Genomic DNA, 57,671 nt, shown 5'->3' with positions numbered 1-57,671 from the left:
GATATAGAATTTAGAGAAGAAGTTAAAAGTGCTTTAGAAAAGCTACCAAAGTATAAAAGAAATAAGTTTGGTGGAATTCAAGAATGGTATAAAGACTTCGAGGAAAAGGAGCCAGGACATAGGCATATTTCTCACCTTTTCGGATTATATCCAGGTAAAGAAATTACAGAATATAAAAATGAAAATTTAATTGAAGCCTGCAAAAATACTCTTTCAAGAAGATTATCACAAGGAGGAGGACATACAGGTTGGAGTTGTGCTTGGATAATTAATTTCTATGCAAGATTAAAGGATTCACAGTTAGCTTATAAGTATTTAAAAACCTTATTAAATAAATTAACTTATCCAAATTTATTTTGTGTTCATCCACCATTCCAAATTGATGGGAACTTCGGAGGAACAGCAGGAATTGCAGAAATGTTAATTCAAAGCCATACAGGATATATAGAAATCTTACCATCAATACCTAAAGAATGGACAACTGGAGAAGTTAAAGGCTTAAAGGCTAGAGGAGGCTTCATTGTAGATATAAGCTGGAAAGATAATAAACTTATATTGCTGAAGATAAAATCAACAGTTGGAGGACAATGTAATATTAAATATAAAAGAAATTTGACAACATTAGAGGATAATGAATCTGTGCAGGAATTAAGTTTATTGCTATCAGTAGGTGAAGAAAAGATAATAAAATAGAAATAATCCCCAGGGGAAAATCCCCTGGGGATTATTAATATTACTTTTGCATTATATTATGAAATTAATAAACTTTTATAAATACTATAAATGAATTACAATAAAAGCATAAGAAAATTATAAGTTTTATGAAAACGATGACTAAGATGACTAAGATGACTTAGGAGGGGGAAGATGAGGGAATTAGATATAATTAATGATCTCATAAAGTCTAGTGATTATTTATCAATAGATTATTTTATAGATAAATATTCTTTATCAAAGAGAACATTGCAAAATGATTTTTCTTATCTAACTAATATTATGTCGGATAAAGGGTTTCGTTTAATACAAAAAAGGGGAAGAGGCTATTTATTAGAGGTAGTTAATGAGGAAAAATTTGATAAATTTATTAATGTATTAAAGAGAGCTTCAGATAGACCAAAGATTAGTGCCGAAAATATTATTGCTTATATTGCTCTGAATGAGGACTATATAGTAATTGAAAAATTAATAGAGGTATTTGAGGTAAGTAAATCATTAATAAAAAGTTATAAAGAAGAAGAAGATATTTACCTTAAAAAGTATAACCTTACAATAGAAAGAAAAGCTCATTATGGAATAAAGATAATTAATTCATTAATTGAGCGGAGAAATTTGTTAGTTGATCTATATATTAAGAATAATGAAATTGTTAGAAGAGTTTTTGATGAACTTATTGAAAGTGATTTTAAAGATGTTCAAGATTCATTGATTGAAACACTTAAAAATATGAATCTGAATATTAACTATACTGAATTAAATCAAATAATAGTATGGTTAAAAGTTACTATCTACATTAATTTGAAGCTAAATACACCTATAGATAATTGTACTAATATGAAATTAGTAAATATAATAGGAGATAAATTTAAAGTTGGAATTGGTGATGATATAGACACTTTAAATGATCTTATAAAAAGTAAAACAAGAAGTAATAATCAAAATAAAATGTATTTAGAGAAATTAAACGTAGATATAAGTAATTTTTTGAAGAAAATAGATATTGAAAATAACACATCCTTTAATTTAGATGAAGATTTCAAAGATTTATTAATAACTCATATTGCAGCGTTAATAAATAGATTAAACTTTAAGATATCTTATACTAATCCAATTATTGATGAATTATCAATTAAATATCCTATGATATTTAATGTAGCTATAGCACTTGGAGATATGCTTAAGGAGAATTATAATATTGAAATATTACGTGATGAGATAGGATTTATAGCGACACATTTTGCTGTTCATATGGAGAAAGAAATTATTTATAAGCTAAGAAAATATAATAGAATCGCTATAGTTTGTTCATCAGGTGGAGGTAGTGCATATTTATTAAAACTTAAGATTAGTAATCTTTTTGGAAATTCTAATATAGAGACTTTTTCAATGCTTCAAATGAAAGAGCTAGAGGATTATAGCCCAGATATAGTATTTTCTATAAATGAATTAAGTACAAATTTAAAAGTGCCTTTAATATACATCAAAGAATTATTAGATGATTATGATATTTTAAATATTAAGCAATTACTTATGTTTGAAAAGTTTAATGAAGCATTTGCTGATAAGACAAAGGAATATTATTTAAAACGTTTTTTTGAGCCTAATTACTTCTCAATCGATGATGAAAGTGAAGATTATATTAGTTGTTTAATAAAAATGTCTAAGGAGATAGAGTTTGCTGGAATTGGTGGAGAGGATTATTCAAAATATGTATTAAAAAGAGAAGAGTTTTCTGCAACTATATATTTAAATGGAGTAGCAATTCCACATCCTATTGAAATGCAAGGAAATAGAGATTTAATATCAGTAAAAATATTAAAAAAACCAATATTTTATAAAGAGAAAAAAGTTTCAATAATATTTATGGTATCACTAAGAAAAGATAACTTGGAGTTCCATAAAGGAATAACAAACGACTTATTTAAAATTATGAATAATCTAGAGATGGTACAATCCTTAATTAAGGTGAGAAGTTTCAAAGAGTTCATAGCATTATTTAATAAAAATATGTAGGTAGGATTATGGATATTGAATTATTGAAAAAATTATGTGATGCAGATGGAATTGCATCAAATGAACAAGAAATACGAGATATTTTAATAGAAAATATAAATGGAAAGATTTCATTCGATGGATTAGGAAGCATTATTGTTAATCATAAAGGAAATGGACCAAATCTTATGTTTTGTGCACATATGGATGAAGTAGGATTTATGATTAAAAATATTAGCGATATTGGAATGTTGAACCTTATGCCAATAGGAGGTGTAAAGGACTCAGCAAAGTCATTCCAATCAGTAACTATCACAAAATCAGATGGTAGTAAAGTAAGAGGATTAATGAATTGTTCATATGGTGATGATAAGAAAGTCAAAGATATTTATGTAGATATTGGGCTAAGCTCAGCCAAGGAAGTTATGGATGCTGGCATAAGTATTGGAGACATGGTTTGCTTTTCAAGTAAAAGTGAAATGATAAATGAAAATGTACTTATGGCTAAAGCTTTAGATGATAGAGTAGGATGTTATATTTTAAAAGAAATAGATAAAAAGTTAAAGGATATAGAACACGATAATGACGTATATCTAAGCTTTACAAGTTCTGAGGAAGTTGGAACTAGAGGAGGAAAATGCACGACAGATATAGTAAATCCAGATGTTATATTTGCTATTGATGTAGCATGTGCTCCAGATTTAACTAGGAATTACACTAATAATAGAAAAATATCTAAAGGATGTATGATAGTTCACTATGATAAGACGATGATTCCAAATAGAAAGTTTTTAAAATTTATAAAGGATGTAGCTACTGAAAATAATATAGATTTTCAATGTGATATGTTCAGTGGCGGAGGAACAGATGCAGGAAGTGCTCATTTAGTTAATGGTGGTAAATTAGCTATTGTTTTAGGAATACCTCTAAGATATTGCCATGGAAGTTACTCTATGACAGATTTAAGAGATGTAGAGGGATTAATAAAATTAATTATTAATATTATTAAATCCTTAAATAAAGACAAATATGAAGATGTAGCAAGATATTTATAGGGAGGTATGCATATGAGTGAAATGGAAATGCAAGTAATGCAAATAATAGGAGCAGCAGGAGAAAGTAAAGCTAAGGCTTTTCAGGCTTTAAAAAAGGTAAAGGAAAGAGATTATAAGGGAGCTAGAGAGCTTATGGAAGAAGCAAGAGATATTGACTTAGAAGCTCATAATGCTCAAACAAAATTAATTCAGGCTGAATTATCTGGAGAAGCTGAAAGTAAACCAGTGGTTAACTTACTTATGGTACATGCTCAAGACCACTATATGTCTTCACAGCTATCTAGAGATTTAATAGAAGTATTAATAGAAGTATTTGAATCAAGGGAGGAGAAATGAAGATGAGAATTGTATTATGTTGTGCGGGAGGATTTTCTACTACTATGTTAATGAATAACATGAAGAAAACCTTAAGAGAAAGTAAAAAGTTAAATGAGGCTGATTTTGAATTTATAGCTGTACCTGTAGATTTATTGAAGCATGAGGGATCAAAGTGTGATGTAGTTGTTGTTGGACCACAAATAGCTCATAAGATAGACTATATTAAAGAAATAATTGGAAGTACACCATATACTATCATAGATCAAGATACTTATGGAAAAATGGATGGTGCAACAGCTTTGAAAATGGCTTTGATAGCTCATAAAAAAGCAGAAATTGCAAAAGGTAATATAAAATAGTTAAACAAATTAATCTAATTTATATATAAATACAGAGATTTAATAGGAGGCAATAATAATGTTTGATAAATTTGAAAAGTTTATGAATAAGTGGCTTACACCACTTGCTCAAAAGATGGACAAACAACCTCATTTAAGTGCAATTAAGAAGTCAATGGTTGCAATGACACCTATACTTATTTTAGGAAGCTTATGCTTAATCCCTGAAGCTATAGCAAATATGCTTGGAGAAACAAATATAGTATCGCAATTTATTTTAACTAATATTGATAATTTTTACTTACCATTCTATTTAACTATTGGAATGATGGGATTTTATGTTTGTCTTTGTATCACCTATTTCTTAAGTGAGCATTACAAATTATATATACCAGGAGCTATGGTATTAGGAGCAGTTGGTTTCTTATTATTAGTATTTAATTTCACTGAAGATGGTGGTATGAATATAAGATACTTAGGAACAAAGGGCTTATTTATGGCAATGATTTCGGGGATAGTTGCTGTTGAGCTATATAGATGGTGTAAAAAGAAAAACTTTACTATTCGTATGCCAGAAAGCGTTCCAGATTTCGTTTCAAGATCATTCGAGTTAATTCCTACAACTGTAATCGTTGTCGGCACATTTATTACTGTAAGACTATTAAGTTTAGCATTCTTTGATGTATTACCACCAGAAGTATTAACACAATTCTTAGCACCATTAGTAGGATCACTTGATAATCCATGGATGTTTGTATTTATTACTTTCCTTGGATGCATGCTATTCTTCTTTGGAATTCATCCATCAGTATTATCACCAATAACTGCACCAATAGCTGCTCAATTCTTAGCAGAGAATATTGAAGCTATGCAAGCGGGTCAAGCTCTTCCACACTTCTATACAGGAGGAATGGTAAGTGCATTTGCAAACTTCACTGGAACAGGTGTAACTTTTGGTTTAGTATTTTGGTTCTTATTCTCAAAGAATAAAGCATTTAAGAAAGTAGGTCAAGTTTCATTAGTACCAGCTTTATTTGGTATAAATGAACCAATATTATTTGGTGGACCAATAGTATTAAATCCAACCTTCTTCCTACCATATGTTATAGGGGGAACAATTTTAGGAACATTCCCAGCATTCTTAATGAAATTAGGAATATTAGCAAGACCAATATTTAATCCACCATACGTTGGAGTGTTTTTAGAAGGATTCTTAGTTAATGGACATTGGTTAACAATAGTTGTTAATGCACTTCAAATGATAGGTTCAATACTTATCTGGTATCCATTCTTTAAGTTATATGAAAAACAAAATATTGTAGAGAAAAAATCTGATTCTAAAATTTCAGAAGAAGATTTAGCATTGTTAGGAGATTTAGATTTCTAAAATATATATCATTTTAGTAATTCGTTTTGAATTACATCAATAATTCTACATTTTTAATTAAGGAGCTGCCTAGACAGCTCCTTAATCATAGGAGGAAATATGGCAAGGCATATAGAGAATATAAAGGAATTAATTAAAAAGCTAAATATAGATGGCATTTTAATAAAATCTAAGACAACTAAAAAATACTTAGATACTTTAGAAGGAAGTGGAGTACAATTATTAATTACAAAAGGGAACGCATATGCAATTATGGATGGAAGATATGTACTAGAAGCAATGGAAGAGGAGCATAATTTCATAATAATTGAGAATACACCAGCACAAAGTAATAAATCACATTTTGATATTATATATAATATTTTTAAAGAAGAGAAATATAGTAAATTAGGAATAGAATCAAGTGGATATTCTATTGAAGATTATCAAAGACTCAATAAATATGATTTTGAAGTGTCATTGGTTAAGGAAGAGATTAATGAAGTTAGGATTATAAAAGACCAGTTAGAAATTGAAATTATAAAGGAAGCTTGCAATATTACAGATAATATATTTTCAGAGCTTTTAAAGCATATTAAAGTTGGAATAAGTGAAAATGAAATAAATGCATGGTTACATTATTATGCCTTAAATGCAGGGGCAAGTAAGTTATCCTTTAATCCAGTAATTACTTCAGGTCCGAGGACAGCACTACCACATGGTAGGCCTACAGAAAGAAAAGTTCAAGCTCATGAGCCAATAATGATTGATTTTGGAATAGAGTATAAGAAGTATCAATCAGACATGACAAGGATGGTTTTTATAGGTGAACCTAGTAAAGAGATAGTTAAAATTTATAATGTAGTACAAAAAGCACAACAAGCTGGTGTGGAAGCTATTAAAGAAGGGGTAAAGGCCAATTATGTTGACAGTATAGTAAGAAGTATAATAGATGAAGCCGGATATGGAGAAAAATTCAGTCATGGTCTTGGACATGGAATAGGGATTGGAGATGGATCAGAATATCCATTTTTAAATCAAACTTCACAGACAATTTTAAAGAATAATATGATTATGTCTTGCGAACCAGGAATTTATATTCAGGGTTTAGGAGGAATTAGGATTGAAGATGATGTATTAATATCAAATGGAATTGGAGTACCTTTAAATAGAACCACTAAAGAAATGATAATTTTGGAGGAGTAAATATGAAGCATAATTTTGATCAAGTTCATAATCGCTTAAATACTTATTGCACCCAATGGGATTACATTCAAGATAGATTTAATAAAAGTAATATACTTCCTTTTTCTATATCAGATACAGATTTTACAGTTCCTGAGATAGTATATGATAAACTGAAAACTGTTTTAGACAAGCAGATATATGGTTATTCAAGATGGAATCATCATGATTTTAAAGGTGCAGTTTCAAATTATTATAAAAGGAGGTTTAATACTGAGGTAGATGAAGAGTGGGTTATTTATAGTCCTTCAGTTATGTATTCAGTATCACTTTTATTAAGATTATTATCTAATGAAGGCGATAAAATAGCGAGTTTCAATCCTATGTATGATGCATTTTTTAATGTTATTGAACAAAATAATAGAGAATTAGTAAGAGTTCCATTACATGAAAAAGATGGCTCATTCTATATTGATTATGAAGAATTTGAAGATAAGATAAAAACAAGCAAGGTACTATTATTATGTTCACCACATAATCCAACAGGAATAGTGTGGAAGAATAGTGAGTTAGAGAAAATTTTAGAGTTATGTAAAAAATATAATGTTAAGATAATTAGCGATGAAATTCATAGCGATATAGTTATGCATGGAAATAAGCATATCCCAATGCTTAATTATTATGAAAAATATAATGAAATATACTTAGTTTCATCAGGAAGCAAGACTTTTAATTATCCAGGATTAATATGTTCTTATGCGATTATTCCAAATGAAGAAATTAACTCTTTATTTATTAATCAAACAAGAAGTAAAGATTTCTTAAATTCAGTTAGTATAATGGGAATGTATGCAACAATGATATCTTACAATGAATGTGATTACTATATTGAAGAGCTAGTTGAATATGTAGGTAAAAATATGGATTATCTAGAGCATTTCATCAAAGAAAACTTTACAGATATAAAATTCAAGAAGCCAGATGGAACCTATTTAGCTTGGATAGATTGTAGAAGTCTTCCATTTACTTCTGATGAAATTCAAGATGCACTCGTAAATATTGGGGGAGTTGGAATAATGAAAGGTGAGATATATGGCAGTGAAAAATATTTGAGATTAAACTGCGGATGCCCATTATCAAAGCTCCAAGAGGGAATGAAGAGATTAAAAAAAAGCATTGAATATTTATACGAAAAAAACTAATCCCCAGGGGAAAATCCCCAGGGGATTTTCCCCTGGGGATACTTGTTATTATTTTAATATTACTTCTAATTTATTATCCATATGATAATCGTCTTCATAATTGTCACTTGTTCCGTTATCATGATTTGTGCTCCACATCATTTTGAAACTTGTAAGTTCATCTACTGAGGTTTTATCTAAATTAAATAATACATGACCTTGTTTAGTTACACCTTCATATATATCTCCATCAAAACTTTCACTAGCCCATAAATCAGCATCCACTTGCTCTCCTGTATTAGTTATAAATGTTGCTTGTGTTGGATAAGTATTAATCATAAAATCATTGTTATTTGTAATTTCGAATTTTAATACAACAGTTACTTTATCTTTATTTCGATCATTAATAACTAAATTACTTTGCCCATAACTTTCTACAGCGTCTGTCATATTATCAAATACACTTACTTCTTTTATGGTTTGAGTTATTCCAGAATCCTCTACGACGGCTCCATCTATCTCATATACTTTTCCTTTGCTATCGCTGGTTTCTTCTTTTTGTGTTTTATTATTTCCACTACCACTTTCATTTGGTGTACTAGTACTGCATGCCATAAATGATATTGATAAAACAGTAGCAGTAATTAAGCTTAGTGTTTTTTTTAGCATATTAAGACCTCCATAAATTTAATGATTTTAGTATAACCGATTATAATAGATTTAAATATTATTTTAAGACGAAGTATATACCATGAGTGTATAAATATACCATACACTAAGTTCAAGAATGGTGATAATATATATTTTGACACTTGATTAACTTAATTAAATATCTTATAAGGATGACAAGCAAGTTGTAGAAAATATGATAGACAAGCTATATAGAAAAATAATAATAATTGAAATAACAGAAACAAAGGAGATAATATGAGATATACAACAATAACAAGTGATAAAAGTAAGAAGAAAGCTTTAATAATTTGTGCTATTGGTGGAATATGGGGAATACATGATTTTTATTTAGGAAAAATAGGAAGTGGCATTGTTAAGTTTTTTACTTGTAATTATTTTAGTATAGGTTGGATTGTTGATTTAATTAAAATATCAACAGGTGGATATAAAGACAATGTAGGTGCACCACTAAGAAAATAGTTAAATAAGTAATTGAGCAATAATAATATTAATTACATAGATAATAATTTTACATAAAAAAGAAAGCTGAGGTAATTCAGCTTTCTCTTATTTTAAAGGGATCTATATGAAAAAAGGTTATTAGCATTAATTATTTGTAGAAACTCCGTAAGGAGTTTCATCCTAAATTATGCATTATCCATTATGCATTATGCATTTCTTTCAAGATTGCTACACCTTTAGGAGATAGTATCAATGTTTCTTTTACTGATTCATTATTTAATAAGTTTATATAATCCTTATTATCTAATTTTAAAGTAACTTCATTATCATTATGATTTAAAATAAAGGTTAATGAATAGCCATCTTTGTATCTTTGTGTAACTTCTACACCTTCTTTAATTTCTAAGCTTGATAATAAATTATTTTCTTTCGCTAATTTTAAAGCAAAATCATTTAAGAAGGCTTGTTCAGGATTTGATCCTATATAGTAAGCTAATCCTTCTCCATATTTATTAGAAGTAAATACTGGTCTATCTTTATAGAAGTCGGAGCCATAAACAGCAAGTGGGGTAGCCCCTTCTAAATTCATGATATCGCAAAGCATATCACAGCTATAATTATCCTTCATGGAATCGACTTCTGATACAAAATTAATTGAGTTACTCATATTTGGTTGAAGAGCATCTATTTCTTCAATCCATAGTCCTAGCATGTCTCTAAGTTCTGCTGGATATCCACCTAGTTGAACTATATCAGTTTCATTTACATATCCACTAAAGTATGTAGTTATGAAAGTTCCACCATTTGAAACATAGTTTTTAATATTATTAGCAACGCAATCTTTAAGCATATATAAAACTGGACCTAATACTATAGAGTATTTAGAAAAATCTCCATTTGGTTCAACAAAATCTACAGCTACATTTAGATTATGGAAAGCTTTATAGTATTTTTCAATTTGCTCAACATATCTAAGTTTAATAGATGGACCACTTGAGAATTCTACTGCCCACCAGTTATCCCAATCAAATATAATAGCAACGTTTGCATCATATTTTGAATCTATTATTGTATCGCCTAAAGACTTAAGCTCTTCACCAAGGTCTGCACATTCTTTATATACTCTAGTATTTCCATCTCCTGTATGAGAAATTACAGCTCCATGATATTTTTCACAGGCTCCTATAGATTGTCTCATTTGGAAGAACATAACTGTATCAGCACCATGAGCAAGTGCTTGATAACTCCAAAGTCTCATAACTCCTGGTCTCTTTGAACTATTATAAGGTTGCCAATTTTGTTGATTAGGTGTTTGTTCTATTAACATAAAAGGCTCACCATTTTTTAGTCCTCTCATTAAATCATGGCGGAAGGAAGTATCACTTGGAGCAGCATTTAAACCAGGATAGTTGTCCCAAGAAATTATATCCATATGTTTTGCCCATTTGAAATAATCTAAAGGCTTGAAAGTTCCCATTAAGTTAGTTGTAATTTTTATGTCTGGAGTTATTGCTTTTAGTGCATTATATTCACCTAAGTACAATTCAAGTATAGAGTCAGACATAAATCTATTATAATCTATAGCCATACCTTGGAAGGTAGTACATTGCTTATCATATCCATTCCACATTTCACTTAAATCAGAAGGAGCAACGATTTCATCAAAGCTATAAAGAGTATGACCCCAGAAATTCATATTCCAAGCCTTATTAACTTCTTCAATAGTTTTATATTTATTTTTCACCCATTCTTTAAATTTATTTTCGCAATGATCACAGTAGCAATAATTAGCATATTCATTACTTATGTGCCAAGCAATTATATTTGGATAATCTTTATATCTTTCAGCAAGTTTTGTAGCAAGTTTTACAGAAAACTCACGATATTTCTCACTATTTGGGCAGAAGTTAGCTCTCCCTCCAAACTTTCTTTTACGTCCTAGAAAATCTGTAGGTAATATTTCAGGGTATTTCTTTGACATCCAGTTAGGTTGAACAGCAGTAGAAGTAGCCATACAAACATAGATATCGTTTTCTTTAAGAAGATCTAAAACTTCATCTAACCATTCAAAATTATAAGTATCTTCGTCAGATTGTAATAATGCCCAGCTGAAAACTGGTAAAGTTACAACATTTATATTTGCATCTTTAAAAAGCTTCATATCTTCAACTAATATTTCTTTTGGCCATTGATCAGGATTATAATCTCCACCGTAAAGAATAAAAGGTGTTTTAGAATTAATCATCTCATTCCCTCCAATATATATGATTAATTCAATTTTATATTATAAAAAAAATATTTAATACTATATTAATTGTATTTAAATTACTATTAAAATTAGAGGTTTATTTTCTGATAATAGAATAGCTTCTATTTACATAAAGATACAGATACATTAGAATAAAAGTGTATATAATATAATTTTTTATAAGATATAAGTTATTTATAAAGAATAATGTATATATAAGAATATATAGTTTTGAAAACGTATAAGCTGCACATGAATATAAGAAAAGTATAAGTATTGGTAGTTAGGAGCAGTCATGAATAAACTAAAGAACATTTTAAACAATACAAAAATAAAAACAAAACTTTTAATCGTATATTTAGCTATTGTTGTAGTGTCAGTTTTACTAGTTGGGATTTATTTTACAACAGAAATGAATGATATAATAGTTGAAAATTCACAAAAGGACGCAAGATATACCTCGAAACAAATTAAGCAAAGATTAGATGAAACCTTAAGGCTTGCTACTTCAACTTCCGATATGATTTATCAAGATGAGACGCTTCATAACATAGTGAAAACAGAATATAAAGATTATGTAAGTAATATAATAGCTTATAATGAGTATCCAATTTTAAATAATTATCTAAAATACTATAACCAGATATCTAATATAAGGTTATATGTAGAGAATCAATCAATACTTGATAATTCATATATAGTTAAAGTGACAGATACTGTAAGAAATAGCGACTGGTACAAAAAGGCAAGACAAGATGAAGGGATAATAACTTGGGAGTACAATTATGATGATATTTCAAAAAAGTATAGCTTATCACTGATTAGGGATATATCTTGTGATATACATGGTCATATAGGTACTTTAGTAATAAGTCTTGAAACTTCAAAGCTTAGAGCAATAATTTCAGAGCAACCATATCCAACAAGTATATTAATAGATGGCATAGTAGTTGCTTCAGAGGAATATGAAGAAGGTTCTACAGCAGTATTAGTTCATAATGAGGACGAAGTCGATTATTACAATGATGTAAAAGAAGAAGTTAACTTAGGTGATAAATATATAATTTCTGATAAGTACAAGATAGATAAGTCTTTTAATAATATATTTGAAGTTCTAGTTAGCATACCTATTTATCAAATAATGGAGCCATCAAGAGTTGCAATAGCGAAAAGTATTGCAATAATGAGTATTGCAATAACATTATCTTTAATAATTATATTATATTTTTCAAAATTATTTTCTGATAGAGTAGGACTTTTAAGTGTTGAAATATCAAAAGTGGTTAAAGGAAACTTTAAGATAAAAGAAAAAATAGAAGGTAATGATGAAATAAGTTATATCTATCAACATATTTATACTATGGTTGAGAGCATTACAAAACTTATAGATGAAGTTTATGTTAAGGAGCTAGAACAAAAAAAATTAATAGTAAAGCAAAAGGATGCAGAATTTAAGATGCTTGCAAGTCAAATAAATCCACATTTCTTATATAACACCTTAGAAACAATAAGAATGAGAGCTTTTTGTAATGGAGATAGAGAGCTTGCTAACATAGTTAAAAAATTAGGGCAAATTATGAGACGAAATTTAGAAGTTACAAATGAAGTAGTAACTTTAGAATCAGAACTAGATATTATAGAAAGTTATTTGGAAATACAAGGATTAAGGTTTAAGGGGAAAGTTGAGTATGAATTCAAAGTTGAAGTGAAGATAGAAGATTATGAGATTCTGCCTTTATTATTACAACCTATAGTAGAAAATGCCTTTATTCATGGATTAGAGAGTAGTACAAGGATGGGGAAAATAGAAGTTTCTATTTATGATGAAGTTGGATATTTAATAGTTGAAATTTCAGATAATGGTGTTGGAATAGATAAGGATAAATTAGACTATATAAATCAAAAGTTGAGCGAATATAAGAATGTCAATAAAAGGAGTATAGGTATTAGTAATGTTAACGAAAGAATAAAGTTGTTTTATGGTGAAGAATATGGATTATATATTCTAAGTACTGTAGATGTTGGGACAAAAGTAATAATCTTATTACCAAGTAAAAAGATAGACAGTTAAGTAAAGTATATTTTTAAGCTTGATATAACAGAAACAAGTATAGCTTCTTGTTTTGTTTTATTACTGGAAAGGATGAGAATTTTAATGTTAAGAGTTTTAATAATTGATGATGAACATTATGTAAGAGAGGGATTAAAACACATAATAGATTGGCAAGTAAATGGGTTTGAAATATGTGGTGAAGCTAGTGATGGAGATGAGGGGTATTCTAAAATTTTAGAATTAAAACCAGATATAATTTTAATTGATATTCAAATGCCTGGAAAGCTTGGATTAGATATTATAAAGGAATCTAAAGAAATGGGGATAAAAGGTAAATTTATAGTTATTAGTGGGTATTCAAATTTTGATTATGCTCAAAAAGCAATTAGATATGGTGTTAAGGATTATTTATTGAAACCAATAGATGAAGGCGAGCTTTTAAATATAGCATTAAATTTAAAAAAAGATATAGAAGAAGAAAAAAAGGGTGAATCAAGGCTAGAAAAAAATGAAGTAGCTTTAAGACAATATGTATTTTCACAGTTGATGTTAAGAAAAGATATAATTGGTTACGAAGAGATAAAAAGTAGTTTAAATACTTCAAGTTTTCAAGTTGCACTAATTAGTAACTCTTTAAATAAATATAATTTTGATAATATAGTTAAAATCGAAGAAATAATTTTAAATAGCATAGAGGAAAAGAATAATATAGATATTATAAAATTGGGTGATAGACTAGCTTTAGTAATAAGAAATATAAATGTAAACTATGCTAATAAATTGCTAACTAACATAAAGGAAAGTTTGGATAGAAATTTAGGGGGAAATAACTTTATTGCTTTAGGAGAAGAAGTTAATAGTATTGAAGATATTTATAAGTCCTATAGAAATGCAAAAAATTTAACTAATAATAAATTCTTATTTAATAGTTCAGAAATAGCATCTAATTTGCAAGTACAAAAAGAAAGTATAGATATAAATTTAGATGAAAAGAAAATTCTTAGTAAAGTAATTACATATACTGAAATCGGTCAAAAAGATAGATTAAAGGAAAATCTAAGTTTATTTGAAAAATTAATTAGAGCAAAAGGCATTAGAGAAGAAGAAGTTAAGGTTACAATAACAAGAACTCTTATGGATTTTAAAGATAAAATAAAAAAGGATTATAAGCTTAAGGAAGAAAATCTAAAAACTGAAGAAAATATAATTGATAAAGTTTATTTAGAAGAGAATTTAAGAGGAGTAATAGATGTTTTACTTAAAGGCTTAATATCTATATCAAAAGAAATTAGTACAAACTCTAATAACTCATCTATTAAAAGAGTAGTTAAATATGTTGAAAAAAACTTTTATAAAGATCTAAAGCTAGAGAATTTGGCAGAAATATTCAACTATAATAGTGCTTATTTAGGAAAGATTTTTAAAAGTTACACAGGGGAATCCTTTAATACTTACTTAGATAAAATAAGGATAGAAGAAGGAAAAAGGTTATTATTAGAAGAAAATCTTAAGGTTTATGAGGTGTGTGAGCGTATTGGATATAAGAATATAGACTATTTTCATAGTAAGTTTAAAAAATATGTAGGTATAAGCCCTCTAAATTATAAGAAACAGAAAGAAATAACAAAATAGGAGATGATTTAAATGAGTAATAATAGTGATTTAAAAAGTAATAAGATATATTATTTAACTAAGAGATTTACATATATATTCATGACTAATATATATTTCTTAATAGCAATATCTCCATTTATACTGTATTTTATTTTTTCAGGTAGCAACCTTTCAATCTATATACTATCATTTTTAGGAATATTAATTGGACCAGCTCTCTCAACCATGTTTTCAGTCTTAGGCAGATTGATTAAAGATAATGAAACAGAAGCGCGAAAAGACTTTTTATATTTCTATAAATTAAACTTCTTACAAGGGATTTTTGCTAGTACTATAATTAGCATTGTGCTTTTAATGAGCTATTTAGATATAGAACATTTTTTTAAAGCTGAAATTAACATGATTTCATATATCTTTATTGCAATTGCTATTTTTACACTGGCGATAAGTTTATATGTATTTCCTATTATAGCAAGGATAAACGCTAAGACAATGGATGTATTTAAACTTTCAATTAAGTTAACAATTAAGAAATTTTATTTACCATTTACCATTTTATCAATTACAATAATAGCTTTATTTATAATAAAATTCTTAAAAATATCCTTGTTTGGCTTACTATTTGGGCCAATAGCTTTAGCTTACTTAATATTAATATTAGAACAAAACACACTAATAGATGCAGAAAATTATTTAAAAGAGAAATATAATAATTAAATTAATAACTATACTAATTCTTGATTAAAAATTTCAATTTAAATTTTAAATTAATATAAGAATGATTAACTGCATTAAAAATATCTAAGATCAAGTGAAATTATCCATAAGAAATATAACAAATTTTATGGGTAAAACTTTAAAAATCTATGGTACTTTTAGTGCAGTTTATTTTTGCTAAGCGTTATGAAATCATGCAATTATGCGGTTTTAAGAGTTAAAAAATATATATAAGAGGAATATATATCTAGTAAAAATATAATTAATATTTTAACATTTCCCTCTAATTTTTATATGAAAACATATACATTTTTATGGGTATGAAGTAATTGTAAATAATAATAATATTGTATTAACAGTTGAAGTAAAGGTTAAGAAAATGGAGGGATAAATGATGCAGCTGGTAAAGAATGTAGAACTAAAAACAGAAAATGAAATTAATAAGAAAAAGAAGAAATTAACTTGGAAAAATATAAAGAAGCAATGGGTGCTAATAGCGATGTCCTTTCCTTTTGTACTTTGGGTAATTATATTTAAATATCTACCTTTGTTTGGATGGACTATGGCCTTTCAAAATTATAAACCTCAGCTGTCATTTTTTGAACAAGATTGGGTTGGTTTTAAGCACTTTATAGATTTATTCAAGGAACCACTATTTTATGATTCCTTAAAGAATACTTTAGGAATGAGTATTCTAGGATTAGTATTTGGAACAACGGCTGCAATTGTATTTTCACTACTTCTAAATGAACTTAGATATACAAAGTTCAAAAAAGTAGTACAAACTATTTCATATCTACCTCACTTTATATCATGGGTTGTTGCAGCAGCTTTAGTAACTAATATTTTATCTCAATCAGGAATAATAAATGAAATATTAATGAATTTAAATATAATTTCTGAACCGATTAAATTCTTGCAAAATCAAAATATGTTTTGGGGAATAGTTACAGTTTCAGATGTTTGGAAGGAAATGGGCTGGAATGCCATTATATACTTAGCAGCTATGACGGCAATAGATCCAGAGCTTTATGATGCAGCTAAAGTTGATGGAGCAGGAAGATTTAGAAGAATGTTTCATATTACCCTACCATTAATTAAGAGTACAATATTAGTTCTATTAATAATGAGTATAGGAAATATATTAAATATTGGGTTTGAAAAGCAAATGCTACTTAGCAATCCAACAGTAGCAAGTAAGGCTTTAGTTATAGATAAGTATGCATTAGATTATGGTATAGGAATGTTTAGATATTCCTTTGGTACAGCAATAGGTATCTTTAAGTCAGTTGTAGGAATTGTACTTATATTTGCAGCTAATAAGCTTTCTAAGAAATTTAATGATGGAGAGGGAAGCTTACTAAAATAATAGTAAGGCTTTATAGGAGGTACTTAATATGAAAATAAAAAAGAAAAAAAAGAAAATTGAAGCTTTCGACATAATATTAATTTTAATAATGTTATTTATTCTAGTTATTACCTTATATCCATTTTTAAATGTATTAGCTATTTCCTTAAATGATGCAACAGATACAGTAAGAGGTGGAATTCACATTTGGCCAAGAGAATTTACTTTGCAGAATTATAAAGAAGTTTTTAGTGGTAGTACTAAATTACCAAGAGCTTTTGTAAATTCAGTTTTAAGAACCTTAATTGGAACAATCACTGGTGTTTTAGCAACTACAATGGTGGCTTTCACATTAAGTAGAAGAGATTTCGTATTTAATAAATTTGTAACTACACTGTTTATAGTAACAATGTATGTTGGTGGAGGATTAATTCCAGAATACTTAGTAATCAGACAATTAGGTTTAGTAAATAATTTTGCAGTATATATATTACCAGGATTGATTTCAGCATTTAATGTTATAGTTATAAGATCCTTTATGGATGGGCTGCCAGAGGCCTTATATGAGTCAGCATCAATAGATGGAGCTAATGATTGGATTGTATTTACAAAGATAGTATTCCCATTATGTTTACCAGTTATAGCAACAGTAGCACTATTTATAGCGGTTAGTCAGTGGAATAACTGGTTTGATACTTATATATATGCAAGAACAAATGATAGTTTAACAACATTACAATATGAGCTTATGAAAATAATGGATAATGCTGCAGCAACTGTAGATATTCATAATCCGAATTTACAAAATACAGCAAGATCTAATCCAGAATCAATAAAGATGGCAATAACAATGGTTGCAACAGTTCCAATTTTATTAGTATATCCATTTGTACAAAAGTACTTCGTTTCAGGAATGACATTAGGAGCAGTAAAGAGTTAGTAATAACAAAATATTAATAAGGTTTAAAGTAAGACTTCTTATGAAGATATAAAAAGGTAATTTATGATTATGCAAAGCTATATCTTATAAGATACTTATTTAAAATAAAAACTATACAATAAGAATTCTATTTTCTATAGCCCGTAGAGGGTAAAATATTAGGAGGGTGAATATAATGAAGAGGAGAAAAATTTTATCTTTACTTATAGCAGGAATAATGACTGCATCAGTTTTTGTTGGATGTGGTAAAAAAGATAATGGATCAACTACAGCAGGAGGAGATAAAGAACCTATTACATTTACAATTTTCTCAGCTGACTTAACGGAGGATCTTGCTTTCACAGATGAAGTAGCTAAGAAGATTACAGAGTTAACAGGTGTTACTTTAAAATTTGAACATCCAGTAGCAGGGGATACCCAAGCTGTTCCACTTATGATAGCTGGAGGAGAATATCCAGATTTAATTTATGCAAAAAGTGATACTGCAAAATTAATAGATGCAGGTGCTATTATAAAATTAGATGATTACATTGAAGAAAGTGGAGATAACTTAAAAGCATTATATGGAGATCAATTAAATAGATTAAGATATAGTAGTGATGATCCATCAATATATACAGTTGGAACCTATGGTGTTTCAAATAAAGTATTTGCTCCATCAGGTACAATGCAAATTCAACATCAAGCTCTAAAAGAACTTGGATATCCAGAAATAAAAAGTTTAGCTGATTATGAAAAGGCTTTAAAAGATTATTTAGCAAAAAGTCCTACAACAGAATCTGGAGAGGCTAGAATTGGTTTATCATTAATGGCTAGTGACTGGAGATGGTTAATTACTGTAGGTAATAAAGCTACTCTTACTGCTGGAATTCCAGATGATGGACAATTTGCTGTAAACGATGAAACTGGAGAAGCAACTTATAAGTTCTTACTTGATGAATCAAGAGAGTATTTTAGATGGTTAAATGGTATGAATGCTCAAGGTTTATTAGACCCAGAATCCTTCACTCAAAAAGAAGATACTTATAAAGCTAAGATAGCAGCAGGTAAAGTAGTTGGATTATCAGATGCAGATTGGGATTATTCAGCATCAGTAACAAGCTTAATAGCAGAAGGCAAAGATGAAGCAACATATGCTAAACTTCCAGTTGTAATGGATCCTGAAAAGCATGTAGATCAAAGTTTAAAAGATTATGGATTTAGTGGTGGTTGGGGTGTTGCAATTACATCTAGCTGTGAAGATCCAGAAAGAGCATTTGAATTCTTAGATTGGTTAGCTTCAGATGAAGCACAAATTTTATTAAACTGGGGTATTGAAGGAACTCATTATGAAATTAATGAAGATGGAAAGAGACAATTCTTACCTGAAATTCAAGAGCAAAGAAATACTGATCCTGACTTTGGTAAAAAATCAGGAGTTGGAATATATGTATATCCATTCCCACAAAGAGGAGTTGGAGCTTTAGATGCAAATGGAGATTCTTACTCACCAGATACATTAGAAAATAAGATAGCAAATTATACAGAAGCAGAAAAAGAAACATTAGCAGCTTATGGTGCTGAATCTTGGGTAGATTTATTCCCATCAGATGAAGAATTAGGAATTTCTAACCATGGACAAGTATGGCAATTAAATATACCAAGTGATAGCGATATAGCTATAATTCAAAAGAAAGCTGATGATTACACTCAACAAGCAATTACTCAAGCTATACTTGGCTCACCAGAAAACTTTGATAAAGCTTATGATGAAGTTATAGAAACATTAAAGAGCTATGACATAGAAAAGTTAAATACAGAAATGACACAATTAATTAAAGAAAGATTAGAATTATGGAATAAATAATCTGATTCATTTATAATTAAGAATATATAGTAATCCCCCTATAGATAAAAATTAATGTTATTATCTATAGGGGGATTTTATTATATTATTAAGTATTTATTTAAAGACAACTATAATCGAACCAATCAAAATCAGCTATATTACTACTTTGATGCCCATTACTAGTGGCAAACATACCTATATAAGCTCCTACAAATCCACCAGCTACATCAGAACTTAATATACGCCCATCAATATTATTGACTAAAAGCTTCATATTATCTATAGAATCACCATAATAAAAACTATAGTTTTGACCTAAGGCACATATCTTAAGGTAAATGATATTTGAATCAAAAATTTCTTCTACCACGATACTTTCAACATTTCCAATTATATTATTCCTGGTATTATCTATTTCGTTTTTAGAAATGCTTTTTATAAGTCGTATTACTTTTTTAGACTTAAATAGTGAATATTCAAGTCTATATTGAAAATTATTATTTTGAACTAAAGCGAGACCAGCAACTTCAAATTCGTTTCTAGGATTAAATTCCATCTTAACACTTGCTTCAAAATTTATATGTTGTTGACGTCTTCCAATAAAACTTGGTGTTTGATTAAGATCATATAAAGGATTAGAAGAATCATAATCTAAGATATCTATTAATTTTTTAGGGCTAAGCTTCAATCTTAAAAAACCAGGTCTTTCTGTAAGACTATAAAAATCATCTTTAGGTGTACGAATAGAATTCCAAATAAAGTTTAGAGTTTTATTATTAAAATCATCACGAATAGGTAGAGTTTCTACTGGATAATAAGGTAAATTAGGAGCGGTATAAGTATGTTCTATCCTACCAGTTCCAGGACTAATAATAGGCCAGCCATCCTCCCATTCAACAGGAACTAAAAAAGTTTCTCTACCAAGGTTTTTATAATATCCACCATAGGGACGTGAAGCAAGAGCAACCATCCACCACTCGCCATTTTGAGTTTCAATTAAATCAGCATGCCCTGGGTTAGAGATAGGATATTTTTTACCAAGATGTCGATGAGTTAAAATTGGGTTTCCCTCATAGCCTTCATAAGGACCAAAAACATTTTTACTTCTAGCAATTGTTACTGCGTGGAAATGTTCTGTGCCTCCTTCGGCTATAATAAGATAATAATAACCATTTATTTTATATAAATGTGGTCCTTCTGGGTATCGAGCATTTTTTAATGCACCTCTCCAAAGACCGAATCTTTTTCCAACTAGTTTCATAGTTTTTAGATCTATTTCCTGACAATATATTTCACTTTCATGGAATTCAACAGAATCAATAGCTTGTGCTGTCCCTGTATAGTAAACCTTGCCATCATCGTCAAAAAATAATGAAGGATCAATTCCAGGAGTATCTTCAATCCAATAAGGATCAGACCAAGGACCTTTTGGATTTTTCGAAGTTACAATGAAATTCCCACCATTACCTATGTTAGTAGATATAACATAAAATGTTCCATCATTATATCTAATGGTAGGAGCGTATATTCCACCTGAAATTCCAACACCATCTAATTTTAACTGAGATGATCTATCTAGAACATGTCCTATTTGATTCCAATTAACAAGATCCTTGCTATGAAATATTGGAATACCTGGAAAGTATGCGAAAGAAGATGTAATTAAATAGTAATCATCATTAACTCTACAGATTGAAGGATCAGGATAAAATCCAGAAAGTATGGGGTTATTAAAAGTCTGATTTTCTTTATTCATAGTTTCACCTCTTATAGTTTTCACTAAACATTTCTTTATATTATTTTCATATGATTAATATAATTATATGGTTGATATAAGAGCTAAGAAAGAGTAAAAAATACACTTTAAATACAAGAAAAATTTAAGCTTTTAATGAAAAAAGTATAATTAAGTAAACATTTTTTATTCCTAGTATAATTAAAAGATAATAATTAGTAAGAAATATTTATATTATTATGATAATATATAAATAAGTAAATAAGCTTTTGATAATATAAGTAGAAAGTGAAGCTTATAATAAATATTTATGTAAATTACATAGAGGTAGATTTATAGGAGGATTATAAATGAATAACAAGGGGATAGTGTTCTTTGATGTAGATGGAACATTAATAGATTGGACCAAAGGTATCCATGTACCAACGAAAGCAACAAAAGATTCTATAAATAAATTAAAAGAAAATGGTTATTTAACTATTTTAGCAACTGGAAGACCTAAGAGTTCAATTACTGATGAAATAGAAGCCTTGGGTTTAAATGGATATATAGCATCAAATGGAGCTTATGCAGAAATAGAAAATGAAGTAATGTTTAATGAATGTATAAATAATAGAAAACTTAAAGAATTATTAGGGTTTCTTGAAGAAAATGATATAGTTTATATTTTAGAAGGACAAGAAAAGAATTACGTCTTAGATATAAATAATGAGAAGGTAGTAGATCTTGTAACTAGAGCAAATTTATCCATAGAATGTTTTACTGAGGATTGGAATAAAGAAACTGTAAAAACAAGCAAGATAATAGCTATGGGCAAAGATGAAAATTCATATGGATTAGTTTGTGATAAATTCAGTAAAGAAGGATACTCATTTATGGAGAATCAATTTGGACATACTTTTGAAATATATATATCAAAATACACGAAAGGATACGGAGTTGATCATTTACTAGGAAAACTTGGGATGAGCAGAGAAAAAGCCTATGCCTTTGGAGACGGTGAAAATGACATAGAAATGTTCCAAGTTGTTAAGCATGGAATAGCTATGGGTGGACATCATGAAGGATTAAAAGAACACTCATATGATTTTACAGAAGATGTGGCTAACGAAGGAATACAAAAGGGACTGAAGAAATTAGGACTTATATAATGCATAATGCATAATGCGTAATGCATAATTAAGGTGTAAATTCCTTCGGAATTTATTAAAATCAATGAAAGAATGAAGCTTCTCTTTTGCTGACGCAAAATCGAAATGAAAAAATGAAAGAGTTAGAAAAAATTTAATGCATAATGCGTAATGGATAATGAGTAATTAAGGAATAAATTCCTTCGGAATTTATAAAATTTCATAATTCAGCCTGCTGAATTATTTCATAAATTATGAATTATGCATTAAGCATTATCAATTAGCTGCCGTAGGCAGCTCAGAGGGGGGTTAGGAATGAAAGTCGCTATAATTGGCCTTGGAGCTATCGCTAAAAAGGCATATTTACCGATTTTATCTGCTATGGAGGATGTAGAACTTTTAATATCAACTAGAAACAAAAAGGTATTAGAAGAAGTATCTAACAAATACAAAATAGATAGGGCTTATAATCAATTGGATAATTTACTTAAAGAAGATTTTGATGCTGCTATAATCTCAACTCATGCAGATGGACACTATGAAATTGCTAAAAGGTTATTAGAAAAGGGCGTTAATATTTACATAGATAAGCCTATAACCTATAATCTTAAGGAAAGCATGGAGATAGAAGAGATTGTAAAAGAAAAAAATCTTATTGCTATGGTAGGTTTTAATAGAAGATTTTGTCCTATGGTAAGAAAACTCAAGGAAAAGGGAAAAGCTGATATCATCCTCATGGAGAAAAATAGAGAATATCCACCGGGAGATATCAGAAGATTTATCGTAGAAGATTTTATACATGTTGTTGATACACTAAGGTTTTTAATGGATGAAGAAATTAAGAGTATGGATATAAATTTCTTAAAAGAAGGAAATAATCTTAAGAATGTAGTGGTCACCTTTAAAGGTTATAAAACCACAGCAATAGGTATAATGAATAGAACTGCAGGTATAACAGAAGAGAATATAGAATACATGATACAAGGGAATAAATATGTAATAGAAGATTTATCAGACTTCTATAAGGTTAATAACAAAGGAAAAACAAAAACGACATATGGTGGCTGGGATAATACTCTTTATAAAAGAGGATTTGAAGATTTAATTACTCATTTCTTAGATTCAGTTAAAGAAGGAAAAGCTCCAAATCCATCAATTGAAGATTCGATAATAACGCATAAAATATGTGAATATATAGTAAATCATATAAATAATAATTAGTGAAATAAGCTAACTAGAGATATTCTTTAGTTAGCTTTTACCATTTTCTAATAAAATATTTATATAAATATACCTATATTTTTAGAGGATTTTATAAATAGAAATAGAACATGAAGAATATACAATAAAGCAAGAATATTCAAAAAACTTTGACTAACTGACAACTTAATAGTATAATTAAAGTTGTTGACAAAAAAAGGAGAAAATGTGTAAAGAAAAGGAGGTTAATTATGATTGAATTTAAGGACGTTAAAAAAAGTTATAATAATAATGCTATTTTAGATAATTTTAATTTAAAAATTGATAAGGGCGATTTAGTGGTTTTAATAGGGTCTAGTGGTTGTGGAAAAACAACTTTATTAAAAATGATAAATAGATTAATAGAAACTACATCTGGAGAAATTTTAATAGATGGGAAAAATATTAAGGCTGTTGATCCAATTAAATTAAGAAGAAGTATAGGATATGTTATACAGCAAACTGGATTATTTCCTCATATGACAGTAAAGGAAAATATAGAGATTATTCCAAAGCTTATGGGAAGATCAGAAGAGGAAATAGATAAGAAAACAGTAGAATTATTAAATATGGTAGGTTTAGAACCAGAAAAATATAGTGATAGATATCCTACAGAATTAAGTGGAGGACAACAACAAAGAATTGGAGTTGCTAGAGCCTTTGCAACAGATGCAGAAATAATATTGATGGACGAACCTTTTAGTGCTTTAGACCCAATTACCAGGGCAGAGCTTCAAGAGGAATTATTTAATATTCAAAAGGAATATAAGAAGACTATAGTCTTTGTTACTCATGATATGGATGAAGCATTAAACTTAGCAGATAAAATGTGTATTTTAAATAATGGGAAAATACTTCAATATGATACTCCAGAAAACATATTAAAGAATCCATCTGGACAATATGTAGAAGACTTTGTTGGTAAAAATAAAATATGGACAAAACCTGAAATGATTAGAGCTGAGGATGTCATGATTTCTAATCCTATTACAGTAAATCCTAAGAGAAATCTTATTCAAGCAATTCAAATAATGAGAGAAAAGAAAGTAGATAGTCTGCTTGTTATAAACAAAGAAGGAATATTACTAGGTTATGTAACATTAGAAAATATTCAAAGAGTAGAAAATAAAAATATTTTAGTAGAAGAAATTATGAATACAGAGCCTATATGTGTTTGCGTAGATAAATCTTTACCAGAATTATTAGAAGTATTTAATAATTTAAAGAAAGGGTATTTACCAGTATGTGATGATCACGGAAAATTATTGGGACTTGTTACTAGAAGTAGTTTAATTTCAGTATTAAGCAGTCAGTATATAGAGATAGGGGGTAATGATTAATGGATAAGTTTTTAGAACAACTAGCAGGAAGAAAAACTGAAATATTATCACTCTTGTTTGAACATATACAATTAACAGTAGTAGCTGTATTAATTGCAGTAGCTATAGGTGTTCCCCTAGGAATTATGATAACAAGAAATAAGAAAATAGCTAATGTAGTCATTGGATTTGCAAATTTAGTACAAGCTATTCCAAGTTTAGCCATACTAGGATTCTTAATTCCAGTTATAGGTATAGGTTCAACACCAGCTATCACAATGGTTGTACTATATTCTATGCTTCCACTAATTAAAAATACTTATACAGGAATAACAAATATAAATCCAGATATGTTAGAAGCAGCTAAGGGATTAGGTATGACTAATAGACAAACTCTTAGGTTAATAAAAATTCCACTAGCTATGCCTGTAATTATGGCAGGTATAAGAATATCATCAGTAACAGCAGTAGGACTTATGACAATTGCAGCCTTCGTAGGAGCAGGTGGACTTGGATACTTAGTATTCTCTGGTATTCAAACCGTGGATAATAACTTAATATTATTTGGTGCCATTCCAGCAGCAATATTAGCATTATTTATTGACTGGATTACTGGAAGAATAGAAAATGCAGCTATGCCTAATGGAATAAAAGCATCTGATGGAACTATGAAGGTTAAAAGAGGAAAGAAAATGTCCAAGAAGAGAAAGAAAGTATATACGGCTATAACATCTGTGGCAGTTATAGTATGTTTAGCTTTTCTTATTGTTCCGAAGGTAGCTTCAATTGGCAAGAAAAAGATAACTGTTGCTTCAATGAACTTTACAGAGCAATTAATTTTAGGAAATATATTATCACAATTAATTCAAGATAAAACTGATTATGAAGTAGAAGAACAATTAAATTTAGGTGGTAGCCAAGTTGTCTTCAGTGCAATTAAAACAAGAGAAGTAGATTTATATGTAGAATATCTAGGAACTGCTTATGTAACTATGCTAAATATTGATGAACCAAATTCAGATACACAAGAAGTTTATAATATAGTAAAAGAAAAATTTGCAGAGGAATTTGGAATTACTACATTAAATACTTTAGGCTTTAATAATACCTATGCTATGGCTGTTACTAGAGAAACAGCAGAAAAATATAATTTAAAAACAGTTTCAGATTTAGCTAAAGTATCAAATCAATTAACTCTTGGACCAACAATTCAATTCCCAAATAGAGAAGATGGATTAATTGGATTAGAAAAGGCTTATAATATGAAGTTTAAATCAGTTAAACCAATGGAAACAGGTTTAAGATATACAGCCCTTAACAGTGGAGAAACTGATGTTACTGATGCATTTACTACAGATGGGCTTATAGAGAAATTTGATTTAGTAATTTTAGAAGATGATAAGAAGTTCTTCCCACCATATGATGCTGTTACAATGGTAAAAGAAGAAGTTTTAGAAGAATATCCAGAACTTGAAGAAGTAATAGGATTATTAGATGGATTAATAACAGAAGAGAAGATGATCAAAATGAATTATGAAGTTGATGAAAATAAGAGAGATCCAAAAGAAGTAGCTATAGAATTCTTAAAAGCAGAAGGCTTAATAGATTAATGCATAACAGAATTAATGGATAATGCATAATGCTTAATGCATAATTAAGGTGTAAATTCCTTCGGAATTTATTAAAATCAATGAAAGAATGAAGCTTCTCTTTTGCATTCGCAAAATCGGAATGAAAAAATGAAATGGCTTAGAGCTTCTTTGCTGAAGCAAAATCAGCATGAAAGAATGAAAAAATAAAGGAATAAATTCTAAGGAATTTATAATTTTTATAATTCAGCTTGCCTGAATTATTTCAACAATTATGCATTATTCATTGTTTAAAGTGCTTAATGCATAATTAAGGTGAAAACTCCTATGGGAGTTTTTTAATGAAAGAATGAAGAGCTTCTTTGCTGAAGCAAAATCAGTATTAAAGAATGAAATAATTAATGAGTAAGTTCCAAGGGAATTTATAAAATTTCATAACTCAGCTTGTCTGAGTTATTTCATAAATTATGCATTATCAATTATGCATTATGCATTCCTTTAGCTTGCCTGAATTATTTGATTTTTTAATTATTTGATTTTTTAATTCTTTCATTATAATTGTCAACGGTGAGATTAATACTGTATATAATAAAAAGATGTATAAAAAACTTTGGAAAAACTGACAACTCAATATTGCATATAAGTTGTCTAAAAATATAAAATATTGTTTATATAAAAGGAGTAATTTTATGATAGAATTTGTAAATGTTAAAAAAAGTTATAAGAATAATGTTATTCTCGATAACTTTAATTTAAAAATTGATAAAGGTAATTTAGTGGTACTAATAGGATCTAGTGGTTGTGGTAAAACAACTTTACTTAAAATGATAAATAGATTAATAGAAACTACATCTGGAGAAATTTTAATAGATGGGAAAAATATTAAGGCTATTGATCCAATTAAATTAAGAAGGAGTATAGGGTATGTTATACAACAAACTGGACTATTTCCTCATATGACAGTAAAGGAAAATATAGAGATTATTCCAAAGCTTATGGGAAAATCTGAAGAAGAAATAGATAATAAAACAGTAGAATTATTAAATATGGTAGGTTTAGAACCAGAAAAATATATTGATAGATATCCTACTGAATTAAGTGGAGGACAACAACAAAGAATTGGAGTTGCTAGAGCCTTTGCAACAGATGCAGAAATAATATTGATGGACGAACCTTTTAGTGCTTTAGACCCAATTACCAGGGCAGAGCTTCAAGAGGAATTATTTAATATTCAAAAGGAATATAAGAAGACTATAGTCTTTGTTACTCATGATATGGATGAAGCATTAAACCTAGCAGATAAAATGTGTATTTTAAAGGGTGGTAAAATACTTCAATATGATACACCAGAAAATATATTAAAGAATCCTGCTAATGAATATGTAGAAGAATTTGTTGGCAAAAATAAAATTTGGACAAAACCTGAAATGATTAAGGCAATAGATGTTATGATTTCAAAACCTATTACTGTAAGTCCAAAAAGAAATATTATTCAAGCAGCTCAAATAATGAGAGAAAAGAAAGTAGATAGCTTACTAGTAATTAATAGAGAAAATAAATTACTAGGATATGTAACTTTAGAAAACATTCAAAGAGTAGAAAATAAGAATATTTTAGTAGAAGAAATTATGAATAGAGAGCCTATATGTGTTTGCGTAGATAAATCTTTACCAGAATTATTAGAAGTATTTAATAATTTAAAGAAAGGGTATTTACCAGTATGCAATGATGAAGGTACACTATTAGGCCTTGTCACAAGAAGTAGTTTAATTTCAGTTTTAAGTAGTCAGTATATAGAGATAGGAGGTACTAACTAATGAGTAAGTTTATAGAACAATTAGCAGTAAGAAAATCAGAAATAATATCACTTTTAGGTGAACATATAGAATTAACCATAGTAGCTGTTTTGGTAGCAGTAGTAATAGGTGTTCCACTAGGAATTATGATAACAAGAAATAAGAAAATTGCCAATACGGTTATTGGATTTGCAAACTTAGTCCAAGCTATTCCAAGTTTAGCTATACTAGGATTCTTAATTCCTATTATTGGAATAGGATCAACACCAGCTATCACAATGGTAGTACTATATTCAATGCTACCACTTATTAAAAATACTTATACAGGAATAACAAATATAAATCCAGATATGTTAGAAGCAGCTAAAGGTTTAGGGATGACTAATGGACAAACACTTAGATTAATAAAGATTCCACTAGCAATGCCAGTAATTATGGCAGGTATAAGAATATCAGCAGTAACAGCTGTTGGACTTATGACTATTGCAGCCTTTGTAGGGGCAGGTGGACTCGGATATTTAGTATTCTCAGGTATTCAGACAGTAGATAATAATTTAATATTATTTGGTGCAATTCCAGCTGCAGTATTAGCATTGTTTATTGATTGGGTAGCAGGAAAGATAGAAAATGTAACTATGCCAAGTGGAATAAAAGCATCTGATGGAACTATGAAGGTTAAAAGAGGAAATAAAGTATCTAAGAAGAGAAAGAAAGTGTATCAGGGAATAGCGACTACAGCAGTTATAGCAATATTAGGGCTAATTATTGTTCCAAAGGTAATGTCAATGAATGATAGGAAAATAACAATTGCCTCAAAGAATTTTACAGAACAATTAATTTTAGGTAATATATTATCACAAATAATTCAAGATAAAACTGACTATGAAGTTGCAGAAGAGTTTAACTTAGGTGGTAGCCAAGTAGCATTTGAATCTCTAAAATCAGGTGGAGTAGATCTATATGCAGACTATTTAGGAACAGCCTATGTAAATATATTAGGAATTACAGATGGAAATTCAAATAAAGAAGAAGTCTTTAATATAGTATCAGATAGATTTTCTGAAGATTATGGAATAAAAGTACTAAACCCAATGGGTTTTAACAACACATATGCTATGGGTGTAACTAAAGAAACAGCAGAAAAATATAATTTAAAAACAGTTTCAGATCTATCTAAAGTAGCTGACAAGTTGACTCTTGGACCAACAATTGAGTTTCCAAATAGAGAAGATGGATTAATTGGATTAGAGAAAACTTATAATATGAAATTCAAAGCAGTTAAAGCAATGGAAACTGGTTTAAGATATACAGCCCTTATAAATGATGAAACTGATGTTACAGATGCATTTACTACAGATGGCCTTATAGAGAAATTTGGTTTAGTAATCTTAGAAGATGATAAGAACTTCTTCCCACCTTATGATGCAGTTACACTTGTTAAAGAAGAAGCATTAGAAGAATATCCAGAACTAGAAGAAGTTCTAGGCATATTAGACGGAGTAATAACAGACGAAAAAATGAGAAAAATGAATTACGAAGTGGATGAAAATAAGAGAAGTCCAAAAGAAGTAGCTATAGAATTCTTAAAAGCAGAAGGCTTAATAGATTAATGCATAACAGAATTAATGGATAATGCATAATGCACAAGATTAATGCATAATGCACAATGCGTAATGCATAATTAAGGTGAAAACTCCTATGGGAGTTTTTTAATGAAAGAATGAAGAGCTTCTTTGCTGAAGCAAAATCAGCATGAAAGAATGAAAAAATAAAGGAATAAATTCCAAGGGAATTTATAAAATTTCATAACTCAGCTTGTCTGAGTTATCTCATAAATTATGCATTATCAATTATGCATTATGCATTCCTTTAGTTTGCCTGAATTATTTCAACAATTATGCATCATAAATTATGCATTATGCATTGTTTAAAGTGCGTAATGCATAATTATTGTGAAAACTCTTACAGAGTTTTATAAAAATGAAATAATGAAGGAATGAAGCTTCTCTTTTGCATTCGCAAAATTGAAATGAAAAAATTAAGCAATAAATTCAATATGAATTTATAAATGTTCATAATTCAGCTCGCTGAATTATATCCACAATTATGCATTATAAATTATGCATTATGCATTCCTTTAGCTTGTCTGAGTTATCTCATAAATTATGCATTATCAATTATGAATTATGCATTACTAAAATTCCGCTTTAGGGCGGAATTTCTTTATTTTAATCTTAAAGTTGATATATAGTAGTTTACGTTGATTTGGAGTTTTTCCGGAACAAGGAATACACTATTTATATGATTGTTGTATAAAATATATTTAATAATGATAGGATTTAATAAAATTTATAGAAAGAAAGGATAGAAATATAGAAAGAAAATTCGAAAAATTTTGACTGCCTGCCAACTTAATAGTATAATTAAGTTGTTTAGAAAAAATAGGAAATATTGTTTATATGAAAGGAGGATTATTATGATAGAATTTAAAAATGTAAAAAAAAGTTATAAAAATAGTATTATTTTAGAAAATTTTAATTTAAAAATTGATAAAGGCGATTTAGTGGTTTTAATAGGATCTAGTGGTTGTGGAAAAACGACTTTACTTAAAATGATAAATAGATTAATAGAAACTACAGATGGAGATATTCTAATAGATGGTAAAAATATTAAAGATTTTAATCCAATTCAATTAAGAAGAAGTATAGGGTATGTTATACAGCAAACTGGATTATTTCCTCATATGACAGTAAAGGAAAATATAGAGATTATTCCAAAGCTTATGGGGAAATCTGAAGAGGAAATAGATAACAAAACAGTAGAATTATTAAATATGGTAGGTCTAGAACCAGAAAAATATATGGATAGATATCCTGCTGAATTAAGTGGAGGACAACAGCAAAGAATTGGAGTTGCTAGAGCCTTTGCAGCAGATGCAGAAATAATATTAATGGATGAGCCATTTAGTGCTTTAGATCCAATTACCAGAACAGAGCTCCAAGAACAATTATTTAATATTCAAAGAGACTACAGAAAAACTATAGTTTTCGTAACTCATGATATGGATGAGGCATTAAACTTAGCAGATAAGATCTGCATAATAAAAGATGGGGAGATTCTTCAATATGATACCCCAGAAAATATATTAAAGAATCCAGCAGGTCAATACATAGAAGATTTTGTTGGTAAAAATAAAATTTGGACAAAACCTGAAATGATTAGAGCAGAGGATGTTATGATTTCTAATCCTATTACAGTAAGTCCTAAGAGAAATCTTATTCAAGCAATTCAAATAATGAGAGAAAAGAAAGTAGATAGTTTACTTGTTATTAATAGAGAAGGAAAATTATTAGGATATGTAACATTAGAAAATATTCAAAGAGTAGAGAATAAGAATATTTTAGTAGAAGATGTTATGAATAGAAAACCAGAGTGGGTTTGTGGAACAAAGAGTTTACCAGAGTTATTAGAAGTATTTAATAAAACTCATAAAGGATATCTACCTGTATGTAATGATGAAGGAAAATTATTAGGGCTTGTTACTAGAAGTAGTTTAATTTCAGTTTTAAGTAGTCAGTATATAGAGATAGGAGGTAATAACTAATGGGTAAGTTTTTAGAACAATTAGCAGTAAGAAAAACAGAAGTAATATCACTTTTAGGTGAACATATACAATTAACAATAGTTGCTGTATTAATAGCAGTAGCTATAGGTGTTCCCCTAGGAATTGCTATAACAAAGAATAAGAAAATAGCTAATGTAATTATTGGATTTGCAAATTTAGTACAAGCTATTCCAAGCTTAGCCATACTAGGATTCCTAATTCCTCTTATAGGTATAGGATCAGCTCCAGCTATTACAATGGTAGTAGTATATTCTATGTTACCGCTTATTAAAAATACGTATACAGGAATAACAAATATAAATCCAGATATGTTAGAAGCAGCTAAAGGTTTAGGGATGACTAACGGACAAACATTGAGATTAGTAAAGATTCCACTAGCAATGCCTGTAATTATGGCAGGTATAAGAATATCATCAGTAACAGCAGTAGGACTTATGACTATTGCAGCCTTTGTAGGGGCAGGTGGACTTGGATATTTAGTGTTCTCAGGAATCCAAACAGTAGATAATAACCTTATATTATTTGGAGCAATTCCAGCAGCAGTATTAGCATTACTTATTGACTGGGTAACAGGAAAAATAGAAAGTGTAGCTATGCCTAATGGAATAAAGAGGGCTGATGGAACTATTAAAGTTAAAAGAGGAAAGAAAATATCTAAGGAAAAAAAGAAAGTATATCAAATCATTACTTCTGTAGCAATCATAGCCTTATTAGCTATACTTATTGTTCCAAAAGTAATGTCTATGAATAATAAGAAGATAACAATAGCTTCAAAAAATTTCACAGAGCAAGTAATTCTAGGTAATATATATTCACAATTAATTCAAAATCATACTGACTACGAAGTAGAAGAACAGCTGAACTTAGGAGGTAGCCAAGTTACGTTTAATGCCCTTTATTCAGGAGCTGTAGATTTATATGCAGAATACTCAGGAACAGCTTATATAAGTATATTAGATATTACAGATCAAAATAATGATAGAGAACATATTTATAATACAGTAAAAGAGTCAATGGAAGAAAATTATGGTGTAACTATATTAAATCCTATAGGTTTTAATAACACATATTCTATGAGTGTAACTCAAGAAATAGCAGAAAAGTATAATTTGAAAACAATTTCTGATCTGGCTAAAGTTGCAGATCAATTAACTCTTGGACCAACTATGGAGTTTCCAAATAGGGAAGATGGATTAATAGGTCTAGAAAAAGCTTATAATATGAAATTTAAAAGTGTTAAACCTATGGAATCTAGTTTAAGATATACAGCCCTTATGAGTGAAGAAGTAGATGTTATCAATGCATTTACAACAGATGGACTTATAAAAAAGTTTAATTTAGTAATCTTAGAAGATGATAAGGAATTCTTCCCACCATATGATGCAATTACATTTATTAGAGAAGAAACGTTAGAAGAATATCCAGAACTTGAAGAGATAATTGGCTTATTAGATGGAGTAATAAATGAAGAAAAAATGATAAATATGAATTACGAAGTTGATGAAAATAAGAGAAGTCCAAAAGAAGTAGCGATAGAATTCTTAAAAGCAGAAGGTTTAATAGAGTAATGCATAATGCATAATGCACAATGCTTAATTAAGGTGAAAACTCATTCTGAGTTTTTTTAATGAAAGAATGAAGAGCTTCTTTGCTGAAGCAAAATCAGCATGAAAGAATGAAATAATTAATGAATAAATTCCAAGGGAATTTATAAAATTTCATAACTAAGCTTGTATGAGTTATTGCATAAATTATGCATTATCAATTATGCATTATGCATTCCTTTAGCTTGTCTGAATTATTTCAACAATTATCCATTATCAATTATGCATTGTGCGGTAGCACATATGAATATTGCCTGCAATATACATTGAAATTATAGACAAATATTGATATAATAAATATCTGTTTTGAAAAATATTATACTTTTTAGATAGAATTTTTTGGAGGGTTTACTATGCCAAAGAGAATTGCCATTTTAGGTGGTCCAAGATGTGGAAAAACAACATTAATACAACAACTTTATGTTGAAATGAAAATTAGAGATTTAAACGTTGGAGTAGCTACTGAGTATAGCACTGATTATTTAAGAGATAAGGGAATGATAGAAAGTATATCTGAGCAATATGGAATATATTTAGGACAACTTCATATTGAAGAAAGCTTAAATGAATTTGACTATGCAATAACTGATTATGCAACTTTTGTTCCCTACATATATGGAAGATTCATGCTTGGAGATAAAAAAAGAACAACAAAAGAAATTGAAATCTTAAAGGATTTATACATACTAGCATTAAGAGATTTACCAAAATATGATCACATCTTCTTTGTACCAAGAGAATTTGGTTATGCTAAAGATGGGGTAAGATGGCAAGATGAAGAAGTAGCTCAAGCAGTGGACAATGCAATCTTAAGTTTCTTAGACGCAGAGAATGTTAGATATACTATTATAACTGGTTCAACAAAAGAAAGATCAGAGAAAATCTTAAAAATAATTGATTTTGAAAATGAAGAAGAAGAAATTAAATTAGATATGGCAAAGTAAAAGATTCCTATAACAGGAATCTTTTTTATTTAATAGTGAAGTAGATTAGTATATAATAAAATAATAAGCATTATTACAATATTTAAAAAAGTGAAAATATTCAGAGGATATTAATAGTAATAAGTGATTTACAAACTGAAATTGTGCATAATTAAATATTATCTGTTAATAATTTTCAGATTTTTTAGAAAACAAGTATAAAATAAAGTAAAAAAAATAATGGAGGATGTATGACTAAACTATACTTAACAAGACATGGTGAAACTGAGTGGAATGAAAAAGGAATAATGCAAGGATGGGGAGATTCTCAATTAACTAGTCTTGGAATTCAACAAGCAGAATGGTTAAGAGAAAGAATGAAAGATATACATATTGATGTTATTTATTCAAGTCCAATAGGACGAGCTTATAATACAGCTAAAATTGTTAAAGGACATAGAGAGATTCCTTTAAAAACTCATGATGGATTAAAAGAAATAAGAATTGGTGGTTGGGAAGGATTAAATCAAGAAGAGATGAAGTCTTTAGGTGAAGAAAATTACTATAATTTTTGGAATATACCATCTAAATATATTCCAACTGGGGAAGGTGAAAGCTTTTATGATGTTAAGAATAGGTCTTTTAAAGCTGTAAATGAGATCTTAGAAAAAGAAAAGGGAAAAACAATTCTAATAGTAACTCATACTATCACTTTGAAATCTTATTTGGCTGCATTAGAAAATAGGGATATAGATACTTTATGGGAACCTCCATTTATAAAACAAACAAGCCTTACTGAAATAAACTTTACTGAAGATGGTTATGAAATGCCATTAGTTGCATGCATGAGACATCATGAATATTCAAGAAAAGAATATAATGAATTTTAATAAAATAGATTAGTATATCTAAAAAATGGTAATTATATAAAAGTAATGAATCATTAAATTTAATAGAAATGAGTTGATTTTTTGAAAAAAGGAGTTAATTTAATATGCAAATTAATTATTTTTGGTTGTGTTATTTTAAGTCTGACTATATCAAAAATAGAAGCTACAACAAATGATATCAAAAATTCATTTGCTACGAATCTAAAGTTTACAAGTATAGGATGGAATTTATTAAGTGACAAATGGTATTATCATGAAGGAAATGGAAAGTTAAAAAAAGGATGGCTATATGAAAAAAATAACTGGTATTTTTTAAACTACGAAACAGCTGTTATGGAAACAGGATGGATTAAAGATGGAAATTATCAGTACTATTTAACAAGTAGTGGAGCTATGGTAACTGGATGGAAGTATATAAATGATAGATGGTATTATTTTGATTCCTCAGGAGCTATGGCAAGTGGTTGGAGATATTTAAGCAATAAATGGTATTATCTACAGAATGACGGAGGTATGGCAGTTGGATTCATTGATGATGGTAAAAATAAATATTATTTAAATTCAGATGGTTCAATGCAAACAAACTGGAAAAATATAAATAATAAGTGGTATTATTTTGATTCATCAGGAGCTATGGCAAGGGGATGGAGGTACTTAAGTAATAAATGGTACTTTATGAATAATGATGGAATTATGTTGACGGGATGGGTTAACGATAATGGAACAAATTATTATTTAAATAGTAGTGGTGAAATGGTAACAGGTTGGATATTTTACAATAATAAATGGTATTATTTAAAAAACTCAGGGGCTATGGCTACTGGATGGAATTATATTAATTCTAAATGGTATCTTATGGATTATGAAGGCAAGATGGTGACAGGATGGAATAATGTAGATGGATTATGGTATTATCTAGATTCTAGTGGGCAAATGGCTACTGGTTGGAGAGAGTTAAATAATAATTGGTATTATCTTGATGCAAGTGGGAGAAGATTAACTAATGAATGGAGAACAATAAGTGGAATTAAATATTGGTTTAATGGTGAAGGGATTATGGCTACAGGAGAATCAGTTATAAGTGGCGAATCCTATGACTTTGATTCTTCAGGAAAATATTTAAGAAAAATAGAGAAAAAACCATATCTATTCGTTGAATTTTTAAACACAGGAGATTCAGATGCAATTTATATTGAGCTTCCAAATGGAGATGATGTATTAATAGACGGTGGTGAAGCTTGGAATGGGAGATATGTAGTTGAATATTTAAATACAAGAAATTTAGCAGAAGAAGATGGAATTAAAGATATAGATTATGTAATAAATACACATCCACATTCAGATCATATAGGGGGTCTTATAGAAGTTTTACAAAATTTTAAAGTGAATAAATTCTATTATCCCCATGATATTGAAATGAAAAAATATGATGGTTTTGAAGGAGCAGAGAGTATTGAAAATCACGGATATAATATAAATTGTATGAATTATTGTTATCAATTTTATGATAGTGTCATGAAATTAGTTAGTGAGAAAGGTGTAGAAGTATATGACACAACATCAAATTCATATATAGATAATAATAATATATTAAAGTTTATACATCCTAATAAAACATATAAGCAAAACTACTTAGATAAAGATCCATCTACAATAACAGGATTAGATTATTGTTCTTTCAATAATGATTCAGCTGTTATTTCTGCTAGCTACTATGATTTTAATATGATACTTGCTTCAGATATCCATATGCAGGTAGAACGAGATATGATTAATCTAGGCTTACTTCCAAATAAGACTATAGATGTATTAAAAATTGCACATCATGGCATGGACACATCAACTAGCCAAGAATTCATAGATGCTTTAAGACCTACATTCGGGGTTGTAACAAGAGGTAAAAGAATATATAATCCAGCTAATTCAAATAGTGGCTTAAATAAATTACTTAAGGATTACGATGTAGATTTACTTGAGACTTGGAGAGGCAATATAAAAGTTTATTCTACAGATAAAGATTGGAATGTAGAGTATTAAAGAAAAAGAGTACACTCTAGATATAAGTGTACTCTTAATAATATATACTATTTGAAGTCTATAGTAATGATTAATAACAGTTTAATTAGAATATTCAGAAATTATCAACAATAAAAGTAGAGTTATAAACTGGAACGGTGGATAAGCTAATAATAATTGTTGATAATTTTCAAATTATTCTAAAAATATTACAATAGGTATTTTTATAATTGAAAACTATTTTTTCTATTGATATATGGTTTTTAATTCGGTAAAAATGCTACTGTTTTAAAAACGTATTACACATCCATTCATAAAATTTATCTTTTTCTTCAAATTGTGGATAATGGGCAGAATCTTCAAATATAACCATTTCTTTTATTCCTTTGCCACCTAAACTTGTTAAGTATTTTTTAGCTACTTCTGGTGAAGTCATAGCATCGTATTTTCCCATAACAAAATATACTGGAATATCAATTTCTTTTACAATATCAGCTATTGGATACTTTACTGTTTCCATAGTTAATTGATCTTGATATTTAGATATTGAAGTAAAATAACGAATTACATCAGTCCAATTGTATTCAGGACCGAACCAAAATCCCTTGAGATAATCTTCATTTTCATCAATATTTCTTGCAGCAAAACCATATTTTCTAACATATTGACGTGGAGTAATAGCATTGCCTTTTTCAATGGCATCTGTAAGACTTTCTAAGTCCTTAACATCTTCCATATTTCCAGCTACTTTTGCAGCATTTATAGATTTATTAAGTCCGTCTAACTCACTTTCAACATTATTAGATACTTGGCCTATTCCAACATAAGCCTTATACAATTCAGGCTCTTGATTTACTGCCATTGTTGATATATATGTTCCATATGAATGTCCAATCAAAATCACTTCTTCTTGTCCTAGATAGTCCTTAAGATATTTTGTAAGTTCAATTAAATCTTTAACATGAGTACTAGCATAAACATCTGTATAATCAGTATTAAAATCATAGGATTTTCCACTACCTCTTTGATCATAATGGACAATAGTAAAATCCTTTTCCAATAAATCTTGATACTTCCTCACATATGGTATTTCAGAACAACATGGACCACCATGAACAAATAAAACAATTGGATTTTGTTTATTATGTCCTCTAATCATAATCTCTAATTTGGTTTCATTTATTTTAACTTTACGTAATTCACTTATACTATTTTCACCTTTTAGTTTAGGAGTCCATGTAGGTTTAAAAAACTGGACTAATAAAAAAATTACTATAATAATTAATATAATGAAAATAATTTTTAATAGTTTACGCTTTATTTTTGGGTTCGTATTCACATTCTTCCCCTTTCAAAGTCATATTTATATTAATTTAAAAATAACTAAGTTAAATAATAATACGATTATTTAATAAGTTTATGTTTTATTAAATATAGTTATACACCAACAACATTTTAAAACAGATAGTTATATGATAGATATAGAATTACCAACAACATTTTAAAACAGAATATTATATAGAAAAATGTTAACTATAAAGAGTCTTATCTTAAATGGAATTTTGATTTCTAAAATCACTAGGATAGACACCAACATTTGATTTAAATACTTTACTAAAGTATGATGCGTCTTTATATCCAACTAGTTCACAGATATTCTTTATTTCTAATTCTGGATTATTTATTAAAAGTTGTTTTGCTTTATTTATCCTAATCTTTGTAAGATATTTATTAGGAGTATCACCAGTGAATTTTTTCAATATCTTAATTAAGTATTCATTAGTAAAACCAAATTTATCTGAAATATCGTAAATTGAATCTATTGATGAATAATTATTTAGTATATATTTTTCAAGAAGTGCACCTAAATCTTCTGGCTTTAACTTATGTGGATCAACTGAAAAATAATCATTTTCCTTATTTTCTGAATCAAGGATAACTAAGATATTTTGCAGTGAAGAGTTTAATTCATCTATTTTAACTGGCTTTAACAGAAAATCCTTAGCATCATATTTTAAAGCAGTTTTAGCATAATTAAAGTCATCATATCCACTAAGAACTAGAATTTTTATATAAGGATAATTATGATAAATATATTTTATTAGAGATAATCCATCTGAACCAGGCATTTTTATATCAGTAATTACAATAGATGGACACAATTCGTTAACTAACTTTATAGCTTCGTCACCATTATTTGCTTCACCAACTAATTCTAGAGGAATAGATAATGCTTCAATCTTTTTAATTAAATTTTGTCTAATTAAATATTCATCTTCAGCCACAATATATTTATATTTGTGTATGATCATTATAAAAATCCTCCTTATTCGTATAAATTGGTCCTCCAATTATGAAAGCTGTTTTTCCTTCAGTTGAATTATCAATATAAAAAATGCATTCATCTTCGTAAAGAAGTTTTAATCTTATATAGATACTTTTTAGCCCCATTCCTCCTATTTTTAGAGAATTTAATTCTTTATTCTTATCTAAATTATCAAACTTAAATAGAAGCTCGTCCTTTTTATTATTAGATAAACATCCGCCGTTATCTTCGATGATAACTTTCCATCTTTTATTATCAATGCAAGATGTTATTCTTAAATGCCAAGGTGGAGAGGTATTAAATCCATGTTTAAAAACATTTTCGATTAAAGGTTGAAGTATCAATTTCGGAATTAAAATATTTTTAGTATCTTCATCAATACTTGACTCATATATAAATGAATCACCATACCTTATTTTCATACAGTCTATATATTTCTCAGTAAATAAAATTTCTTCAAATAAAGGAACAATATTTTCAGAACTATCAGCTAGATACCTAAAATAACTACAAAGAGAGTTGCACATTTTAATAATATCATCATTCATATTTTCTTCAGCCATTACGCTTATATTAGTAAGACTATTATATAGAAAATGAGGATTTACTACTGATTGTGTAGCCTGCAATTTTGCACGAGTTTCCTCAGACTTTACTAATAAAACTTCATGAGAAGATTCTCTAAGTTTTCTGTACATATTTATAAATGAGTTATATAATTCATGTATTTCCTTAATATTTGAATGAGTGTGAGGAATTATTATTTCATTGTCAGAAAGAACATTGGATAGTGTAATATTTTTTGTTTCATTACTTAGCTTGGTTAAAGGTAAGGTAATCCTGCTAGAAATTATAAAGCATAGTATTAATGTAAATAGTAACGATATCAATATAATAAATACAAAGCTAATTTGAAAAGAATTCAATGATTCTAATACAAAGCTTTTTGGTTCACTTATAATTATTGTCCAATTATATGGTTCTAATTTTTCATAAGATACAAGGTATTCATTATTATCATCAGCCTTTATAAATTTAGCAGAGACTGGTGAAAGTGAGTTTTTTTCTAGTAATTTTATAAAATCAACTTCTACATCTATATTACTTGTATAAGGATAGATTAATTCTTTTTTTTCATTAAATATATAAAATGATGTATCTGGATTCTTTTGGTGTAATTCAGATAATAAACCAAAGATAATTTTATAATCTTGAATTACCTCTACAATTCCTTCTGGTTCATTACTATTATTAAAAAATAAACGAGTTAAGGTTAGATATTTAGAATATTCTATATGTGAATACTCACTGTTTGGAAGACGATCGATTTGTGATATATGCTTGAAACCATTTTTGGCAACTGTTTCTTTATACCAAGATAAGCTCTCTAGATTAATTTCATCTATTCCCTGATAATAACCAGAACCAATACTAATTCCATTTAATGTATAAAGATTAACTTGAGTGGCAGATTGAAAGGTACCAATAATTGAAGTAATAATATCGTATAAAGATAAAACGTTTTCTCTTAAATCAAGAAAATTTGGTGAATTATTATCAGTAGTATAATATCTAGAAAAACTAGTAAAATTCTTTTTTATAGCATTGGAATAAACAATATTCATAGATATTGTAGACATATTATTTAATTGGTCATTTAATGAATTTTTAACAGAAGTACTTAAAGATTCTATTTTTACTTTTGCATCTTTTATAATACTATCTTTATAAGAAGAGTAAAAATAAATAAAGAAAATTGACATTAAAGATATTACCAAAAAACTATAAATAATAAATAGAAATCTTTTTTGAGAATAATAAAATCTATTTTTCATATTTACCACCTTTGAAGATATTATAAAATACAGTTCAAAAAAGTACAAGCGAAAGTTCTATTTTATCCATGTAAAACAATAGATGTAAATGATATCATAAAAATGTGAACAGCAAGAGTTTATGCGGGGAATATTATATAAAATGGGAGGAATTGCTATGGTAAAGAGAATGAGAAAAATTACTACTGCTGTTATGGCAGGAATACTTTCAGGTGGACTTATGGTTGGATGCGGTGGTGCATCTACACCAACAGATTCATCAAGTAATGAGTCAATAACATTAACATTTGGTTCACATCAATCAGGACTTCCTACTTCAGGTATAGTTCAAGATTTAGCAAAGGAATTTGAAGAGGAAACAGGAATTAAAATCGATTTTCAAATTTCACCAGATGCACAATGGAGAGATCTCTTAAAAGTTAAATTGGATTCAGGAGAAGCTCCAGATATTTTTGCTGCTGATGCAGACCCATTAAACTTAGTTACTAGAGTAAATCCTGAAAAATATGTTTTAGATGTAAGTAATGAAGAATGGGTTTCAAGAATGGACCCTAATGTTCTTCCATCAATTTCATATAAGGATAAAGTATATGGTATAACTTTCCCAGGAAAGAAAATGTATTTCTACGTTTATAATAAAGAAATATTTAATAAATTAGGTTTAGAAGTACCAACAACATATGAAGAATTTAAAAAGGTAAGCCAAGCAATTAAGGATTCAGGTATAACGCCTATATATGAAGCAACTCAAAATGGATGGCATCAAGTTCTTCCTTTATTTGAGACAGGTGGAATGTACCAACAAAAACATGAAGACCTTTATGAAAAGCTTAACACAAATGAAGTAGATTTAGATTCAATACCAGAGCTATTAACAATTATAAAACAATTAAAAGAATTTGCTGATTTAGGGTTCTATGGTGATGACTTCTTAAGTAACTCAGTAGAAAATGCAAAAGGAGTTATAGCAAATGAAGAAGCAGCAATGTTTATGGCAGAATCAGCATGGAGAAATGAAGTTAAAGCAGATTATCCAGATTTTGATACTGATAAATTAGGAATTTTCGTAATGCCTTGGGGCGATAATCAAGCTATTGGAGTAAATCCAGCAAGTAATGCGTACTTTATAAATAAAAATGGTAAGAATACAGAAGCTGCATTAAAGTTCTTTGAATTCTTAGCAAGACCAGAAAATCTAAAAAAACGATTAGAAGGACAACCTGGTTTATCTGAATTATGTTGGCCAGAAGTTGAATCAAGATATTCAGAAGAAGACCAAGCATATATTGATTCCTTAGAAAAAGGAATGGTAGTACAAGTTGGAGTTAAATATATAGATAGCCAATGGATGGAAGTTGGTAAAGATTTAGAAGCTATGTACACTGGTGCTCTTACTCCTGAAGAAGTTTTAAAGACAATTATGGATAGACGTACAGAGCAAGCAGAATTACAAAAAGATGAATATTGGGATAAGTAATAAACAATTAAATTATAAATAAATAAAAGTTAATTAAAATGAAGGAGTAAAATGAAGTTTTATTTCCTTCATTTTATTAAAAAATCATGAAATAGAGGGAGGAGTATTATGGATAGAAAAAAGATATATCCGTGGTATTTTACAAGTGGAGCACTTATTATATTTTTCCTATTTTGCTTTTTACCAGGAATCATAGGAATTTTATATTCTTTCACAGATTGGAATAATTTTTCTAGTGAAGTTAATTTTGTAGGATTAAAAAATTATATAGAAGTATTTAAAGGGAAACCTGAATACGCAACATATATTTGGAACACTATTTCATTTACAGCAGTTACAACAATTCTAAAAACAGTAGTAGGTTTAGCTCTAGCACTATTATTAACACAAAAAATAATTAAATTTAAAAATCTTCATAGAATGATTATTTTTTCTCCCCAAGTAATGTCATACCTAGTAGTTGGTCTTGTTTTCAAAAGTATATTACATCCAACAACAGGTTTTTTAAATAACTTTTTAGATACCATGGGTTTAGAGGTATTTACAAGAAGTTGGTTAACAGATTTGAATATAGTTTTTTCTACAGTAATGGCAGTTGATACTTGGAAGGGAATGGGATATATAATGGTGGTAATAATAGCTGGCTTAATGTCAATTTCACCAGAATATTATGAAGCAGCAAGTATTGATGGAGCATCAGGGTGGCAAAAATTAAAATCTATAACACTTCCATTAATAAAACCAATTATTATTAATGCTACTGTGCTTAATGTAACATATGGATTTAGAGTATTTGATATGATTTACTCATTAACAAATGGTGGACCAGGAAATGCAACAGGAGTAATTAATACAGCAGTTTATAAAGAGTTTTCAAAAGGAAATTATGCAATGGGTACAACGTTATCTAGCATTTTATTTTTCATATTACTTCTTCTTGTGTACTTTATTATTAAGTCTATGGAAAATAAGGAGGTTGAAGCTTAATGAAAATCTCAATAAAAAAAATAGCAAAAGCTTTAATAGCAAATATTACTACAATTTTCATAAGTTTAATCGTACTATTACCTCTAGTAGTATTGCTTCTTAATTCATTTAAGACTAAAGGTGAATCTACTAAAATGTCACTTTCCTTGCCAACTACATGGCAATTTGAAAACTATACAACAGTAATTGAAGAAGGAAAGCTTATATCATCATTTTTTAACAGTCTTTTATATTCTTTTTCAAGTGTATTAATAATTGTAATTGTTGTAGCAGCGGCAGCTTTTGTTATTGCTAGAAATAGAAGAGGGCTTAATAATATAATTTATTATTTCATAATTTCTGGAATAGCTATACCGATAAATAATGTAGCCTTAATGAAGGTTATGCAGGCTTTAAGTCTTAATAATACAAGAATTGGAGTAATACTGATTTATGCAGCAATAAATATCCCACTTAGCTTATTCTTATGCTATGGATTTATATCGACTATTCCTAGGGAAATAGATGAGGCAGCAGTAATAGATGGATGCGGACCAATAAAATTATTTGTAAAAATTATTTTACCTTTATTAAAGCCTGTAATTTCAACACTATTTGTATTAAATTTCATGGCAGTATGGAATGACTTCCAAATGCCACTATATTATCTAAATAACTCTAAAAAATGGCCAATGACTTTAGCAGTTTATAATTTCTTTGGTACTTATGAAAATTCATGGCATTTAGTTAGTGCAGATATAATATTAACCTTACTTCCAGTATTAATAGTATTTATATTAGGTCAAAAATATATAGTTGGAGGAGTTTCATCAGGAGCAGTAAAGGGTTAAGTATATTTTATAAAGGAGAGAGTTTTATGAAATTTAGCAATGGATGCTGGTTAGATAAAGAGGGAGTAAAGATTTTTAGTCCTAAAGAAGCCTATAGCACTAAGATAGAAGATGGAGTTTTAACAATATATGCACCTTGTACAAAAATAAATACAAGGGGAGACACCTTAGGTGGAGCAGTAATAACTTATAAAATTTCATCACCAATGGAAGACATAATTAGAATTAGAGCCTATCATTTTAGAGGAAGAAAAGAAAGTGAGCCTAAATTTGAATTAAATGAAGATAAAAATACAAAAGCATTAATTGATGAAAATGAAAAAGAGATAACTTTTCAATCAGGAAAAACTAAAATGATACTTAATAAAGAAAAGTGGGAAATGTCTTATTATAGAGGTAGTAAAAAGTTAACTTGTAGTGAAAATAAGGGACTTGCTTATGTAAAAACTAAGGAAGAAAAAGACTTTTTAAAAATAGAAGAAGATGGTGTTTATTTTAAAGAAGAATTAAGATTAAGCGTTGGTGAGCTAGTATATGGATTAGGAGAAAGATTCACTTCCTTTGTCAAGAATGGACAAACTGTAGATATATGGAATGAAGATGGAGGAACAAGTACAGAGCAAAGCTATAAAAATATTCCCTTTTATGTAACAAATAGAGGATATGGAGTTTTTGTAAATCATCCAGAAAAGGTATCTTTTGAAGTTGCATCTGAAAAAGTTAATAAGGTTCAATTTAGTGTTGAAGGAGAATGTTTAGATTATTTTATAATAAGTGGTGAAACAATAAAAGATGTTATTAAGAACTATACAAGTCTTACTGGAAAACCTGCTTTACCAGCACCGTGGTCCTTTGGGCTATGGCTTACAACTTCCTTTACAACAAATTATGATGAGGAAACTGTAAATAGTTTTATAGATGGAATGGCAGATAGGGATATTCCACTTAGAGTATTTCACTTTGATTGTTTTTGGATGAAGGAGTTTAATTGGTGTAATTTTGAATGGGATGATAGAGTTTTTCCAAATCCAAAGGAAATGTTAGCAAGATTAAAAGAAAAGGGATTAAAGATATGTGTATGGATAAATCCTTATATTGGACAAGAGTCAAAGCTATTTGATGAAGGTATGGAAAAGGGATATCTCTTAAAGAAACCAGATGGAGATGTATGGCAATGGGATATGTGGCAACCTGCAATGGCCTTAGTTGATTTTACAAATCCAGATGCATGTAATTGGTATTCGGAGAAGCTTAAAGAGTTAATAGATATGGGAGTAGATTGCTTTAAAACAGACTTTGCTGAGCGTATTCCTACAGAGAATGTAGAGTACTTTAATAAGGCAGATACGAAGAAGATGCATAATTTCTATACTTATTTATATAATGAAGTTGTATTTGAAACTCTTACGAAATACAAGGGTGAAAATGACGCTGTATTATTTGCAAGATCAGCAACAGTTGGTGGGCAAAAGTTCCCTGTACATTGGGGTGGTGATTGTGAAGCAGATTATGAAGCTATGGAGCAAAGTTTAAGAGGAGGATTATCATTATGTATGTCTGGCTTTGGATTTTGGAGCCACGATATAGGTGGATTTGAAAGTACATCAACAGCAGATGTATATAAGAGATGGGCTGCCTTTGGATTATTATCTTCTCATAGTAGATTACATGGAAGTAAATCTTACAGAGTTCCATGGCTATATGATGAAGAGGCTTGTGACGTAGTAAGGTTCTTCACAAAATTAAAGTGTAGTATTATGCCTTATTTATATAATATGGCAAATATAACTCATAATACAGGACTACCTGTTATGAGATCGATGGTATTAGAATATGAAGATGATGAAGCTTGTTCATATTTAGATAAACAATATATGCTTGGAGATAGTATATTAGTAGCACCTATATTAAATGATAGGGGAGAGGCTAAATACTATTTACCAAATGGTACTTGGATTAACTTCATTAGTGGAAAAGTTTATGAAGGCGGAAGATGGATTAAGGAAAATCATGATTATTTAAGCATACCAATGATGGTTAAAGAAAATAGTTTAATTGCAATAGGAAAAGAAGATAGTATCCCAGATTATAATTATAGAGAAAATGTTACAATAATAGCATATAAATTAAAGGATAATATTAAAGCAAGCACAAAGGTTTTAGACTTAAATAATAATGAAGCACTTTCAGTAGAAGTATTAAAGCTTCAAAATAATATATCAATTGAATCTCATGGAACAGATGAAGAGTGGGAGTTAGTATTAAAAGATATATCAAATATTAAGGACATTGAAGGAGCAGAATTTACTATAGAAGAAAATGATACAAGAGTTAAATTACAATCTGGAGATGTTAAAGTGACTATAAATCTGTTTTAAGAAATTGTTGTTATTAATTTTGGTAGATTAAATAAAGGTGTTGTTATTACAGCACCTTTATTATAATAATTTTTCTAAATTATCTATTAGTTCATTAATAGCATGAACATATTGATTTTTTACTCTATCTGCAATTTCTTGAGCTATATTTTCATTATAAATATGAGAGGTTGAGTTTCTGTCTTCTAAAAGATTAATCCAAACCTTATCGTCAGAAATCAAATTATTTACATATGCTTTTTTAAATATTGTTCTTGGAAAAGAGTTTTCTAATGTAACACCTAAATATTTCATAAATTCTTTTAGCGTCTTATGAGTTAGCTCATAAGTAAACTCAAATCTTTGAATTAAAGAATCTCTAATTATATCGTTATTTCCATCGTATAAATCACTAACTTCTTTAAGTTTAATATATGCTTTTTTTAAATTCATATATTTAAATTCAACATTTCTCATATATAGGGATTCCCTCTCTTTCAACTTGTTCTATAAAAAAAGTATCGTGTACTTCATTAATATTAGTAAAATCAAATTCTAGTAATGTACTTGTATTATTTTCTATTTCATATATAAAATCTGATAAGTTAGATGAAGTATCATCAATATATATTGCTAAATCTATATCACTTTTAGGTGAATTATCCATACGGGCCCTAGAACCAAACAAAAGAATTTTATGAATACCATTATATTTACATGCTATTTCATAGATTTCTTCTACTATTTTTTTATCTAAATTAAATTCAACATTAGTAAGCAAAAACTCACCTCCTATAATTATAGAAAACAATACTTCTTTATAATATTATATACATAAATAAAAATTAATTAAACAAGCAAACAAATATATTTAAGAAATTCAGAAGAATGAGGAATTATATCAATAATTCTACATTTTTAATTTTACATTTACAGTGCATTTTTACATTTTCTAAAGGCTAGTGGTGTTTTTCCATGAACCTTCTTAAACATCTTTACAAAGTTTCCACTATAATTGTAGCCAACCATCTTAGATATCTCGTCAATACTTAACTCTGTCGTGGATAATAAATTTTCTGCCATTGCCATTCGAATAGATGTCGTGTACTGACTAATAGACATATGATACTTTGCAGAAAATCCTGCCTTTAATTTTTGTTCATTAAGAAAAACCCTTTTACTTAAACTTTTAATAGTAGGAGGATTACAAGCTTCCTTAGTTAAAATATCATAAGCCTTTTGAATTGCATTAGCATCAGAAGCTGTTAACTTAATAAATCTGTTATTTCCGATTTTTACTTCACCATAATTTAATTGATTTGTAAAAGCATTTTCTGGTGATGAACATATCTCTTTAGAAAGTAAATCGATTGATTCTAGAATTTTACTTTCTAGATATAAAGGAGTTAGATTATTAACTTGGGCTAAGCTTCTTAAATTTTGAATAATTGTAGCTATTTCAAGAGGTAAATAACGATAAGTATAATTTTGAATGAAATTATTAAAATCTATTGCATCTCCAAAGTTTGGACTAATTACCTCATCAAAGTATTTCTTATAAATTGTTATTTCTACACCATGAAAATGTTGACCTTTCTTCCATGATTGTCTACCTTTTAGCCCTTTTTCTACAATAAAGAATGAAGAGGGAGTAAATGAAGAAATGGGATTATTTTCTATTTTAAATTTAGTTTCACCCATATAAACAGTTCCAAAACGAAGCATTTGTTCTTTATGTTCAAAAGAAAGAGAAAAATCTTCAGGAATTGTATAGTCTCCAATACCAAAGTCATAATAACCCTCTCTAGAATATTTAATAAGATAACCGAGATCTGGTCTATGTTCATTTTTATATATAGTGTAATTTTTCATAGGAAAAGAAGAAAATGTAATTTTCTCTAATACCTTGTTTTGAAATTCTTTTGTTGTATTACAAGTCATAGTTTATCCTCACTTTTAAAAAATTAATTTCTAAATATAAAAAATCTATCCATAATTTCTCACTACTGTTTTTACATTTTTAATTTATGTACGGGAATAATAATATTAGATAATAAAGTATATCCATTAAGTTCGTTTATTCCTAAAGTATATAAAGATTATATCACAATTTTATCCTAATAGATGATAAAATTATTAAATTAGGTGCAAGTGTTGTAATGAGAATGAATATCATATACAATTCATTACGGATAACAGAAATGTGGAAAAATAGTCAAAAAGTTTAATGGAGGTATAATATGAAAAAAAATTTATTAAAAACCTTAGTAGTTTCATGCATGACTGCAGTAATGCTAGTAGGATGTGGGATTAATGGTGGTACAAGTAATGATAAAACTTCAGAAAAGACAGTAACAGTTACAGACGTTAGGGGAGAAGTGGAGATACCAGCAGAACCTCAAAGAATAGTAGATTTAAGTGGTAATAGTGATATTTTATCAATTTTAGGATATAAAGTTATAGGAACTGCAAATAGTGATGCTTATGATTATACTAAGTTCCCTTCATACTTAGAAAAAACATTAGAAGGAGCAGAGATATTAGGTTATAGCATGCAAGATACTATGGATATAGAAGCAGTTATGAACTTAAATCCAGACTTAATAGTTATATCAACAGTTCAAGAAAAGATGTATGATCAATTAAGTGAAATTGCTCCAACAGTTATGATTCAATTAGAAGCATTAAATTGGAAAGAAGATGTTAAAGCAGTTGGAAAAGTATTTGGAAAAGAAGATGCAGCTAATAAGTGGTTAGCAGATTATGAAGCAAAGGCAAAAGAAGCTGGAGATAAGATTAAATCAGAATATGGCGAAGATACTACATATCTTTCATTCTTAGCAAGCGGTGGTCAATTCTTCGTATTTGATGGAGCAGGATTTGGTAGTGTTTTATATGAAGATATGGGACTTGCAAAACCAGAAGGAATGCCAGAACAAAGTGATATTAGCCTTCCAGTAGTAACTTATGAAGGTTTAGCATCAATAAAAGCAGATTATATATTTGCAATAGCAACTGCTGAAGATTTAGCACAATTAGAAAGCAATTCAATATGGAACAACATACCTGCAGTTAAAGATGGTAAAGTGGTAATATTAGAAGCATCACCATACTTTAACCAAGGATATAGCTCAATAGGAAGAGAATTATTAGTAGATGAAATAGGTGAAATGTTAAATGGAACAAAGTAAGAAACGTACAATAATATTTGTAATTTGTAGTTTGTTACTTTTAATAGGAGGACTGGTTCTAGCTGTAAGGCTAGGATCAGTTCATATTAGTTTCTCGGACATTTGGGATAGCATATTTAATTATAGTGAAACATTAGAGCTTATGTTAGTTAGAGATGTGCGAATTCCCAGAGTCCTTTCTGTATTATTAACAGGAGGAATTTTAGGAGTAACAGGTGCAATGATTCAGGGTGTTACTAGAAACCCTATAGCTGAACCATCTATTTTAGGTGTTAGCCAAGGAGCAACATTAGTAATAGCCATATTTTATGCAGCAGGTATTGCAATAAATACACAAAATGTAATGATAGCTTCTTTTATAGGAGCACTTATAACAGGAATTATAGTTTTAGGATTTATATCTAAAAAAGCAAACAATAATTCAATCGCAAAGATACTTTTAGCAGGAACAGCTATGAGCACATTTTTTATTTCTTTAACAACAATAATTGGACTTTTATCAAATCAATCACAAATGATAGGATTTTGGGTTTCAGGTGGATTTAGAAGTGCTAGCTGGGCAGATTTTAAACTAGTATTTTTTATAGGAATTATAGGACTTATTATAGCAATATTATTATCACCTAAAATCAATATATTAAATCTTGGAGACGATGTAGCCATTGGGCTTGGGGAAAAGCCAGAAAAAATAAGATTTACAACACTTATGGTTATGATACCTATGGTTGCAGCAGCAGTTGCAGTTGGGAAAAATATAGCTTTTGTTGGACTTATTGTTCCACAGATAGTTAGAAAAATCTTAGGAGAAGATTATAGAAGAAATATACCTTGTTCATTTTTACTTGGAGCAGTTCTACTAACTTATGCAGATATTGCAGCAAGAATGCTGTTTAACCCATATGAAACTCCAATTGGAGTATTTACAGCTCTTATTGGAATACCATTTTTCATAGCAGTTGCAAGAAGGGAGAGGGGATAATGAAAAAAAAGAAATTTAAAATAGCATTAATAATATTATTAGTCTTATTAGTTATCTCTTTTGCAGTTACTTTATGCTGGGGGACATATAAAGTATCAGTTTTAGATGTTATAAAAACTCTTCTTGGAAATGGAACAAAACTTCAAAATACAGCTATATTAAGTATTAGACTTCCAAGATTATTAGTTGGAGTCTTTGTTGCAATTGGATTATCAACAGCAGGAGCAATACTTCAAACTATAACAAAAAATGATTTAGCAGACACAGGAATAATAGGGATAAATGCTGGGGCAGCAGTTGCAGCAGTACTATTTATTACTTATCAAACTGCTAATTATTATAGTGAACTTGGACAACTTTCAATTTTTGTGCTACCTGTAATGGCAATTGTAGGAGCAGGGATTTCTTCATTTATATTGTATATGCTATCGAGCAGAAAAGGGATAAGACCTAAAAGGCTTCTATTAATAGGTATAGGATTAAATGCTGGACTTAATGCTTTTATAACATTTTTTACTTTTAGAGGTGGAGTTGGAGATTACAACAGAGTTTTGATTTGGATATCAGGAAGTCTTTGGGGATCAGGTTGGAGCTATGCAAAGGTAATAATTCCAATAGTAACATTAATGTTCATATTAGTTCTATTAAATCATAAAAAGTTAGATGTGTTAAATCTTTCAGATGAACTTTCTATATCCTTAGGATTAAACCTAGAAAAAGAAAGAAAAAAGTTCTTGAGCTTTGCAGTAATTTTAGCTGGAACAGCAACAGCTTTTGCAGGAAATATAGGGTTTTTAGGCCTTATCTCACCTCATATTGCAAGAAAGCTAGTAGGTCCTTATCATAAGAATTTTATAGTGATTTCAGCAATTATAAGTGTTATAATAATTCTTCTTGCAGATGCAGTTTCAAGAAATTTATTTTCTCCAATTGAAATTCCAGTAGGAATTACAGTATCAATATTTGGAGTACCATATTTTATTTATTTAATGATGAAGGAGAAATAATTATGGAAGCTATTAGTGTGAAAAATTTAAGTGTTGCTTATGACAATAATACTATAATTGAAGATATGAATTTAAAGATTCCAAAGGGAGAAATTAGTATAATAATTGGAGCTAATGGATGCGGAAAATCAACTTTACTTAAGACTATTGCGAGGATAAATAAACCTAAAAGTGGAGATATATTTATAAATAATAAAAATATAAAGAAGATAAAAGAAAAAAATATAGCAAAAGAAGTAGCTTTTCTACCACAGGGGCCAGTTTGTCCAAGTGGTCTTACTGTAAAAGAATTAGTTGCCTATGGAAGATTTCCTCATCAAAAGATGATTGGTGGACTTACTGCTCATGACAAAGAAATTATTGACTGGGCAATAAATGAAACTGGACTTTCAGAATTTGCGAGCAGAGAAGTTGAAAGCTTATCTGGAGGACAAAGACAAAGGGCTTGGATAGCTATGGTTTTAGCTCAAGAGACAGATATAATAATGCTTGATGAGCCAACTACTTACTTAGATATGTCATATCAGTTAGAAGTATTAGAAGTACTTGAAAAATTAAATAAACAAAAGAATATTACAGTAGTTATAGTTTTACATGAGCTTAATAATGCTTGTAGATTTGCAGATAATATTATTGGCCTTAAAAAGGGAAAAATAATTTGCGAAGGAAGACCATTAGATGTAATTAATAAAGAGAATTTAAAAGAAATATATGGGATAGATGCTAATCTTCAAAAAAGTGAAAATGGCAAATATCCAATATGTATGGAATACGAATTACTGAGGGAGGGTGCATGAAAAACAAGAACTTTATAATAATAGTCATAGGGCAGATTATCTCCTTATTTGGAAATGCAATTCAAAGATTTAGTATGTCTTTGTATTTATTAGAATTTACAGGTAGTGCGGCTACCTTTGCCAATATACTAGCAATATCAACTATACCTTATATCTTATTTGCACCAATTGCTGGAATGCTTTCAGACAAGGTAAATAGAAAAAAGATAATGGTGTACTTAGATTTATTTTGTTCAGTATTAATAGGAGCTTATGCTTTTATACTATTACAAGGAAGAGATAACGAATTAATAGTTGCTGTAGTTATGTTTATATTATCAATTTGTTATACATTGTACGGACCAGCAGTTACAGCTTCAATTCCACAAGTTGTAGAAGAAGATAAACTAACTAGAGCAAATGGAATAATAAATCAAGTAGGATCAGTTGTAAACTTTGTAGCACCTATATTTGCAGGTGTCCTTTATGGATTAGTAGGAATTAAACTAATAGTTATAATAAATGCTATAAGCTTCTTAATATCTGCAATAATGGAATTATTCTTAGAAATTCCAGATGTAGTTAAAAAGGAAGGTGAAAAAGATCATAAAGTTTTATCTATAGGATTTGTAAAAGATTCCTTTATAGATATGAAACATAGCTTTATTTATCTAAAAAAAGAAAAGAAAATTGTACTAGGAATTATAGCATCTTATGCAATGTGTAATATTTTCTTAGTACCAATACTATCAATAGTTGCACCATATTTTATAAATGTATTCTTAGGATTATCTTCAGAAATATATGGAATAGTAGAAGGAATATCTGTACTAGGAATGATACTCGGTGGACTTTGGATAACAATAAAACCAAAGATGTTTTCCATGGAAAAAGTTCATTATACATATTTTCCTATGATAATAGGAGTTGCACTAATGTCAACTTTAACTAGTATTAAAGCAAATAACTATACATTAGCAGCTTTATTTGCTATAGGTGGAATGGCAATTATGCTATCACTATCATTATCAAATGTATTAACATTAACCTTTATACAAAAATCAGTTCCAGGTGAAATGCTTGGAAGAGTATCAGCATTTTCAACAGCAGTTGCAACTGTAAGTGTTGCCCCAGGACAATTACTATATGGGCAAATTATAGATTCTGGAATATCAATAGGAGTAATTTTATTTATTACAGCACTAATTAATTTTGCACTTATAGTATTTGTTAAGTGGAATGCAAGAGAAGCGAAGAGTAAATGCATAATTGATAATGCATAATGCATAATTGATGTAAAAACTCCTCACGGAGTTTTTTTTATGAAATAATGAAGGAATGAAAGAATGAAGCTTCACTTTTGCATTCGCAAAATCGAAATGAAAAAATGAAAGAATGAAGAGCTTCTTTGCTGAAGCAAAATCAGCATCAAAAAATGAAATGAGTGAGGAATAAACTCCTTACGGAGTTTATAAAATTTATAACTCAGCTTGCCTGAGTTATTTCATTAATTATCCATTATCAATTATGCATTATGCATTCCTTTAGCTTGTCTGAATTATTTCATAAATTATCCATTATCAATTATGCATTATGCATTGTTTAAAGTGCGTAATGCATAATTATGGTGAAAACTCCTACGGGAGTTTTTTTAAATGAAAGAATGAAAGAATTAAAAAATGAAAGAATAAAAGTGAAAGTTTATTATAGCTCTGGTTGAATGCAATATAGGTATATTGTTTTAAGTCAGAGCTTTTTTTATATAAATGTTTAGAAATAAATTATTTTTATTAAAGAAAATAAAATTAATTTATAAAATTTGAAAAAATATGTAAAATAAGCTAAATTTATGGTTGAATTTGTAAAATGTGTATAATATAATGTTTATGTAAAATATACATTATATGGAGGGGAAGATGAAAAAATTTAAATTATTTATTGCTAGTGTTTTAACTTACTTTATGGTAATGTCTATATTGCCAACAAGTCTTTTAGAAACAGTAGTTAATGCAACTGAAAATGAATATTCTGCTTTTTTTTAAAAGTGATTACTATTTAAGAGGACAGCTACAGTTCAATGACAAGTTCATAATTTCATATGAAGAACAAACCATTGATGGAAGGAAGTTGATTATTTCACTGATTGAGCATGGTAAAGAAACGGTTTTAAAAGAAGTTTCTAATTATTATACTATTCAAATGTATAATGAAAGTAATATTACAGATGTAGCTAAAATGAAAATATCAATGGACTATTTTGACCAAGATAATATTTATTTAGAATATGATTTTAATACTGGTAAGTTAAGAGAATTTAGTGGATCAGATTGGGAACAAGAATCAGTAAATAATATAGAAAATCAAAACAGTCAAATTATAAATAAAGAAGCAATAAAAAAATACTTAGATAGAATTAATGAAAAAACCAATTTAAATATCAGTATCGATAATATGGAAAAAGTTAATGGGGTATTTCCATACAATAGCCAAGTATATAAGGATGATAAAAATCAAGTAACTATAAATATGAACTATATATCTAAGAAGAAAGATATAATTGATTTTAAAATTTATTATAGAGCTATAGAAGATAATGTTGATAAAGAATTAAAAGGAGTTCTATCTGAAGATTACATATATATAAGTCCATATGAGAATTATAAAGAAATTTTAGGTTTTTATAATAATAGTAATGAAAAATTATTAATATTTGATCAAGTAGATAATAGCTTTACAACTTTTGATGCTATTACAGTTGAAAATGGAAAAATGTCATCTAAAGGAGTTGTGAAAAGAGAGGCTGGAGAAGGAGTTTATAATGCTACTAATATAAATGATTATATATATATATCTAAAAATAACTCTTTAGATAAGTATAAATTAGAAAATGGAGAATATAAAAAAGTTAAGAGCTATGAATTAGCACAAAATTCTCAGTATTACAATATAAATTCAAGTAACTCTTGGTACATTCAAAAGCTGAATGATAAAGCATATTTAAGTAAGATAGAAAATGATGAATTATCACCTAAATATGATGTTACCACTCAATTAAGCTCAATACCATATGCTAATAGAATTTATTCATATGATGATAGTGTTATATTTATTAAATATAATGGATTTATAATGCTTCAAAAAAACAAAAACTCTATTCCAAGTGTTCCTGAAGAACCATCAAATCCACAGGAACCAAGTAAACCTGAAAATCCAACTATTCCAACAAATCCAGGAGATAATGGTGGTACAAAACCTTCAGAAGATAAAGTAGTTACAGAAGTACCTAAAATTAATCCAAATGAGAAAAATGAAATACCTGTTAAAACTACAGAAAGAACAAAGAACATAGAAGTAGTTGTTAAAGACATAGAAGCTATTAAAAATGGTAATGGATCATTAAATATAACAACAGATAATGGAGTTGAAATTAATTTACCATTATCAACAATAGATAAGAGTCTTTTAGAAGGGGCTAAGGATGTTACTATTAAGTTAGATATTATAGAGAATTCAGATATAGTTAAAAATATCAAAGGAGTTAATAAGGTATTTGATTTTAACTTAATCATTAATAAAGAAGATGGAACAACAAATATCCATAACTTTAAAGAGGGATTAGTTGAAATCAAGCTTAATTTAACTGATAAAGACTTTGAAGGGTTTAATAGAGATAAGATAGTAGTTTACTATTATAATGATTCAACTAAAGCTTTTGAAGAAATGGAAACTTCAGTTAATGGAAATGAAGTAACTTTTAAAACTTCACATTTCTCTAAATATGTAATAGCAGAAAAGATAGAAACAGATAATGAAGAAATTCCAGCAAATGAAGGAGCTAATGGAAGCAAACCTTCTACAGATAATAAAACTGGAGCTGGAAAGGGGCAATTACCTGAAACAGGAGCAAGAGTATCCAATACTACAATATTAGTTTTAGCAGTAGGAATGTTAGCTATTGGTGGAGCTATGTTCTTTAGAAAAAGAAAACATGCTTAATTTAAAGTAG

The 57,671-nt window shown here is 28.6% G+C and carries 46 protein-coding genes (1 of these 46 only partly in view); 37 read left to right on the top strand and 9 right to left on the bottom strand.

Going from position 1 to position 57,671, the window contains the following annotated elements; genetic code table 11:
• The 8 genes from QK892_RS05930 to QK892_RS05895 form a co-directional block, all read left to right on the top strand.
• A protein-coding gene (locus QK892_RS05930; RefSeq protein ID WP_317272609.1) for a glycoside hydrolase family 95 protein crosses the window boundary here: on the top strand, positions 1–693 show its 3' end. Its footprint begins 1,713 nt before the window's first position; the window shows 693 of its 2,406 coding nt (coding positions 1,714–2,406); its start codon lies beyond the left edge, outside the window; its stop codon occupies positions 691–693.
• 174 nt (positions 694–867) lie between these two features.
• Positions 868–2,730, top strand: a complete 1,863-nt coding sequence (locus QK892_RS05925; RefSeq protein ID WP_317272608.1) for a BglG family transcription antiterminator — start codon at positions 868–870, stop codon at positions 2,728–2,730.
• Positions 2,731–2,738: 8 nt separating this feature from the next.
• Positions 2,739–3,764: an aminopeptidase gene (gene ypdE / locus QK892_RS05920; RefSeq protein ID WP_317272607.1), complete on the top strand. Its 1,026-nt coding sequence runs from the start codon at positions 2,739–2,741 to the stop codon at positions 3,762–3,764.
• A gap of 12 nt (positions 3,765–3,776) precedes the next feature.
• A complete protein-coding gene (locus QK892_RS05915; RefSeq protein WP_317272606.1) occupies positions 3,777–4,100 on the top strand; it encodes a PTS lactose/cellobiose transporter subunit IIA in 324 nt (107 codons plus the stop codon).
• Between the two features lie 2 nt (positions 4,101–4,102).
• Positions 4,103–4,441 (top strand): PTS sugar transporter subunit IIB, encoded by a 339-nt coding sequence (locus QK892_RS05910; RefSeq protein ID WP_317272617.1) that lies wholly within the window; start codon positions 4,103–4,105, stop codon positions 4,439–4,441.
• Between the two features lie 58 nt (positions 4,442–4,499).
• Positions 4,500–5,807, top strand: coding sequence for a PTS sugar transporter subunit IIC (locus QK892_RS05905; protein WP_317272605.1), 1,308 nt, complete (start codon positions 4,500–4,502; stop codon positions 5,805–5,807).
• A 99-nt stretch (positions 5,808–5,906) separates the two neighbouring features.
• Positions 5,907–6,992 carry a Xaa-Pro peptidase family protein gene (locus QK892_RS05900; RefSeq protein WP_317272604.1) on the top strand — a complete coding sequence of 362 codons (1,086 nt, stop codon included), beginning with the start codon at positions 5,907–5,909 and terminating at the stop codon, positions 6,990–6,992.
• 2 nt (positions 6,993–6,994) lie between these two features.
• Positions 6,995–8,173: a MalY/PatB family protein gene (locus QK892_RS05895; protein ID WP_317272603.1), complete on the top strand. Its 1,179-nt coding sequence runs from the start codon at positions 6,995–6,997 to the stop codon at positions 8,171–8,173.
• Between the two features lie 48 nt (positions 8,174–8,221).
• Here the strand turns inward: QK892_RS05895 and QK892_RS05890 are convergent, their stop codons facing one another.
• Entirely contained in the window at positions 8,222–8,821 is a 600-nt protein-coding gene (locus QK892_RS05890; protein ID WP_317272602.1) for a hypothetical protein, read from the bottom strand.
• Between the two features lie 258 nt (positions 8,822–9,079).
• Between QK892_RS05890 and QK892_RS05885 the strand changes: the two genes are divergently transcribed.
• Positions 9,080–9,304 carry a TM2 domain-containing protein gene (locus QK892_RS05885; RefSeq protein WP_317272601.1) on the top strand — a complete coding sequence of 75 codons (225 nt, stop codon included), beginning with the start codon at positions 9,080–9,082 and terminating at the stop codon, positions 9,302–9,304.
• Positions 9,305–9,485: 181 nt separating this feature from the next.
• Here QK892_RS05885 and QK892_RS05880 read toward each other — a convergent pair whose 3' ends face one another.
• Positions 9,486–11,531 (bottom strand): beta-galactosidase, encoded by a 2,046-nt coding sequence (locus QK892_RS05880; protein WP_317272600.1) that lies wholly within the window; start codon positions 11,529–11,531, stop codon positions 9,486–9,488.
• A gap of 298 nt (positions 11,532–11,829) precedes the next feature.
• On the opposite strand from QK892_RS05880, the gene QK892_RS05875 reads away from it, so the two are divergent.
• The 6 genes from QK892_RS05875 to QK892_RS05850 all read left to right on the top strand — a co-directional run bounded on the left by QK892_RS05875 (position 11,830) and on the right by QK892_RS05850 (position 20,052).
• The gene (locus tag QK892_RS05875) at positions 11,830–13,605 is read left to right on the top strand and encodes a cache domain-containing sensor histidine kinase (RefSeq protein WP_317272599.1); all 1,776 of its coding nucleotides are present in this window, start codon (positions 11,830–11,832) and stop codon (positions 13,603–13,605) included.
• An 84-nt stretch (positions 13,606–13,689) separates the two neighbouring features.
• Entirely contained in the window at positions 13,690–15,219 is a 1,530-nt protein-coding gene (locus QK892_RS05870) for a response regulator transcription factor (RefSeq protein WP_317272598.1), read from the top strand.
• A gap of 12 nt (positions 15,220–15,231) precedes the next feature.
• Positions 15,232–15,918, top strand: coding sequence for a DUF624 domain-containing protein (locus QK892_RS05865; protein WP_317272597.1), 687 nt, complete (start codon positions 15,232–15,234; stop codon positions 15,916–15,918).
• Positions 15,919–16,312: 394 nt separating this feature from the next.
• Positions 16,313–17,287: an ABC transporter permease gene (locus QK892_RS05860; protein ID WP_317272616.1), complete on the top strand. Its 975-nt coding sequence runs from the start codon at positions 16,313–16,315 to the stop codon at positions 17,285–17,287.
• A gap of 88 nt (positions 17,288–17,375) precedes the next feature.
• Positions 17,376–18,206, top strand: a complete 831-nt coding sequence (locus QK892_RS05855) for a carbohydrate ABC transporter permease (protein ID WP_394855006.1) — start codon at positions 17,376–17,378, stop codon at positions 18,204–18,206.
• Between the two features lie 175 nt (positions 18,207–18,381).
• Positions 18,382–20,052, top strand: a complete 1,671-nt coding sequence (locus tag QK892_RS05850) for an ABC transporter substrate-binding protein (protein ID WP_317272595.1) — start codon at positions 18,382–18,384, stop codon at positions 20,050–20,052.
• A gap of 100 nt (positions 20,053–20,152) precedes the next feature.
• Here the strand turns inward: QK892_RS05850 and QK892_RS05845 are convergent, their stop codons facing one another.
• Positions 20,153–21,790, bottom strand: a complete 1,638-nt coding sequence (locus QK892_RS05845; RefSeq protein ID WP_317272594.1) for a glycoside hydrolase family 43 protein — start codon at positions 21,788–21,790, stop codon at positions 20,153–20,155.
• A 329-nt stretch (positions 21,791–22,119) separates the two neighbouring features.
• Here QK892_RS05845 and QK892_RS05840 point away from each other — a divergent pair, with 329 nt between their 5' ends.
• The 11 genes from QK892_RS05840 (at position 22,120) to QK892_RS05790 (ending at position 37,921) form a co-directional block, all read left to right on the top strand.
• Positions 22,120–22,920 carry a Cof-type HAD-IIB family hydrolase gene (locus QK892_RS05840; protein ID WP_317272593.1) on the top strand — a complete coding sequence of 267 codons (801 nt, stop codon included), beginning with the start codon at positions 22,120–22,122 and terminating at the stop codon, positions 22,918–22,920.
• 294 nt (positions 22,921–23,214) lie between these two features.
• The gene (locus tag QK892_RS05835) at positions 23,215–24,120 is read left to right on the top strand and encodes a Gfo/Idh/MocA family protein (protein WP_317272592.1); all 906 of its coding nucleotides are present in this window, start codon (positions 23,215–23,217) and stop codon (positions 24,118–24,120) included.
• 230 nt (positions 24,121–24,350) lie between these two features.
• Complete coding sequence (locus tag QK892_RS05830; protein ID WP_317272591.1) at positions 24,351–25,478, top strand: ABC transporter ATP-binding protein; 1,128 nt, start codon at positions 24,351–24,353, stop codon at positions 25,476–25,478.
• Positions 25,478–27,067, top strand: a complete 1,590-nt coding sequence (locus QK892_RS05825) for an ABC transporter permease/substrate-binding protein (protein WP_317272590.1) — start codon at positions 25,478–25,480, stop codon at positions 27,065–27,067. The genes QK892_RS05830 and QK892_RS05825 overlap by 1 nt, the downstream gene beginning before the upstream one ends.
• A gap of 668 nt (positions 27,068–27,735) precedes the next feature.
• Positions 27,736–28,863, top strand: coding sequence for an ABC transporter ATP-binding protein (locus QK892_RS05820; protein ID WP_317272589.1), 1,128 nt, complete (start codon positions 27,736–27,738; stop codon positions 28,861–28,863).
• Positions 28,863–30,452, top strand: a complete 1,590-nt coding sequence (locus QK892_RS05815; RefSeq protein ID WP_317272588.1) for an ABC transporter permease/substrate-binding protein — start codon at positions 28,863–28,865, stop codon at positions 30,450–30,452. The genes QK892_RS05820 and QK892_RS05815 overlap by 1 nt, the downstream gene beginning before the upstream one ends.
• 866 nt (positions 30,453–31,318) lie before the next feature.
• The gene (locus tag QK892_RS05810; RefSeq protein ID WP_317272587.1) at positions 31,319–32,446 is read left to right on the top strand and encodes an ABC transporter ATP-binding protein; all 1,128 of its coding nucleotides are present in this window, start codon (positions 31,319–31,321) and stop codon (positions 32,444–32,446) included.
• Positions 32,446–34,035 (top strand): ABC transporter permease/substrate-binding protein, encoded by a 1,590-nt coding sequence (locus QK892_RS05805; RefSeq protein WP_317272586.1) that lies wholly within the window; start codon positions 32,446–32,448, stop codon positions 34,033–34,035. The genes QK892_RS05810 and QK892_RS05805 overlap by 1 nt, the downstream gene beginning before the upstream one ends.
• A gap of 389 nt (positions 34,036–34,424) precedes the next feature.
• A complete protein-coding gene (locus QK892_RS05800) occupies positions 34,425–35,015 on the top strand; it encodes an ATP-binding protein (RefSeq protein ID WP_317272585.1) in 591 nt (196 codons plus the stop codon).
• 230 nt (positions 35,016–35,245) lie between these two features.
• On the top strand, positions 35,246–35,884 hold the full coding sequence (locus QK892_RS05795) for a histidine phosphatase family protein (RefSeq protein WP_317272584.1): 639 nt from the start codon (positions 35,246–35,248) through the stop codon (positions 35,882–35,884).
• A gap of 81 nt (positions 35,885–35,965) precedes the next feature.
• Positions 35,966–37,921 (top strand): MBL fold metallo-hydrolase, encoded by a 1,956-nt coding sequence (locus QK892_RS05790; protein WP_317272583.1) that lies wholly within the window; start codon positions 35,966–35,968, stop codon positions 37,919–37,921.
• Positions 37,922–38,180: 259 nt separating this feature from the next.
• On the opposite strand, the gene QK892_RS05785 is transcribed toward QK892_RS05790, so the two are convergent.
• The 3 genes from QK892_RS05785 to QK892_RS05775 form a co-directional block, all read right to left on the bottom strand.
• Entirely contained in the window at positions 38,181–39,239 is a 1,059-nt protein-coding gene (locus QK892_RS05785) for an alpha/beta fold hydrolase (protein ID WP_317272582.1), read from the bottom strand.
• Between the two features lie 211 nt (positions 39,240–39,450).
• Positions 39,451–40,212, bottom strand: a complete 762-nt coding sequence (locus tag QK892_RS05780) for a response regulator transcription factor (protein ID WP_394855005.1) — start codon at positions 40,210–40,212, stop codon at positions 39,451–39,453.
• Positions 40,193–42,061: a cache domain-containing sensor histidine kinase gene (locus tag QK892_RS05775; protein ID WP_317272581.1), complete on the bottom strand. Its 1,869-nt coding sequence runs from the start codon at positions 42,059–42,061 to the stop codon at positions 40,193–40,195. Before QK892_RS05775 ends, QK892_RS05780 begins: the two co-directional genes overlap by 20 nt.
• A 157-nt stretch (positions 42,062–42,218) precedes the next feature.
• Here QK892_RS05775 and QK892_RS05770 point away from each other — a divergent pair, with 157 nt between their 5' ends.
• The 4 genes from QK892_RS05770 (at position 42,219) to yicI (ending at position 47,733) form a co-directional block, all read left to right on the top strand.
• Positions 42,219–43,538: an ABC transporter substrate-binding protein gene (locus QK892_RS05770; protein WP_317272580.1), complete on the top strand. Its 1,320-nt coding sequence runs from the start codon at positions 42,219–42,221 to the stop codon at positions 43,536–43,538.
• A 108-nt stretch (positions 43,539–43,646) separates the two neighbouring features.
• On the top strand, positions 43,647–44,525 hold the full coding sequence (locus QK892_RS05765; RefSeq protein ID WP_317272579.1) for a carbohydrate ABC transporter permease: 879 nt from the start codon (positions 43,647–43,649) through the stop codon (positions 44,523–44,525).
• Positions 44,525–45,355, top strand: a complete 831-nt coding sequence (locus QK892_RS05760) for a carbohydrate ABC transporter permease (protein ID WP_317272578.1) — start codon at positions 44,525–44,527, stop codon at positions 45,353–45,355. Before QK892_RS05765 ends, QK892_RS05760 begins: the two co-directional genes overlap by 1 nt.
• A gap of 26 nt (positions 45,356–45,381) precedes the next feature.
• A complete protein-coding gene (gene yicI / locus QK892_RS05755) occupies positions 45,382–47,733 on the top strand; it encodes an alpha-xylosidase (protein ID WP_317272577.1) in 2,352 nt (783 codons plus the stop codon).
• Positions 47,734–47,793: 60 nt separating this feature from the next.
• Here the strand turns inward: yicI and QK892_RS05750 are convergent, their stop codons facing one another.
• From QK892_RS05750 to QK892_RS05740, 3 genes are all read right to left on the bottom strand, one after another.
• Positions 47,794–48,189, bottom strand: coding sequence for a nucleotidyltransferase substrate binding protein (locus tag QK892_RS05750; protein ID WP_317272576.1), 396 nt, complete (start codon positions 48,187–48,189; stop codon positions 47,794–47,796).
• Positions 48,176–48,493, bottom strand: a complete 318-nt coding sequence (locus tag QK892_RS05745; RefSeq protein ID WP_317272575.1) for a nucleotidyltransferase family protein — start codon at positions 48,491–48,493, stop codon at positions 48,176–48,178. Before QK892_RS05745 ends, QK892_RS05750 begins: the two co-directional genes overlap by 14 nt.
• Before the next feature lie 149 nt (positions 48,494–48,642).
• Positions 48,643–49,653 carry a helix-turn-helix domain-containing protein gene (locus QK892_RS05740; RefSeq protein ID WP_317272574.1) on the bottom strand — a complete coding sequence of 337 codons (1,011 nt, stop codon included), beginning with the start codon at positions 49,651–49,653 and terminating at the stop codon, positions 48,643–48,645.
• A 299-nt stretch (positions 49,654–49,952) separates the two neighbouring features.
• Here QK892_RS05740 and QK892_RS05735 point away from each other — a divergent pair, with 299 nt between their 5' ends.
• From QK892_RS05735 to QK892_RS05705, 7 genes are all read left to right on the top strand, one after another.
• Positions 49,953–50,903 (top strand): iron-hydroxamate ABC transporter substrate-binding protein, encoded by a 951-nt coding sequence (locus QK892_RS05735; protein ID WP_317272573.1) that lies wholly within the window; start codon positions 49,953–49,955, stop codon positions 50,901–50,903.
• The gene (locus tag QK892_RS05730; RefSeq protein ID WP_317272572.1) at positions 50,890–51,882 is read left to right on the top strand and encodes a FecCD family ABC transporter permease; all 993 of its coding nucleotides are present in this window, start codon (positions 50,890–50,892) and stop codon (positions 51,880–51,882) included. Before QK892_RS05735 ends, QK892_RS05730 begins: the two co-directional genes overlap by 14 nt.
• The gene (locus QK892_RS05725; protein ID WP_317272571.1) at positions 51,882–52,889 is read left to right on the top strand and encodes a FecCD family ABC transporter permease; all 1,008 of its coding nucleotides are present in this window, start codon (positions 51,882–51,884) and stop codon (positions 52,887–52,889) included. The genes QK892_RS05730 and QK892_RS05725 overlap by 1 nt, the downstream gene beginning before the upstream one ends.
• Positions 52,890–52,891: 2 nt before the next feature.
• Positions 52,892–53,686 carry an ABC transporter ATP-binding protein gene (locus QK892_RS05720; RefSeq protein WP_317272570.1) on the top strand — a complete coding sequence of 265 codons (795 nt, stop codon included), beginning with the start codon at positions 52,892–52,894 and terminating at the stop codon, positions 53,684–53,686.
• Positions 53,683–54,948, top strand: a complete 1,266-nt coding sequence (locus QK892_RS05715) for an MFS transporter (RefSeq protein WP_317272569.1) — start codon at positions 53,683–53,685, stop codon at positions 54,946–54,948. Before QK892_RS05720 ends, QK892_RS05715 begins: the two co-directional genes overlap by 4 nt.
• A gap of 633 nt (positions 54,949–55,581) precedes the next feature.
• Positions 55,582–55,707: a hypothetical protein gene (locus QK892_RS05710; protein WP_317272568.1), complete on the top strand. Its 126-nt coding sequence runs from the start codon at positions 55,582–55,584 to the stop codon at positions 55,705–55,707.
• A gap of 85 nt (positions 55,708–55,792) precedes the next feature.
• A complete protein-coding gene (locus QK892_RS05705) occupies positions 55,793–57,661 on the top strand; it encodes an LPXTG cell wall anchor domain-containing protein (protein WP_317272567.1) in 1,869 nt (622 codons plus the stop codon).
• Positions 57,662–57,671: the final 10 nt, after the last annotated feature.

It is taken from the genome of Clostridium lamae (assembly GCF_033043255.1).
Taxonomy (GTDB): Bacteria; Bacillota; Clostridia; order Clostridiales; family Clostridiaceae; genus Clostridium; species Clostridium lamae.
The sequence above is the reverse complement of the archived record's forward strand: the minus strand, read 5'-3'. Positions and strand labels throughout refer to the sequence as shown.

Coding starts and splice junctions, on each gene's coding strand:
- QK892_RS05780 (WP_394855005.1), bottom strand. CDS start 40,212: ATGATCATACACAAATATAAATATATTGTGGCTGAAGATGAATATTTA.
- QK892_RS05840 (WP_317272593.1), top strand. CDS start 22,120: ATGAATAACAAGGGGATAGTGTTCTTTGATGTAGATGGAACATTAATA.
- QK892_RS05710 (WP_317272568.1), top strand. CDS start 55,582: ATGAAAAAATTTAAATTATTTATTGCTAGTGTTTTAACTTACTTTATG.
- QK892_RS05810 (WP_317272587.1), top strand. CDS start 31,319: ATGATAGAATTTAAAAATGTAAAAAAAAGTTATAAAAATAGTATTATT.
- QK892_RS05875 (WP_317272599.1), top strand. CDS start 11,830: ATGAATAAACTAAAGAACATTTTAAACAATACAAAAATAAAAACAAAA.
- QK892_RS05825 (WP_317272590.1), top strand. CDS start 25,478: ATGGATAAGTTTTTAGAACAACTAGCAGGAAGAAAAACTGAAATATTA.
- QK892_RS05880 (WP_317272600.1), bottom strand. CDS start 11,531: ATGATTAATTCTAAAACACCTTTTATTCTTTACGGTGGAGATTATAAT.
- QK892_RS05910 (WP_317272617.1), top strand. CDS start 4,103: ATGAGAATTGTATTATGTTGTGCGGGAGGATTTTCTACTACTATGTTA.
- QK892_RS05805 (WP_317272586.1), top strand. CDS start 32,446: ATGGGTAAGTTTTTAGAACAATTAGCAGTAAGAAAAACAGAAGTAATA.
- QK892_RS05915 (WP_317272606.1), top strand. CDS start 3,777: ATGAGTGAAATGGAAATGCAAGTAATGCAAATAATAGGAGCAGCAGGA.
- QK892_RS05890 (WP_317272602.1), bottom strand. CDS start 8,821: ATGCTAAAAAAAACACTAAGCTTAATTACTGCTACTGTTTTATCAATA.
- QK892_RS05795 (WP_317272584.1), top strand. CDS start 35,246: ATGACTAAACTATACTTAACAAGACATGGTGAAACTGAGTGGAATGAA.
- QK892_RS05850 (WP_317272595.1), top strand. CDS start 18,382: ATGAAGAGGAGAAAAATTTTATCTTTACTTATAGCAGGAATAATGACT.
- QK892_RS05715 (WP_317272569.1), top strand. CDS start 53,683: ATGAAAAACAAGAACTTTATAATAATAGTCATAGGGCAGATTATCTCC.
- QK892_RS05895 (WP_317272603.1), top strand. CDS start 6,995: ATGAAGCATAATTTTGATCAAGTTCATAATCGCTTAAATACTTATTGC.
- ypdE (WP_317272607.1), top strand. CDS start 2,739: ATGGATATTGAATTATTGAAAAAATTATGTGATGCAGATGGAATTGCA.
- QK892_RS05775 (WP_317272581.1), bottom strand. CDS start 42,061: ATGAAAAATAGATTTTATTATTCTCAAAAAAGATTTCTATTTATTATT.
- QK892_RS05885 (WP_317272601.1), top strand. CDS start 9,080: ATGAGATATACAACAATAACAAGTGATAAAAGTAAGAAGAAAGCTTTA.
- QK892_RS05925 (WP_317272608.1), top strand. CDS start 868: ATGAGGGAATTAGATATAATTAATGATCTCATAAAGTCTAGTGATTAT.
- QK892_RS05730 (WP_317272572.1), top strand. CDS start 50,890: ATGGAACAAAGTAAGAAACGTACAATAATATTTGTAATTTGTAGTTTG.
- QK892_RS05725 (WP_317272571.1), top strand. CDS start 51,882: ATGAAAAAAAAGAAATTTAAAATAGCATTAATAATATTATTAGTCTTA.
- QK892_RS05860 (WP_317272616.1), top strand. CDS start 16,313: ATGCAGCTGGTAAAGAATGTAGAACTAAAAACAGAAAATGAAATTAAT.
- QK892_RS05750 (WP_317272576.1), bottom strand. CDS start 48,189: ATGAGAAATGTTGAATTTAAATATATGAATTTAAAAAAAGCATATATT.
- QK892_RS05740 (WP_317272574.1), bottom strand. CDS start 49,653: ATGACTTGTAATACAACAAAAGAATTTCAAAACAAGGTATTAGAGAAA.
- QK892_RS05855 (WP_394855006.1), top strand. CDS start 17,376: ATGTTATTTATTCTAGTTATTACCTTATATCCATTTTTAAATGTATTA.
- QK892_RS05870 (WP_317272598.1), top strand. CDS start 13,690: ATGTTAAGAGTTTTAATAATTGATGATGAACATTATGTAAGAGAGGGA.
- QK892_RS05765 (WP_317272579.1), top strand. CDS start 43,647: ATGGATAGAAAAAAGATATATCCGTGGTATTTTACAAGTGGAGCACTT.
- QK892_RS05835 (WP_317272592.1), top strand. CDS start 23,215: ATGAAAGTCGCTATAATTGGCCTTGGAGCTATCGCTAAAAAGGCATAT.
- QK892_RS05720 (WP_317272570.1), top strand. CDS start 52,892: ATGGAAGCTATTAGTGTGAAAAATTTAAGTGTTGCTTATGACAATAAT.
- QK892_RS05820 (WP_317272589.1), top strand. CDS start 27,736: ATGATAGAATTTGTAAATGTTAAAAAAAGTTATAAGAATAATGTTATT.
- QK892_RS05845 (WP_317272594.1), bottom strand. CDS start 21,790: ATGAATAAAGAAAATCAGACTTTTAATAACCCCATACTTTCTGGATTT.
- QK892_RS05900 (WP_317272604.1), top strand. CDS start 5,907: ATGGCAAGGCATATAGAGAATATAAAGGAATTAATTAAAAAGCTAAAT.
- QK892_RS05800 (WP_317272585.1), top strand. CDS start 34,425: ATGCCAAAGAGAATTGCCATTTTAGGTGGTCCAAGATGTGGAAAAACA.
- QK892_RS05760 (WP_317272578.1), top strand. CDS start 44,525: ATGAAAATCTCAATAAAAAAAATAGCAAAAGCTTTAATAGCAAATATT.
- QK892_RS05865 (WP_317272597.1), top strand. CDS start 15,232: ATGAGTAATAATAGTGATTTAAAAAGTAATAAGATATATTATTTAACT.
- QK892_RS05815 (WP_317272588.1), top strand. CDS start 28,863: ATGAGTAAGTTTATAGAACAATTAGCAGTAAGAAAATCAGAAATAATA.
- QK892_RS05770 (WP_317272580.1), top strand. CDS start 42,219: ATGGTAAAGAGAATGAGAAAAATTACTACTGCTGTTATGGCAGGAATA.
- QK892_RS05905 (WP_317272605.1), top strand. CDS start 4,500: ATGTTTGATAAATTTGAAAAGTTTATGAATAAGTGGCTTACACCACTT.
- QK892_RS05830 (WP_317272591.1), top strand. CDS start 24,351: ATGATTGAATTTAAGGACGTTAAAAAAAGTTATAATAATAATGCTATT.
- QK892_RS05735 (WP_317272573.1), top strand. CDS start 49,953: ATGAAAAAAAATTTATTAAAAACCTTAGTAGTTTCATGCATGACTGCA.
- yicI (WP_317272577.1), top strand. CDS start 45,382: ATGAAATTTAGCAATGGATGCTGGTTAGATAAAGAGGGAGTAAAGATT.